The following is a 56,070-nucleotide window of genomic DNA, read 5'->3' as shown; positions in this document are numbered from 1 at the left end:
GCCCGTAGGGCGTGCCGTTGGCGAGTGCGACCGCCTCCTCGATGCTGTCGTAAGGCTGGACGGTCAGGACGGGGCCGAACACCTCCTCCTGGACGATCTCCGCGTCGGGCGCGACGTCGGTGACGATGGTCGGCCGCACGTAGTGGCCACGGGCCAGGCCTGCGGGACGCTCCGTCCCCCCGGTGACGATCCGCGCGCCGTCGGCCACGGCTCGTTCGATGAAGCCCGTGACGGTGTGCCGTTGGGCCGGCGAAGCGACCGGCCCGAGGTCCGTCTCAGGCCGGGTCGGGTCGCCCACGACGAGCGTGTCGGCACGCGCTGCAGCAAGCCGCAGTGCCGTTTCGAGGTCTGCGCGCGGCACCAGGAGCCGGGTCCATGCCGTGCAGGTCTGGCCGGAGTTGAGCATGGCCGCCTCGACGGATGCGCGTACGGCCGGTTCGAGATCGGCTCCGGGGAGGATCACGCTCGCGGACTTGCCGCCCAGTTCGAGGCTGACGCGCTTGATGCTCGCCGCGGCAAGGGCCGCGACGCGGGCGCCGACCCGGGTGGAGCCGGTGAAGGAGACCGCGTCGACGGCCGGATGGCCGGCGAGTGCCTCTCCGACGACCCGTCCCGGACCGGGGATGAGGTTGAACACCCCTGCGGGGATGCCCGCTTCGTCGATCGTGTCGGTGAGCAGGTATGCGGACAGCGGCGTCAACTCGGCCGGTTTGAGCACGACGGTGGCGCCGGCGACGAGGGCGCCGCCGATCTTGGCGAGGACTTGGTAGAAGGGGTAGTTCCACGGGGTGATGCAGGCGGCGACGCCGATGCCCTCGCGCAGGACGAGGGAGTTCCCGACGCGCTCCTGCCATGCCAGCTCCTCGGCGGCGTCGAGGTAGGCACGCAGGACGGCCATACCTGTGTCGACGTGTGCCTCTCGGGCCACGCGGAGGGGTGCGCCGATCTCGGCGATGGTCGTCTCCACGAGCAGGTCCCGTCGGCGCTCAAGGCCGGTGTAGACCCGTTCGAGCACGGCCAGCCGTTCGGGCGGCGGCAGGGCCGACCAGGAGGGGAAGGCCGCCGCCGCCGCGGACACCGCTGCCTCGGTGTCCGCGACGCCGGCGTCCGCGGCGGTCCCGATCACTGCTTCGGTTGCCGGGTTCTCGACCTCCACGGTCCGGCCGGCCGCCGTCTCACGCCACCCGCCGTCGACATACACCGCCGATCGGGCCCATTCGGGGCGGCGGTTACCGTCGATCACCCGGGCGTCCTGCTGCCGGGTGCTCATGCCCGCGCCGAGGAGCGCGCCGAGGAGTCGGAGTAGATGACCTTGCCGAGCCACTGGCCGCCGTCGACCGAGAGCACGTCGCCGGTGATGTAGGCGGCACGCCGAGGGTCGAGCAGGAACGCCGCCGACTCGGCCACCTCTTCCGGGGTGGTGAACCGGTTCGCAGGGACGCTGCCGAGCACCCGGCGCCGGTCCTCCTCGGTCGGCCACAGTGCGGCACCGGCCCCCTCCGTCTCCGTGGGGCCCGGGGAGATGCAGTTGACCCGGACCCCGCGGCCGCCCCATTCGGAGGCGAGCGTGCGCGTCATGGCGAGGACGCCGCCCTTCGCCGCGGCGCTGTGGACGGTTCCGGGGTGCCCATGCCAGGCGTAGCTGGCGATGACGTTGAGGATCGCGCCGCGGCCGGCTTCGAGCATGTGGCGGCCCGCGGCGCGGGTGCCGTAGAAGGTGCCGTTAAGCACAATGTCGACCACGGCGCGCCAGCCGCCGGGCGAGAGGTTCTCGGCCGGGCACACGAAGTTGCCGGCCGCGTTGTTCACCATCGCGTCGATGCGTCCGTGCTCGGCCACGACGCCGTCGATCGCTGCCGTGAGCGCATCGGCGTCGCGCACGTCGCAGGTGACGGCGGCGGCCCCGACACCGAAGCCCTCGACCATGCGGGCGGTCTCCTCCAGGGGTTCCGGCCGGCGGCCGATGACGACGACGTTCCCTCCCCCGGCGGCGTAGCGCACGGCGATGGCACGGCCGATGCCCGAACCGCCCCCCGTGACAACGGCGACCTGGTCGGTGAACTCGGCGAGCGGAGACTTCTCGATCATGGGATGACATCCCTCACTGGGTCGGTGGGCTGGGGCGGGGTCGGCGTGGCGGCCAGGACGAGGGCATCGACGGCGATCGCACCCTCGGGGCCGACGCGGAGTGGATTGACCTCGCACTCGACGACGCCGGCGTCTTCTGCGATGAGACGGGACACGGCCGCGACGCTCTCGGCGACCGCATCGAGGTCGACGGCCGGCCGTCCGCGGAATCCCGTGAGCAGGGGCAGGCCGGCGAGGGACTCCACGAGGCGGCGGGCCTCGCCCACGCTGACGGGCGCGAGCGCGAGCGCGACGTCCCGGTAGAGCTCGGCCAGCACGCCGCCGATCCCGACGAGGACGACAGGTCCGAAGGCGCTGTCCCGTCGGGCGCCGACGATGATCTCGACAGCGTCCGTTCGGGTGTCCATCTCCTCCAGGACGTAGTCGCCCTCCCCCAGCCGAGCGACCATGTCGGCGAGAGCGGCGCCGACGGCTTCCGGGCTGGCCAGGCCGACCGCCACGCCGCCGACTTCCGTCTTGTGCTCCAGCCAGCCGGCCTTGAGGACGAAGGGACCTGACATGTCTCGCGCCGCGGCGTCGGCATCCTCGGGGGTCCGGACTGAGACGGCGCGAGGGTAGTTGAGGCCCGCGCCGGCAAGGAGGTCGCGACCCGCGAGGTAGGGGAGTGCCTCACCGGCCTCGCTGAGCGGTGCGGCGGGGATGGCGGGCCCTGAGGTGTTCGGCGGTTCGGAGCGTACGAGATCGACGGCAAGCCCGAGGGAGCGTGCCACCGCGTCGATGGTGAAGAGCGTGGGGACGGCGCGGGTGCGAAGCTCTCGCACCACTTCGGAGTCGTGGCTCATGCTGTGGACGATCACGGGACGCCCGTGCTCGGCGACAGACAGGGCGAGGGCTGCGGCCACCTCGAGTTCCCGCTCCACGAGCGTCGGGGCGTCCGCGCCGTAGCAACCGAAGTAGCCCGACAGCACGACCGCGTCGACCTCGCCGCTGCGCATGAGCACGTCGACGATTCGTGCGTACGTGTCGAGGTCCTGCTCCCCCGCTCCGGCCAGGTCGATGGGGTTGGCGGCCCCGGCGCCTTCGGGCAGCAGGGCGGAGACGGCGGCGCGGGTCCGGTCCGAGAACCGGGGCACGGTGAGCCGGTGGCGGGCCATCGCGTCCGCGGCGATGGCGCCCTGACCGCCGCTGTCGCTGACGATCGCGACGCGACCGCCGGCCGGGAGCGGGCTGCCGACCAGCAGGTGCGCGAGGTCGATCGCCTGGGCGGGGGTCTCGACGAGAACCGCACCGGCGGCTCGGCAGGCCGCCGCGACGACATCGGTCGGCGCCGTGAGCGCCCCGGTGTGCGACCGGGCCGCGGCCCGGCTCGCGTCGCTGGCGCCCACCGTGAGAACGATGACGTGCTTGCCCGCAACGCGGAGACGGGTCATGACGTCCACGAGTTCGCGGCCCGCGCCGAAGCTCTCCAGGTAGAGGACGACCGTCCGGGTCGCGTCGTGTGAGAGGAGGTCGGCGAGCAGGTCGGCCGCGGTGACGTCGACCTGGTTGCCGATCGAGACGAACCGGGAGACGCCGAGCCCCGCATGGGCCGCGAGCCCGGCGAGTTCGAGACCGAGCTGGCCGGACTGCGACACGATCGCGATGCCGCCCGGGACGAAGGAGCCCCAGGCGAGTTCGAGCTCGGTCTCCGCGTCGTACAGGCCGAGGCAGTTCGGCCCGACGATCCGGGCGCCGGCCTGGCGGATCCGGTCGGCGAGCCGCCGTTCCAGGCCGGGCTCGTCGTTGGCGAGATCGATGTGGGCGGTGATCCCGAGGAAGCCTTTGACGCCCAGGGCGAGCGCCTCGTCGATGACGGCGGGGATCGTTCTCGCCGGAGCGGTCAGGACGACGAGCTCGGGCACGGACGGCAGGTCGGCGAGCGAGCGCGCCGACTGGACGCCGTCGATGACGGCGCCCTTGGCGTTGACGAGGTGCACGTCCCGGCGGTGGGCGCCGCGGAGGGCCCCACGGGCGACCCAGTAGCCCCACTTGGCGGGATCGGCCGAGGCGCCGATGACGGCGACGGACTTCGGGTCGGAGAAGACCGACAGGGAGTCGCTCATTTCGCGGCCACTGCCCGCGAAATGATGAGGCGCTGGATGTCGGAGGTGCCCTCCTCGATCTCCTCAAGCTTGGCGTCCCGCAGCCACTTCTCGACGAGGAACTCTCGCGAGTAGCCCCAGCCGCCGTGCGTCATCAGTCCGGCGTTGGCCACCCACGTGGTGTTCTCCGAGGCCGTCAGCTTCGCGATCGCCGAGGCGGCGGTGGCCGGCTTGCCGGCGTCGTACAGCCGGGCGGCCCGCATGGTGACGAGGTGGGAGATGTCGGTCTTGGCGGCCATGTCGGCGAGCCGGAAGGCGACGGCCTGGTGCTCGATGATCGGCTTGCCGAACTGGGTGCGCTCCTGCGCGTACTGCACCGCGTCCTCGAGGATCGCCCGGGACAGGCCCGTTGCGGCCGCGCCGATGAGGATCCGCGACGCGTCGAAGGTGTGCATGAGCCCGTAGAAGCCCTTGCCCTCCTCACCGAGCCGGTTCTCGACCGGGACACGGACGTCTTCGAGGAAGACCTCTGCGTTGAGGGTGCCCCGTTGGCCGTACTTCTTCATGGGGGCGCCGACCGTGACGCCCTCGCGGTCGCGCTCGACGAGAAACGCGGTCACCCCGCGGGAGCGCAGGCTGGGGTCGACGGTGGCGAACACGACGAAGTACTGCGACAGGGGGGCGTTCGAGATCCACGTCTTCGTCCCGTTGAGGACGTAGTGGTCGCCCTCGCGGACTGCGCGCGTCTGCAGGCCGGCCGCGTCCGACCCCACGCCGGGCTCCGTGACGGCGACGCTGGTCACCGGTGGCCTGGACCCCGTGAGGGGGGTGATCCACTTCTTCTTCTGCTCCTCGGTACCCAGGGCCAGGATCGGGTCGGCGAAGAACGCGCTGGACGTGAGGAAGTTGGCGATGCCGATGTCACCGTGGCACAGCTCCTCCTGGACGAGGCACTGGGTCACGAGGTCGGTCACGCCGCCGCCCCCGTACTCGGCGGGCAGCATGTAGGCCGCGAGCCCGATCTCGGCGGCCTTGGCCCACAGGTCCATGGGCGCCTCGGTGTCCGCCTCGTCGATGGCGCGCGAGCGCGGACGGATCTCGTTTCGGGCGAAGTCGCGGGCGAGGGCGACGAACTCGCGCTGTTCGTCGCTCAGCTCGATCCCGTCGGTGAGGTCGTAGAACATGAGGGGCTCCCGATCCGAATACTTGACTGACCCGTCAGTTATGTTTTGGCGATCGTGGGACAGCGCTCAGCACGCTGTCAAGAGGATTTCGCGACCGGTTTGCGCGACCGCCCCGGTCGTCAGGTGTGCTCAGCCGATGGCGGCTTGGACCGGCTCGGCGGACATCGTCTCCAGCAGGTGGTCACAGACGCTCCGCATACGGCCGATCGTCATGTGCTTCGAGCCGACGAGGGCTTGGATCGCGAGGCCGTCGATCATGCTGACCAGGACGTTGGCGAGCAGCACCGGGTCCCCCGGGGTGATCAGTCCTTCGGCTTGGCCGAGGCGGATGATCTCGGCGATGATGCCGCGCCACTCACCGTAGATCCGCTCGTTGAGCTTGCGAAGATCGGGGTCGTGCAGGGCCTCGACCCAGGTTTCGGCCCAGACGCGCCAGGCGGCCGCGGTCTCGTCGTCGCGAGGAAGGTAGGAGTCGACGAAGGCGTGCAGCCGGTCCCGGGCGTTGGGATGTCGATCCAGGATCGACTTACGTCTTTCCAGCGATCGGGAGAAGTTCCATTCGAACGCGGCGTGCACCAGATCACGCTTCGTCTCGAAGTAGTAGTGGACCGAGCCGGTGCTGAGCTTGGCATGCCTGGCCACATCAGTCACACGCAGCGCCTTGTAGCCCTTCTCACTGATGACCTCGCAGGCCGCTCTCAGGATCTGTTCGCGGCGCTCGGCTTCGACGCTCGGGCGTGGCATCCGTTCTCACCTCGTGTGGCTGTATCGGTCAGGTTGTCAGACGGTCTTGGCTCGGTCCAGCGCCGGCTGCGGTCGCGAGTGTCGGCCCGGGACCGTCGGATGTCCCTCCAGGACGACGGAGATGGGTCGGCCTTGGACGCGCCACTCGGCGACGTTTCGGGCCTGTTCGAGAACGTAATCGAGGCTGCTGGCCGCCGACAGGTACGCGGCGTGCGGCGTGACGAGCACTCGGGGATGTTCAACGAGCGGATCGTTCGGCTCCGGGGGCTCCTGCGGCAGCACGTCGAGGGCCGCACCGGACACCCGACCCTCCTCCAGGCACTGCAGCAGCCCGCGGTGGTCGACGAGGCCGGCGCGTGACACGTTCACGATCGACGCGCCCTTGCGCATCAGGCCGAGTCGCCGCGAGTCCAGCAGTCCTCGGGTGGCGTCGGTGAGGGGCAAGTGCAGGCTGACGACGTCACTGCATGCCAGCAACTCATCGAGTTCGAGCGATTCGACGCCGTGCACGGTGGTGACGACGGGGTCATGACCGACAACGCGACCGACGAGCGGGCGAACGTAGTCCGCATAGCGTCGTCCGATCCGTCCGAGCCCGACGACGCCGACGGTCACCTCCGAGAGCCGCCGCAGCTCATGCCTGGTCCCGTCCCACACCCCGGCCCGGACGTCGCGATCCAGCTGAGGCAGTCCCCGAAGGAGAGCGAGCGTCATGGCGAGTGCGTGGGATGCGACCTCCTCGGTCGCGGCCCCCGGAACATTGGTGACCCAGATACCGCGTTCCCGGCAGGCGTCGAGATCCACCATGTCGTAACCCACCGACTGTGTGGCGACGATGCGCACCGCGGGGAGGGCGTCCAGGAGCGACCGATCGACCTTGGCGTAGCCGAGCAGGAGCGCGTCGGCGTCCTCGGCGGCGGTCACGATGTCCGCGGGCGCCGAAGTGCGCGCGAACCGGACCGTGAACCCGGCCTGCTCCAGCAGTTCCACACCGGGGCCCGGGTCCGTGTCCACCACGTCGGTGTAGACCGCGACAGGCTTTCTCATGTCATGCCCCTCGCGGCGCGGCTCTCCTCGCGGACGTGGATCAGCGTGGGCCGGTCCGCTTCCAAAGCGACCTTGATCTCGCCGGTCAGCTCAGCGGCTTCGTCGACCCGGACGCCGCGACAGCCCAGCGAGCGGGCGAGCGCGGGGAAGTCGGGCCGGCCGAGAGCCACCGCGTGGACCGGTTCGTTCCTGTCCGCCATCTCGTTGCGGATCTCGCCATAACCCCCGTTGTCGACGACGATGACGGGCAGCGCGATTCCGAGTTCGGCCGCCGAGGCCAGCTCGGCGACGGTGAACATGGTGCCTCCGTCGCCTTGGAGGACGATCACGGCGGTGTCCGGGTGTGCGATCTTGGCCCCGATGCCCGCCGGCAGGCCGAAGCCGAGCGTGCCGCCCCCGGTCGGGTAGAGAAAGGCGCCGGGTCGGTAGAGGGGCAGGTTCGACAGTGCGCCGTAGTAACACGCCATCGCACTGTCGGACGCCACGATCGCGTCGCGGGGCAGTGCCGCCGCGATCGCGGACACGATCTGCAGCCAGGGCGCGCCCTCGGCCCGGGCGGACGCCTGGTGCCGGTCCCGCCACTGCGCGGCCCGCTGCGCTCCGTCGGCCGGTGTCGAGAGGTCGAGCCGTGCCCGCAGGGCGCGGAGCGTGATGGCGGCATCTCCCACCAGGGACACCGCCGGGACCACGTTGGTGATGATCGCCGCCGGATCGACGTCCACGCGCAGCACCTTGCCGGAGAGGTCGGGCAGGCCGATCCACCAGTCGGAGGGGGCGAATTCGGTCCCCACCGCGATGACGAGGTCGCTGTCGGTCATGAGGTCCAGGACGCACTGGTGCTGGAGTCCCGCGCCCACGAAGAGCGGGTGGTCCTCGGGAATGATCCCTTTCCCGTTGGCGGTGGAGACGATCGGGGCGCCGACCGCCTCCGCCAGGGAGACCGCCTCGCCGCCGGCCCGCGCCGCTCCCCCGCCAACGATGAGCACCGGCCGTTGCGCGGCGGCACAGGCCGCCGCTCCGGCCGTGACCGACTCTGCCGCGGGTGTGCGGGTCGCGGCCGGAACGGGGTCGGCCATGGTCACCTCTGCCTGCTCTTCGAGCAGGTCGAGCGGGATCTCCAAATGGACCGGACGCGGTCGTCCGGACGTCAGGTCGGTCCATGCCTGGGCCACCGCGAGTGGGATCTCCCCGACGCTCGTCACCCGGTGGCTCTGGCCGAGGATGGCGGCCATGGCGCCGCTCTGGTCCTTGACCTCGTGGAGCAGGCCGTTGCCCCGGCCGGGGTGACGCAGCGGCATACCGGGTGACACGAAGAGGATCGGCACCGAGTCCGAGTACCCCTGTGCCGCGGCCGCGGCCGCGTTGAGGATCGCCGGGCCGGTCGTGGTCAGGCAGACACCCGGCCGTCCGGAAGAGCGAGCGTAGCCGTCCGCCGCGTAACCGGCGCCCTGTTCGTGCCGCGGCGAGACGTGCCGGATCCCGTGCCGTTCCATGACCGCGTAGACCGTGAGGTTGTGCGTGCCGGGGATCCCGAAGATCGTGTCCACGCCATGTGCGGCCAGGGCCGCGACAAGTGCCTCGCCGCCCGTCATCCTTGCCATGTTGCTCGGTCCTTTCGGGTCAGTCGAGGACACAGGCGTCGCGGACGTCCCAGTACGCATGCACTCGCGCTCCGGAAACGACCCCGTCCGGGGTGCGGGGGACGTTGGTGCGCGCGACCAGACGCTGGCCTGCATCGGTGCGCAGCTGTACGGTGCGGCTGCTGCCGAGGTAGATGCAGTCCTCCACGATCGCCTCGACCTGCTCCACAGTGTCAGGAACAGGGACGTCTGCGGGGGCGATGTTGAGGTGTTCCGGCCGGACCAGGAGCGACCTGCCGCTTTGGTCGGCGGCTTCCCCGAGCCGATAGCTCTGCCCGCTGACGTCGTCGATGAAGCTCCTTCCCTGGACCGTGCCGGTGAAGATGTTCGAGGCCCCGACGAACTCCGCGCTGTAGCGGCAGTTCGGCTCGGCGTAGAGCTGCTCGGGTGTGCCGAGCTGGACGATGCGCCCGTTGCGCAGCAGGGCGATGCGGTCGGACATCGTCAGCGCTTCGTCCTGGTCGTGCGTCACAAAGACGAAGGTGATGCCCATCTCCTGGTGGAGCCGCCGGATCTCCAGCTGGAGCTGCTCACGGAGCAGCTTGTCGAGGGCGCCGAGGGGCTCGTCCATGAGCAGGACGCGGGGACGGAAGACAATGGCCCGGGCGAGGGCCACACGCTGCTGCTGGCCGCCCGACAGCTCGGATGGACGTCGGCCGCCGAGGTGGCCGAGCTCGACCAGTTCGAGGGTCTCGGCGACCCGTTGCTGGATCTCGGCTTTGGCGACCTTCTGCCGTTTGAGGGGGAACGCGACGTTGTCGGCGACCGACATGTGTGGGAAGAGCGCGTAGTGCTGGAACACCATCCCGAAGCCGCGCTTGTGCGGCGGCAGCGAGGTGATGTCCCGGCCGTCCACCTTGACAGTGCCGGCAGTGGGTCGTGTGAAGCCGGCGATGATGTTCAGCAGGGTGGACTTGCCTGAGCCGGAGGCGCCGAGCAGAGTGAGGAACTCGCCCGCCCGGATGTCGAGGTCGACCGACTCAAGCACGGTGTTGTCGCCGTACTTCTTGCTCACTGCGTTGATGGAGATCGGGGCGCCGGTCGACGTCTGGGTGGACGTCGTCTCGAGGGCTGCGGTCATGTCATGCACCTGTGTTCGTTGCGGGACCTGTCACGCGGCGGCGGGCGAGTTGTCGGATCAGCCGGGTCAGGCCGAGGACGATGAATGAGCCGAAGATGACGAGCAGTACGAGCGTCGAGAGGGCCGCGACGGTGGGATCGATCTGGACCCTGATGCCGGACCACATCTGGACCGGGAGGGTCGTCAGGTCCGGGCCGGACAGGAAGATCGCGGTCACCACCTCGTCCCAGCTGATGAAGAAGGCGAACAGTCCGCCGGCGAGGACGCTCGGGAGGATGAGCGGGAGGGTCACCTTGAAGAAGGTCGTGACCGGTCCCGCGCCGAGACTCATCGCGGCCATTTCGAGCCGCCGGTCGACCGAGACCAGCCCCGCCACGACGTTGATGACGACGTAGGGGACGGCCAGGCACGTGTGGACCAGGACGAAGCCGAGTGTCGTCTGGGTGAGGCCGAGCTGGAGGAAGGCGATATAGGCCGCCAGGCCGATGATGACGTAGGGGACGATGAGCGGAGCCAGCAGGATCGCGGTGATCGTGTTGCGGAACGGGATGTGACCGCGCACCAGGGCGAGAGCGGCCAGGACGCCCAGGACGACCGCGCATATCGACGACGCGAGCGCCACCTTGAGGCTCGCCAGGGCCGAGTCGATCCAGATCGGATCGTCCAGGATGTTGTGGAACCACCGCAGCGACATCTGGCCGGGCGGGAAGGAGAGGAAGGAACTGTCCGAGAAGGACATCGGGACGACGATGAGGACCGGCAGGATGAGGTAGACGCCGATGAGGGCGGCGAGGATCGCGAGCCCGGCGCGGGTGAGGATCTTGGTCATGTCTGCCGCATCAAGTGTTTCTGGAGGTCCACGAACCTGCCTGCCACCACGAGCAGGAGGAAGGTGGTGAGGAGAAGCAGGGTCGCCAGGGCCGCGGCGAAGCCGAAGCGGAGCACGGTGCTGACCTGCTGTACGATCAGCTCGCCGATCATCGTGTTCTTCGGACCGCCGAGCAGTGCCGGAGTGATGTAGTACCCGAGCGCCTGGACGAACGTGAGCAGGACCGCTGCCGCGACCCCGGGAGCGCTGAGCGGGACGAAGATGCGCCAGAAGGCGCCGGCGGGACGCGCGCCGAGGGACTCGGCCGCCTGGAGCAGGCGACGGTCGATGCCCTGCATGGTCGCGAAGATGGGCAGGACCGCGAAGGGCAGCGCGACCTGGACCATGCCGAAGACGACACCGGTGAGCGTGCGGATCAGCGGGATCGGCTGGTCGATGACGTCGAGCGTCTGGAGTGTGGAGTTGAAGGCGCCGGTGTCCCGGAGGAAGAGGACGAGCGCGAAGCTGCGCACCAGGATGCTCGTCCAGAACGGGACGAGTACGAGCCCGAGCATGATCATTCGCCAGACGGGGCCGACGAGGGTCATGAGGTAGGCGTAGGGGTAGGCGAGCGCGAGGGTCACCACCGTGACGATCGCCGCGATGAGGAACGTGTTGCCGAGGACGCGCGGGTAGACGGCGTTCGCGAAGATGTCACGGTAGTTCTGCAGGCCGAAACTCGGGTCCGTCAGGCTGCGGGACAGCATGACGACGAGCGGCAGCCCGAAGACGAGGACGAGGAAGACCAGGAGCGGCAGGACCAGGGCGCCCCACCCGTCGAAGCGGAGCCAGCGGGACAGCCGCAACGGACGGGGCCGGCCCCGCAGTCTGCCCGTCGAGGAGTCTGTGGCCGCAGAGGTCATTGTGCGATCCACGCGTTAAGGCGCTCGGTGACGCTGTCGTAGTTCTCGGCCCAGTAGCCGTAGTCCACCAGGCCGGCGGACCGCTCCGCGTTGGCCGGGAAGCCGGGCAGCTCCTTGCGGACGTTCTCGGACACGAACTCGAGCGCCTTGTCACTGGCCGGGCCGTAGATCGAGGCATCGGCGTCCGCGGCCTGCGCCTTGGGGTTGTCGAGGAACCAGCGCATCCAGTCGAAGGCGAGGTCCTTGTTCGGGTAGCCCTTGGGCACCACGATCTGGTCGTACGACACGAGGTTGTCGTTCCACTCGTTGGCGACCTTCTCCCCCTCCTGCTGGGCTTGGAAGATCCGGCCGCTCCAGGCCTGGACGAGGGGGGCCTCGCCGCTGGCCAGCATCTGGGTCATCTGGTCGCCGGTGTCGAAGAAGACGATGTCGCTCTTGATCGAGTCGAGCTTCTTGAAGGCCCGGTCGATGTCGAGCGGGTAGAGCTGGTCCGGCGTGACGCCGTCGGCGAGGAGCGCGGCCTCGAACATGCCGCCGGTCGCGTACTTCCAGAACCCTCGCTTGCCGGGGAACCGCTTCGTGTCGAAGAACTCGGCCCACGTCGTCGGGTGCGCCCCGGAGAAGGTTTTGGAGTTGTAGGCGATCGTGAAGGAGTACTGCAGGATCGGGATGGCACAGGGGCCGATCTGGTCCTCGGCGACGCCTGTCGCCTTGGCCTTGTCGAGGATGTCCTGCGGAAGCTTCTCAAGCAGGCCCGCCTCGCAGGCCGTGTTCGCGAAGTTCGGCTCCACCTCGGTGGGTCCTGACGTGACCTTGCCGGCCTCCACCTGCGCCTTGATCTTGGCGTAGTCGGTCGGCGAGTCCTGCTTGATGGTGACGCCCTTGGTTTTGGCCCACGGGGTGAAGTAGGAGTCGACGTGCGCCTTCTGAGCGGCGCCGCCCCACATGGTGACTGTGAGCGACGACTCGGAGGCGCCCGAGCCGCTGCCGCCACAGGAGCTCAACGTGACGGCCAGGCCCGCCACCGAGGCGATGGCCAGCAACTTGGTGGTCTTCATCGGCTCTCCCGTTCGGTTCTTTGACTGATCCGTCAGTTAATGCCGTACACCGTGACGTGCGCCACGCTCGATGTCAAGAGGCTCCTCCGGAACTTCTCCTCCACCGGACGCGCCTCATCACGCCAGGCTCGTGGCGCCGACGAGGACGGCCGGGCAACGTGCATCGCGTCCGTGGCGGTCTGCACCGTCCCGAGCGCTATCACCACGGGCCGCGACAAGTGTTCTCCAGGGCCGCGCTGTCGCCCATCGAGGTCAAGACGGGCCGTTCCGGCGCTTCTGCCAGCGCGAACGAGACGAAGGCACGATCCACGCCCAAGCCCTCATCGCACTGGCCCGCCGCCTGTCGCCTGGCGCCTCGACGGCCACCGGCATCCCCGTACAGCGCGCGTTTCCGGCACTCCACCGGGGCAAGGGTCCAGGAGACCGGCACCGGCACGAGCGATACGCATCGTTGTGATCTCGACAGCGGGCAGGGGGCCGAGGTTGACCTCAACCATGCTTGAGGTCGCAGACTCGAAAGCGACCACGGCAACGGAGGTGATCAGCATGTCGGTGACGCTGGACCACATCATCATCCCCGCGCGGGACAAGAAGACCTCTGCGGAGTTCCTCGCCCGCCTGCTCGGCGTGGAGGTGGGCGCCCCGATGGGGCCGTTCGTACCGGTCACGACCGGCAACGGCGTCACGCTCGACTACATGGACTCCGAGGATTTCCGGTGGCACCACTGCGCGTTCCTGGTGTCGGAGGAGGAGTTCGACGCCATCTTCGCCCGGATCAAGGAGGCGGCGATCCCTTACCAGGCCAATCCCGACGGCAGTGGGGCCGGTGAGATCAACCGCCGCGACGGTGGCCGGGGCGTGTACTTCGACGACCCCAACGGCCACCGCATGGAAGTCCTTACCGTCCCCTATGGAGGATGGAAGCAGGCCAAGACCGAACGGGCATGATCGGTATGAGGGGCCTTCCAGCGCTCGACTCCTTCTCGCGGGCCTTGCGCCAGATGCCTGGCCCCCTCACCACCGGTGAGGCGAGGGGGCCAGGCATCGAACGGCCGTGAGCCATACGTCGAAGCCCCGGCTACGGCAGCGGCGGTGAGCATCTCCGCGAACACCGGCGGACCTGCCACCATACGGCTCTGACCAGGCACAACGTCGTCATGGCCGGCGGATGTGGTCGGCCAGCCCGCGCAGCGATTCAAGCGGCGACTCGGCCTCGGTCCAGGGTTTCGCAAGATCTGCGGTCGTGTAGCGCGGCACCACGTGAATGTGGAAGTGGAACACGCTCTGCCAGGCGGTCTCACCACTGGCATGCCAGAGGTTGATCCCCGGAGCCTGAAGCCTGCGCGTCAGTCGGTTGGACACCCAGACCACGGCGGACATGACCGCGGCCGCCTCATCCACTTCGATATCCGACAAGTCGCGTCGATGCGTCCTCGGCACCACCAAGGTGTGCCCCCTCGTGGCCTGAGCGATATCGAGAAAAGCAACCGAGCGATCACTCTCGTAAATTATCTCGGCGGCCTCACTTCCCTCGACTATTCTGCAGAAGACGCAAGAGCTTGAGGTGGCCACGTTCATTTCCCTCCTGGACGCGTCTCGGTCCGCGTTCATTCACCCACAGCCGCGACGCGGCATGTACGGGAGTTGCTCCTCAGCCCATCGTCCCCACCTGTGGATGAGGGCATTGGTATGCGAGCTTGCCGGCTCCATCGTCGCTGTTCCGCCTGGATGCTTCGGTGCTGGCGGGCGTTCCCGACAGCGCCCTTGTCCAGGCGGGCCGGGACGAGAAAATCGGTCTCGTCCCGGCCCTGGTGGGTCACGCCATGAGCGGGTGCCAGCCGTCGCGGTAGCGGACACCGCCACGTTGGAGCCGGACCTCCTCGTGCCAGGTCCCGGGGACTGGTTCTGTGTGGACCATTTCGGGTCGTTCCACCACGACGCACACGTCCTCACCGGGCCACCACCAGCCGCAGGAGCGTGCCAGTGCGGCCCAATGGCCGAGGTGGTCAAGCTCGTCCGGCCCGTAGTGGGCCAGCCCGAGCCGGTGCAGGGCGTCGTAGTAGGCGACCCACGCCGCGTCCTGCTGCCCGTACCAGCACGCCGGTACGGGCCCGCTGCCCGCCAGCGTGCTGCGAACGGGCACGCGGAATCCGTGGGCAAGGCTCCGGTGGAGTGCGGTGCGGATGCCTTGGTGCAGCACGACACCCACGGGAACGCCGGCCTCGAACGCCTTCAGCGGTGGCAGTTGGGGCCAGGACTCGTTGTGTTTGCCCTTCCGCGCCGGGGACAGCTCAGGGTCGAGGTGGGCGACACCGGCGCTGAGTGCACCGCGCAGTTGGGAGGAGACCATGGCCAGATCACTGGCCAGTGGCGGTGTCCCCCGCGGGCGGGGGTCCCGGGTCCACGCGTAGAGCTGGTCGAGGGTGGGCAGGCCACCGGCAAGCGAGATCGCCTGCTCTGGAGAGTCGACCCATGCGAACCGAGGCCGTGGGCGAGACATTCTCGCGTAGATGGCGGTCAGGCAGTGTTCGGTGGTCCGCCGGTCGGCCGGCTGTGTGGACAGGCCGTGCTCAAGCCACTCCTGCCGGATCTTGACTGCTTCCCGCCACAGCCCGTGAGGGCTCTTGCTGGGGAAGTCGACCACAGGTGCAGCGGCGTCATAGCGCCGCGCGGGCGCGATCAATGCGCCTGGGCGTCGCCGCCCTTTCGGTTGGAGATCATGCCCCGATGATGGCCTGCGCTCCGCGGTACGCGCAACCCCACCAACCCGGCCAACCCGGCCACTGACAACGGACGGGCCACCGGGTACGTCGCGGCGGATCACGGCATGGACGTACACGACCCCGCGTGGCCGGTATTCGGCGGCCTTGGCGAACGACACGGTGTGCCGCCGGACTCGTTCCCCGTAAGGGATCGGTAAGGGGCCGGACCGCCGGGCCGTCCTCTGGCGTAAGAAGAACTGAACCGCAGCGGGCGCGGGTGCTCGATCGTGACGCGGTGCTGCTCGGTCAGCCGCTGGGCGATCAACGAGCGGTGACAGGCCTCGGGAAGGGCTCGCCGTCGAAGCCATGGACGCCGATTGTCACCATTGTGAGCACCGGAAATCGCCCACCTGCCTGCCACTCGTGCCGCCTCCGGCAGCCCTGCCGGAGGCGGCGAGGTCGCATCACGCGACGGCGGTTCCTTCGAGCTCGACCATCAGGTCGGGGATCGCCAGCCGTGTCACCCCGAGCATCGTGGTGGACGGTGCCACCCCGGCGGCGCCCAACCGCGACGCCAGCACGCCGTAGTGCTCGAAGAGCCGATCGACGTCGGTGGTGTAGACGTTGAGCCGGACGAGGTTCGCCAGGGACATGCCGGCCTCGCCGAGCACGGCCTCCAGGTTGTCGAGGCTCAGCGCCAGCTGCGCCGCCATGTCACCGGCATGCTGGGGCTTGCCGTCGCCGCTCATCGCGGTCTGCCCGGCGCAGTACAGGGTCCGGATGTGCCCAGAGACGATCTCGCCCTGGTTGTACCCCAGCTCCACCGACCACGCCCACGGGTTGACCGCCGTTCGCTCCATTTCCACATCAGCTCCATTCGTTGACATCGCGTACGTCCGTCGGCCCGATAGCCGCCGTCTTTTCGGTCGCGCTGATAAGCCTCCCGACAAATCACGACATCCTGTGTCGTGTATTTCGGTAATGTTTTCGTATGCGTGCCGACCGGCTGGTCTCGCTGGTGCTGCTGCTGCGGCAGCACGGCCGGTTGTCCGCGACCGCGCTGGCCCGCGAGCTGGAGGTGTCCACCCGCACCGTGCTGCGCGACATCGAGGCGCTGTCGGCGGCCGGCGTCCCGGTCTACGCCGAACGCGGCCGGCACGGCGGTTTCGCGTTGCTGCCCGGTTTCCGGACCGAGCTCACCGGCCTGAACCACGATGAGGCCCTTGCCCTGCTGATCGCCGGATCGCGGCGTGGCGCGCAGGCGTTCGGCCTCGGCTCGGCGCTCGCTTCGGCGATGCTCAAGGTGGTCGACGCGCTGCCCGAAAGCCACCGGGACACCGCGGCCGGCGCGGCCCGGCGATTGCTCATCGACCCGGAGACCGACCTGCTCTCGCGCCGGCTGGTCGCTGAGGAGGTGCCCGACGCCATAGTGGCCGAGGTCCGGCGCGCGGTGCTCGCCGGGCACAGGCTGCGCATCCACTATGCGGCGGCGGGCCAGACCCCGAAGTGGCGCACGGTGGACCCGATCGGCCTGGTCACCGTACGCGGCCAGGGCTACTTGCTGGCCACGAGGTCTGGCGCGGACCGCACCTACCGGCTGTCCCGGATCTCGGCCGCCGAGGAACTCGCCGAACCCGCACAGCGACCGGACCGGGTCGATCTGGACCGGGCCTGGAAGGAACGCAGCACGCGGTTTCGGACCGGCGGCGACCAGGTCACCGTGCTGGTACGGGTGGACCCGGCGCGGCGGGAGGACCTGGTGGGCACCGCGCTGGCCGTCCGCGCCGAAGACACCGACGCGGACGGCCGGCTGCGGCTGGAGGTGACCTTCCAAGATCCGAGACACGCCGAATGGGCGCTGTGGCAGCTCGGCACGAACGCGGAGGCCCTGGCCCCGCAGTGGTTGCGCGACTCCCTGCGCGACCGCGCCGCCGCGATCGTCGCCTCCTACGAGTCTCAACCTGAGAGCTGATCGGCGATTGAGGCGAAACCGGCTGTCGTGGTCGGTTGAGCGCGCCCCGTCGTCGGCGGGCAACGCGGGGTGGACGGGGTCAGCCGGGCGGCTCAGTGGGGTCGGCGGGGGGTGGACGCGGGGGCGGGCCGTATCGGTTTGAGTTGCAGTGCCCGCCACCGGGACGGAAGGAGCGCATGGTGATCGTTCTCGGTTTCAACGGCTTCAGCAAAGGCGCCGGGCTCTTCGCGCGGTACTACCGGGCCACCGGGATCGACCGGCACATGCTCTTCGGGCACGACTCCGGGGCCTGCCTGGTGGTGGACGGCAGGCTCGTGGCCGCCGTGGAGGAGGAGCGCCTCAACCGGGAGAAGAAGACCTCCGCGTTCCCCCTCAACGCGATCCGCTGGGTGCTGGACGAGGCCGGGCTGTCGCTCGGCGACGTGGACGCGTTCGCGTTCTCCTGGCGGTTCTCCGACGAGGTGCTGAACGCGATGATCGCCGAGATCGCCGACGGGGAGGGCACCGCCGACCAGAAGTTCGGCCGGCTGAAGCGGCTCACCTCGATCTACGAGGGCATGTTCAGCCGGGCGGCCGTGCTCGGGGACTTCGAGGAGCACACCGGGTTCCGCATCGACGGGGACCGGCTGCACACCGTGCCCCACCACATCGCCCACCTGATGTGCGGGTACGGCGTCTCCGGCGGGGCTGACACGGCATTCCTGATCAGCGACGGGCGCGCCGAATGGCTGTCGGCGATCATGGGTGAGGTGCGTGGCGGTGAAGTGCGCGTCTTCGACGACGCGAGCATCGATTCGCGGCATTCACTGGCCATGCTCTTCGGAGTCATCACCCGCTACCTGGGATTCACGCCGAACAATGACGAGTACAAGGTCATGGGACTGGCGGGTTATGCCGAGCCCGAAGGGACGCCGCCCGGAAATCCCCTCCTGGAGCACGTGCTGACGCTGCGGCCGGGCGGGACGTACGAGATCCCCTACCACCCGCGGGCCGTCCGGGCCTACTACGCGCTGTTCGACCGGATCTTCGGGACTGGGCCGGACGGCCGCGAGGACTTCGGCTTCCGGGTGCGGGTGGCGCGGGCCGCGCAGGAGATGGTCGAGGTCGCCACCGCGCACCAGGTGGCCGCGCTGCGCGGGCGCAGCGACCTGCCCCGGCTCGTGTTCGAGGGCGGGCTGGCGCTGAACTGCGTGAACAACACCAAGCTGCTGGAGGAGTCGGGCTACGACGAGGTGGAGGTCAGCTACGGCGCGAGCGATCCCGGGGTGGCGATCGGGGCGGCCCTCCACGTCGCACACCAGGCGGGCGACGCGATCGTCCCGCCGGTCTCGCCCTACCTCGGCCCGCAGTTCGACGACGCGACGATCACCGCGGTCCTCGCCCGGTACGCCGGCCGCGTCCGCAGCCGGGAGTTGGACGACGTGGCCGCCGAGACGGCGGCGCTGCTCCAGGAGAAGGTCGTCGTCGGCTGGTTCCAGGGCCGTACCGAGTACGGGCCGCGCGCGCTCGGCAACCGCAGCATCCTCGCCAACCCGAGGTTCGACGACATCAAGGACATCATCAACACGCGGATCAAGCACCGTGAGCCGTTCCGGCCGTTCGCGCCCATCGTGCTGGAGGACGCCGCCCCCGACGTCTTCGTCATGGGCAAGAAGCGGACGTCGCCGTACATGACGTTCGTGTTCCCCGTGCAGCCCGCCCACGTGGACGCCATTCCCGGTGCCGCCCACGTCGACGGGACCTCGCGGATCCAGACGGTGACGCCGGAGGGGAACCCGCTGATGGCCGCGCTGCTCGCCGAGTTCACCGCGCTGACCGGCGTCCCGTGCCTGATCAACACCTCGTTCAACGTCGCCGGCGAGCCGATCGTGAACGCGCCCGAGGACGCCGTCGCGTGCTTCCTGAACACCGAGATGGACTACCTGGTGCTCGGCCGTCACCTCGTCACGAAGGTGTGACCTGCGGCAGGTACACCGGCCGCAGCGCGCCGCCCGTCCCGGCGGCGAGGGCGGCGAGGAGGTCCGTGCGATGCGGGGCCCGGCCGTCCAGAACCACGGCGGCCGGGCCCCGCGTGTCCAGGACGAGGCGCGCGCAGAAGCCCGCCACGTCCGGCCCGGACACCTCCCCGCCGACCAGCAGGAACCGTGTCGCGCCCTTGCCGGGCGCGGCACTCACCATGCCGAGCCGCACCCGCCCCGGCCCGTCCGGTGCGGGTTCCTCGGCGGCGTGCGCGAGGAAGTAGAGCGTTCCGCCCTCCGCACGGACGGACTCCCGCAATGAGGGCAGTTGCCGGGCCCGCCAGCGGGCGAGGGCGGGCGGCAGCCCGGCGGTGCCGAGCGGCCGGGCGGCGGTGAGGCCTGCCCGTTCCAGCATCCGGGTCAGCGTCACTGGGGCGATCTGGACGCCGAGGTCGCGCCGCAGCAGCGCGCACAGCACCGGCCGCGTCCACAGCTCGCCGTCCAGGCCCACCTCCCGCGGCCCCTGCCCGGCCAGCCGCACCAGCACCTCGCGGACCTGCTCCCAGGCCAGCTTCGGCGGCCGTCCCGGCACGGGACGCGCACGCAGCGCCTCCGCGCCGCCCTCCCGGTAGGCGGCCAGCCAGCCGTACACCGTGGAGCGCCGCAGTCCGAGCCGCTCCGCCACCTCGGGGGGCCGCACCCCCTCCTCCACCCAGCGCATCGCACGGAAGCGCAACTTCTCCAGGGTCCGGTGGTCCAGCCTGCGGCCGTCGTCCTCGCGCACGCGGACACGTGATCAAAGTCCAGTTACTTTTGAACGCGATAATGGGGCCTAAAAAGCATCCGAAAAGGGGGTGACGTCTACCGCCGGCCATGACACCATTTGACAAATAGGACTTTTCGCCGGTTGCGGAGGGGTGCTGAAGTGATCATCTGGAACCGGCGGGAATGGCGCCACTGAGGGTCCTGGTGTGCGACGCGCTCCCGCTCGTGCGGGACGGACTGCACACCATCCTGGACGCACAGCAGGACGTGGAGGTGGTGGACGCCACCGAGAGCGGCATCCACGCAATCATGCTCGCCCGCACCCGGCGGCCCGACGTCATCGTCACCGGCCTCCAGCTCGTCGGCGTGTCCGGCCTGGAGCTGATCCGGCGGCTGCGCGCGGAGGGCCTGGACCCCGAGCCGCGGGTGGTGGTGCTCGCCATGAGCCACAGCGACGAGACGGTGACCGAGGTGCTGCGCGCCGGCGCCAACGGCCTCCTCACCGAGGACGCCACCCGCGAGGAGGTGGTGGCGGCCATCCGGGCCGCGGCGCGGGGCCAGACGATGCTCTCCCCCACCGTCACCGAGCGGCTGGTCGACTGGTTCCGCCGGCGCGAGGTCTACCCGCACGAGCTGCTGCGCCCGGCCGTCGCCGCGCTGACCCCGCGGGAGCGCCAGGTGCTGCTGCTCGTCGCGCAGGGCCGTTCGACGGAGGAGGTGGCGGGCGAGCTGTACATCGGCGTCAGCACCGTCCGCACGCACCTGCACCGGCTGCGCGCCAAGCTCGACCTCAAGGACCGGGCCCAGCTCGTGTCGTTCGCCTACCGCTCCGGGCTCATGTCTCACTGAACCGCCGCACCGGCCGCCGGCCGAGGGCCCGCCGGGCGCGGGCGGCGACGGCCTCCGCGGTGATCCCGGCGCGGGCGACCAGGTGGGCCTGGTCGCCCGCGCCGGGAACGAAGGCGTCCGGCACCGCGACGCGGAGGACACGGGGGCCGCCAGGCAGCTCGGCCGCGGCCTCGGCGACGGCCGAGCCGAGGCCGCCGGAGGCCCAGTGCTCCTCGACGGTGACGACCGGGCCGGGGCCGGCGAGGACGACCCCGGCGTCCAGCGGCCGCACGGTGTGCACGTTGAACACCCGAGCCTGGACGCCGTCCGCCGCCAGCAGCGCGGCGGCGTCCAGCGCCGCGAGCACGGGATAGGGGCCGGTGGCGGCGATCGTGACGTCCGCGCCGTCCCGCAGGAGCTGAGCCCGGCCGAGCCGCGGCGGCTCCAGGCCGGGCGGCGGCTCGGGCGCGGCCTTGCGGCCGAGCCGCATGTAGACCGGTCCGGGCACGTCCGCGCACTGGCGGATCAGCTCCTCCGCGGCGTCCGCGGTGTGCGGGACGAGCACCGTCATGCCCGGCAGCAGCCGCATGACCGCGAGGTCCTCCAGACAGTGGTGGGTGGGGCCGAGGTGCCCGGCGGCAAGGCCGTCGTGCGTCGCCATGATCCGTACCGGCAGCCCGCACAGCGCGATGTCGATCTTGACGGCCTCCAGCGCCCGGGTCGCCGCGAACGCCGCCATCGTGTTGACGTAGGGAACGAACCCGGACTGGGCCAGCCCGGCGGCGACGCCCATGAGGTTCTGCTCGGCGATGCCGAGGTTGACATAACGGTCGGCCGCACCGCCGAAGTCGACGCCCGCGAACAGGCCGGTGTCGCTGTCCAGGCACACCACCCGCGGGTCGGCGGCCATCAGCTCCGGCACGAGGTCACGGTAAGCGTCCCGGCACGCCCGCGCGCTCACCGGCCCGTTCCCCCGTCCGCACGCCGCGCCGCCCGCAGGACAGCGTGGGCACGTCGCCGCTGCCGGTCGCCGAGGCGGGCGTAGTGGCTGCGCACCTGGCCCTCCACGAAGGGCAGGCCCCGCCCCTTGACCGTACGGGCGATGACCGCCACCGGGCGGTCCGGCGGCCCGGGCTTGCCGAGGACGTCCACCAGGGCGCCGAGGTCGTGGCCGTCGACCTCGACCACCGCCCAGCCGAACGCCCGCCACCGGTCCGCCAAGGGCTCCAGCCCGACGACGTCCTCGGTGCCTCCGGTGATCTGGAGGCCGTTGCGGTCGACCACGGCGGTGAGCCCGTCCAGCCGCAGGGACGCGGCGGCCATGGCGGCCTCCCACACCGAGCCCTCCTGGAGTTCGCCGTCACCGAGGACCACGAAGCAGCGGCGCGCCGATCCGGACAGCCGCGCGGCCAGCGCGAACCCGACGCCGAGCGGCAGGCCGTGCCCGAGCGACCCGGTCGGGACCTCGACGCCAGGGATGGCGGGGGTCGGGTGCGCGGAGAACCGGCCACCGGGCTCGGCGTACCCGGCGAGGTCCTCGGCGGGGAAGAACCCACGCTCGGCGAGCACCGCGTACAGGCCGATGCCCGCGTGCCCCTTGCTCAGCACGAGCCGGTCTCGGCCGGGCGCCTCCGGCTCGGCGGGATCGACGCGCAGCACCGCGAAGTACAGCGCCACGAGGATTTCCACCAGCGACATCGAGCCGCCCAGATGGCCGCCCTCGACGCTCGCGCACATCTCGACGATCCGCTCCCGGACGCGCGCGCAGTGCGCCTCCAGGTCCGCCGCCTCCACCGACTCGCTCATCCGGGGCCTCCTTCGTCCGCGGCCAGTTCGATGCGGGTCGCCGCACCCGCCAGGGCCCGGCTGAGCGGGCGGTCGCGGCGCCCGTCGGCGACCAGCACCTCGGGCACCCCGGCGGCGAGCGCCTCACGGGCGGCGACGAGCTTCAGGCCCATGCCGCCGCCCCGGTACGGGGGCGGTCCCGCCGCCGGGACCGCGCAGGCGGCGAGCACCGAGGCCTCGTCCGCCGGGTCGGCGAGGACGCCGGGCGCCCCGGTGAGCAGCACCAGCGTCCCGGCGCCCACCGCGCCCGCGACGGCGGCGGCGACACGGTCGGCGTCGGCGTTGACGGGGCGGCCGTCCTCGGCGAGGGCGGGCGGCCCCACAACCGGCAGCACGCCCGCGGCGAGCAGGGTGTGCAGCAGTCCGGCGTCGACGCCGGTGATCCGGCCGCTGTGCACGTCGCGGACGACGACGCGCCGCCCGTCCTCCCACGCCCGATGCGCGGCCTTGCGGCGCGCGCGCAGCAGCCCGCCGTCCACACCGCTCAGCCCGACCGCGCGGACACCGTGGGCGTGCAGACGGGCCACCAGGCGCGGCCGGACCAGCCCGCCGAGGGCGAGCTGGACCACCTCCAGCGTCGCCGCGTCGGTGTGCCGGGTGATGATGCCGTCGAGGGCGGTGAGCCGCCGGGCGGGCACCCCGAGTCGTGCGCCGAGCCGGTCGATGTCGGCGGAGCCGCCGTGCACGAGGACGGTGGGCCGCCCGGTGCGGGCGACCGCGGCCACGTCGGCGCACACGGCGTCCGGGTCGACCGCCGCGTGGCCGCCGGCCTTCACCACGAGAGGGCCCAGGGGGGAGCGCTGCGCGGGCATCAGACCGGGTGCAGGCCGGGGAAGGCCAGGCCGGTCCGCTCCGGCCAGCCCCGGCGGACGTTGAGGGACTGCACGGCGCCGCCCGCGCCGCCCTTGACGAGGTTGTCGAGCGCCGCGACGAGCGTGGCGCCGCCGCGGCCGTCCACCGCGAACCCGACGTCGCAGAAGTTGGCCCCGGCGAGGATCTTGGGGTCGGGCAGCCGGTGCGGGCCGCGGCGCCGGGCCACCAGCCGGACGAACGGCTCGTCCGCGTACCGTTCCCGGTAGGCGCGCCACAGGTCCCGTTCCCCGGCGCCGCCGGTCAGCCGGACGTGGCAGAGCACCTGCACGCCGCGGACGGCCTCGACACCGGTCGCGGTCATCCGCACCGCCAGCCCGGTGGCCTGGGCGATCTCCGCCTCGTGCCGGTGGCCCGCGGGCGCGAACACCCGCAGCGCGCCGCTCCGCTCGGCGTGCGTGTTGGCCGGGCCGGCGGTGGCGCCCGAGCCGCTGGAGCCGGTGCGGGCGTCCACCACGACGTCCGGCTCGATCAGCCCGGCCGCCGCGGCGGGCGCGAGGGCCAGGATCGCCGCGGTCGCCATGCAGCCGGGCACGCTGATCCGGTCGGCGTCCGTCAGCTCCTTGCGGTACAGCTCGGGCAGTCCGCAGGCGAAGCCGCCGAGCAGGTCGGGCGCGGTGTGCGGCGCGCCGTAGTAGCGGGCGAACACGGCCGGGTCGCGCAGCCGGAAGTCGGCCGACAGGTCCACGACCAGCCCGGCCAGGCCGAGGAACTCCGGCATCCGCGCCATCGTCTGCGTGTGCGGCGCGGCCGCGAACAGCACGTCCACCGGTTCCAGCGTTTCCGGGGAGACGAACGTCAGATCGGTGACGCCGCGCAGGTTGGGATGGGCCGTGTCCACGGAGCGTCCCGCCAGCCGTGCGGACGTCGCGGCGGCCACCTCGACGTGCGGATGCCCGAGCAGCAGCCGCAGCAGCTCGCCGCCGATGTAGCCGGAGGCTCCGACGATCCCGGCGCGCACGCGTTCAGGCATCGCCGCCCGCTTCCAGGCACGCCTTCCGCGTGACCAGGTGGTCGGCGATGTGGCCGGCGACGTCGATGCCGGTGGCGTCTTGGAAGCCGGTGAACTCCACGCCGTGGTTGACCTCCAGGACGCGGGGGCGGCCGTCGGCGTCCTCGATGAGGTCGACGCCGGCGATCTCGGCGCCGGTCGCGTCGGCCGCCCGTACCGCGAGCTTGGCCTGGTCGGGCCGGAGCGCGAGTGCCTGGGCGGAGGCGCCGCGCGCGACGTTGGCGCGCCACCCCTCCGTCCGGTGCCACGTCGCGCCGAGGGCCTCACCGCCGACCACCACGACGCGGATGCTGCGGCCGCCCGCGACGAGCTCCTGCGCGAGGACGATGTGCGCGCGGGGCGAGGGCAGCGCGGCGACGTGCTCCAGGACGGCAGCGGCCATGGCGCGGTCGGCGACCCGGGTGACCAGCCGTCCCCAGGAGCCGACCAGCGGCTTGACCACGGCGGGATAGCCGAGCTCGTCCAGCGCGGTGAGCGCCGCCTCCGGGGTCAGTGCGAGGTGGGTGCGCGGGGTGGGCAGGCCCGCCTGCCCGAGGGCGAGCGCCGTGCGCCACTTGTCGCCGCACACCTCGGTGGCGGCGGCCGAGTTCACGACGACGGCGCCCCCGGCCTCCAGCAGGGTGCCCGCGTAGACGGCCCGCGCGTGCCCGATCTCCCGGTTGAGCACGAGGGGGCGGTCCGCCGCGGACCCGGTCGGCGCGCCCGCCAGCGTACGGGTGTCCGCGTGCGCGCAGTCCACGCCGCGGCGGCGCAGCGCCGCAAGGATGCGCTTCTCCTCGGCCCGCACCCGGGAGGCGAGCACGACGACTGGGCCGTCCGTCAGGGGACCGCTCACTCTCCCCAGTCCTCCTCGACCTCCGGCGCGGGGGCGAGCGCGACCGGGTCCACGCCGACGACCTCCAGCTCGCCGGCGCACTCGGGGCACGCGACGATCTCGTTGAGGTGGGGCGGCTCGGCGAGGACCACCGCGCCCTCGCACTCCGGGCATCTGATCATGGGCATCCCTTCGAGCCTTCGAGGCGGGGCGTCCGGGCAGGACGCGCTGCGATCGTAGGGAGGGCGGTGCCGCCCCGGCCGTCGTCCAGGTGTCGAATCGAGGTGGACGCGGGGGGCCGGCGGGGTGGACGGCCCCGGGCCGCCGGTGTCAACGCGCGGCTGACGGAACCCGGCGGGGTGGGTGTGAGCATGACCCGAGCGATGGACCGCACGAAGAGCAGGGGGTTCCATGCCCGCGCCCGCCTACCGCCCGTTGACCGTGGTGCAGCTGCCGCCTGCGCCGTCCCCCGGCCTGCTGGACGACCTCGCCGAGCTCGCCGGGCGCGGCCGGGTGCTGGCCGCCGGCCCCCCGAACGCGGTGGACGCGCTGCGCGGCCGCGGCCTGGAGGTGCTGGCCGGGCAGGACGCCCGCGCCCTGGGTGTCCTGCTGGACCACGCCGACGCCGTCACGGTGGAGGCGGCGAGCGCGGCGGACGTGCTGGCCCTCGCCCGCGACCTCGACGCCGACCACGTACGGCTCGCACCCGGCGCGGACGGCCTCGACCTCGACGGCCTCGCCGCCGACGTCGTCGTGTGCGCCGAGGGCACGCTGTCGCCGTCGGCCGGGACACGGCTGTGGCGGACCGCGGCGCCCGCCGCCGACCTCGAACTGCTCTCGCGGGCCGTGCAGATCTCCTCGGTGTCCGGCGACGAACGGGACCTGGCCGAGTTCCTCGCCGCCTGGTGCGCCCGGCAGGGCATCGACGCGGAGGTGGACGCGGCGGGCAACCTGGTGGCGACGCGCGGGACGGGCCCGCGGCGGCTGCTGCTGCTCGGGCACCTCGACACCGTCCCGCACCGCTGGCCCGCCCGCTGGCACGGCGACGTCCTGACCGGGCGCGGCAGCGTGGACGCCAAGGCCAGCCTGGTCGCCTACCTCCAGACGCTCGCCGAGCTGGACGTCCCAGAGGGCGCGCAGGTCAGGGTCGTCGGGGCGGTGCAGGAGGAGGTCACCTCCAGCGGCGCCTTCCACGTCCGCGACCACTACCCCGCCGACGCGGTCGTGGTCGGCGAGCCGAGCGGGGCGCACGCGCTGACCGTCGGCTACCACGGCCTGTGCAAGATTCTCCTGGCGGTCCGCGAGCCCACCGCGCACACCGCCGGGCGTGGCGTCCGCACCGCCGCCGACCGCCTGGTGGACGCGGCGGCCGCGGTCCGCTCCGCGGTGGCCGCGCTCAGCCCGGACGCGCTCGTGGCAGTGCTCGGCGTGGACGCCCGCAACCACGGCGACGTGCAGGCCGGGGACGCGGTGATCGACGTGCGGGTGCCGCCGGGCGTCGCCACCGCCGACCTGCGCGCCGCCGTCCGCGCGGCCGTGCCGGCCCCGGTGACCGTCGGGTTCCAGCGCTGCACGCCGGGCGTGGCGACGCCGCGTTCGTCCGGCCTGGTACGCGCGTTCACCCGGGCGCTGCGGGCCGCCGGGAGCACGCCCCGGCACCTGGCGAAGAAGGGCAGCAGCGACATGAACACCCTCGCCACGACGTGGGAGGGCGTCCCGATGGTCGCCTACGGGCCCGGCGACGCCCGCCTCGACCACACCCCGCACGAGCGGCTCGACGCCACCGAGTACCGGCACGCCCGGACGGTGCTGGCGGCGGCCGTCCGGGACTGGCTCAGCTCCCCTTCCTAGCGCCGCGGGCGGCCAGCGGCGCGAGCGGCAGCGAACCCAGCACCAGCACGGCGGCCAGCGCGAACGTCGCAGGGTAGCTCAGCTCGGCGACGGCGCCGCCGACAAGGCCCGCGATGCCGACGGACAGGTCCAGGAAGGAGCTGACGGCGCCGAGCGCGGCGCCCCGCTCCGATTCGGGGGCGCGGTCGATCGTGATGAGCGCCAGCGACGGGTAGAGCAGGGTGAACCCGCCGCCCGCGACGAGCGCGCCGAGCGCGGTGATCCACCATGACGGCCCGAAGCCGATGAGCAGCAACCCCACCGCCTCGCACACGCTGGACACCGTGATCACCGCGACCGGGCCGACCCGGTCGGGCAGCCGTCCGGCCAGCAGCCGCACGCCCACGTACGCGGCGCTGAAGACGCTGAGCAGCACCGGCCCGTTCGGGATGCCGCGGTCGGCCAGTGCCAGGGCGCCGAAGCCGACGAGCACGGCGTACCCGAACGCGCCCGCGCCGAGCGACAGGCCGGGCAGGATCGCGGCGGGCGGCAGCAGGCGGCGGGACACGGCCGCGCCGGTGTCGGGATCACCCGGCAGCCGGGACAGCACCAGCAGCGCCACGACCGGCAGGGCCACCGTGGCGACCCACACGGCGGTGTAGGAGCCGGTCCGGTAGAGCAGCTCGCCGAGGGCGGGACCGGCCGACAGGCCGCTCCACATCGCCAGGCCGTACCAGCCGACGACCTGGCCGCGGCGGTGCTCGGGCGCGAGGTGCACCGTCCACACCGAGCCGGCGGTGAACAGCAGCGCCTCCCCGACCCCCATCACCAGGCGCGCGGCGAACAGGCCGGACAGGCCGAGAGGCAGCGTGTAGAGGACGCCGACCACCACGGCGATGCCCGCGCCCGCCGCCATCACCCGGCGGCAGCCGAACCGCTGCGCGACCTGCCCGCCGTAGGGGCGGCCGAGCAGCGCGACCACGGCGGTGCAGGTGAACAGGGCGCCGACGGCGAGCGGAGAACCGCCGTACTCGCCGACCACGAGCCGCGGCAGCACCGGCACCACGGCGCCGAAGGCGGTGAAGGTGGTGAACAGGGCGATGAGCAGCCCGGCGAACACCTTCCACCAGGCGACCTGCGGGGCGTCCTCCGCGACGGTGCGGGGCGGCGCGCCGGAGGGCGCGGTGGGAGGCGCGTCGCGGGACGGGTGCTCCATCAACCGAGCCCGCGGGTGTTGCCGCCGTCGACGAGCAGCACCGTCCCGGTGACGAAGGACGCCTGCTCGCTGGCGAGGAACGCCACGAGCGCGCCGAAGTCCTCGGCGCGCCCGACCCGGCCGAGCGGCAGCCCCTTGGCGACCTCCGCGACGGCCTGCTCGACGTCCTCACCGAACTGCTCGTCCAGGGCCTTGGTGCGGTGGAAGCCGGGCGCGAGCACGTTCACCGTGACGCCCCGCGCCCCGAGGGAGTCCACCAGCCCCTTGGCGAAGCCGAGCACGCCGAGCCGCGCCACCGCCGACAGGCCGGTGGCGCCGAGCGGCTGCCGCACCGCCTCCGAGGTGATCATCAGGATGCGGCCCCAGCCCGCCTCGGTGAGGAACGGCAGGGCCGCGAGCGCCACGGCGACGTGCGGGATGGTGTTGCCGGTGAGCGCCTCCCGGTAGACGGCGGTGTCGAAGGCGTCGACCGGGCCGTGCGGCACGCCGCCGGAGTTGGTCACCACGATGTGCAGCGCGCCCATCTCGGCGGCGGTGTCCCGCACCCAGGCGCCGGCCGCGTCGTCGTCGGTGAGGTCGACCGAGGTGCTGAGCACCCGGCCGGGGCCGCAGGCGTCGATCTCGGCGTGCGCGCGGGCGAGCCGCTCCGGGTCGCGGGCGCAGATCGCCACGTGCGCGCCCTCCGCGGCGAAGGTGCGGGCGACGGCGAGCCCGAGCCCGCTGCTCGCCGCCGCCACCAGGGCGACCCGCCCGGTGAGTCCGAGGTCCATCGCGTCTCCTCCCCGGCGCGCCGCGCGCCGTCGTCGGTGTGTCCGGCGGCCCGCCGTCAGGGCCGCAGCGGGTAGTGGTAGCGGTGCAGCAGCGGGGCCGCGAGGACGGTGGCGACCGCCGCGTCGGCCGGTGCCAGCCCCTCCCGCCAGGCGCCGTCCGGCCGGATCGCGACCGGGCCCCGCCGCAGCCGGTCGGGGTTGCCGGTGACGGTGTGGTTCGCGCCGAGGACGGCGGTCCCGTCGGCGGCCACGGGCGGGTCGCCCGGCAGCCCAGCGAACGCCATCACCCGGGCGATCGTCGCGGCCGGATCGGCGGCCAGGTCCTCGTGGCGGACGCGCAGGTAGCGGCCCGCGGCGGCGCGCCCCGCCAGCTCGGATGCGACGTTCGCGGCGACCCAGTGTCGGGTGCTGTCGACCGGTGTGCGCGGGTCGATGTAGTCCTTGCTCTTGCGGTAGGAGTACGCGATGGCCCGGGGGTCGCGGACGAGATGGACGATCCGCAGATCGAGGTCCGGGCGGCCCAGCAGCGCGGCGGGCTCGGCCGGGTACTTCGAGCCGTCCACGATGGTGCGGGCCCCGCTGTGCCGGGCGACGGTCGCGTAAAGGCCGGCCATCCGGTCGAGGGCTTCGCGCACGCCGGGGGCCGGGGCCCGGTCGCCTCGGGCCTCGGCCAGGCGGCGCCGGGTGTGGCGGGTGCGGAACAGGGCCTGCTGCCAGGACTCCATGCGCCGGGCCTCGCCGGGGTCCTGCTCGGCGAGGACGGCCGCCCAGAGGGGACAACCGTCCAGGTCCTCGCCACATCCGCACAGCGTGTTGGTGCCGGTCCGCAGGACGCCGTTGCGCCACAGGTAGTGCAGCTCGCCGGCGTGGAACACCCCGGGCAGTTCGTTGAGGACGTTGCCGAGCAGGGTGCTGCCCGTCCGCAGCCATCCCGTGATGTACAGGACGCGGACGGGCGCGTCAGTCATCGGACAGCAGGAGGAAGTGCTGGGGCAGGTGCAGGGCGAGGCCGCTGCGGGTGCGCGCCTCCACGGTGTCGGTGCCGTCCGGGCCGGCGCCCCGGTGCAGGACGAGCGACCCGACGCCCGGGTCGAGCAGGGTGACGGCGGCCTTGAAGTCGCCCAGCAGCACCTGGCCCTCGGCGATCATCCGCGTGCGGGACACCATGATCCCGGCCGCGTTGAGCAGGCCGAGCAGTCCCGCGCGGACGAGCCGCCAGTAGACGGCGGGGTGGACGACGATGCCGTCGCAGGAGCCGCCGGTGGTCTCCACCTCGGCGGCGGCCGCGGTCAGCACGTCGCCGAGGTCTCCGGCGAGCGGGCCCCGGCGCGCCTGCGGGAGCGTCAGCAGCCCCTCGATGACACCGTCCGGCGTCCCGTGCAGGAGCGCGTCGTTCTCCACCGCCGACAGGCGCACCAGCACCCGGTAGTCGATGAAGGCCGCCAGCAGGGACGGCTCGTCCACCAGGCCCTTGGGCAGCGGGACGGTGACGCTGAGGTCGGTCAGGCCGGCGGACCGGACGGAGGAGGTGAAGCCCGACTCCGGCACGGTCGCGTAGGTGGTGCCCGCGTGCGCGGGGCCGGCCTGCGGCGCCTCGTGAACGTAGGGGACGGCGCGGTCGGGCACCGTGGCCGTCTTCAGCAGGTGGCGCACCGCGTAGCGGGGGCGGGTGGCGAACAGCGGGAACGACTGGGGAAGCGCGACCCGGAACGGCACGACGACGTCGGTGCCCTGCGGGGCGCCCGCCACGGCCCAGGCGAACTCCTCGCCGGGGGTGCGGCGGCCGAGGGCGGGGTCCGCCAGCGCGACGCGCTGCGCTGCGTGGTCGATGGACATGCGTGTCCCTTCTGCCGGGTTCAGCTCAAGCCGATCTCAGCTAAGGACACCGTGGGCCTCCGCACATCCACACGGGGAGGACGAGCCTCGACGTGGCGTTGAGGCCCGCGTCCATGGTGGCACTACGCGGGCCCGCGCGGGTGTCCACATGTTGTCGACGCCGGGAGGTTTCCGCGCCGCCGGACCGCCTCGCAGGATGCGGGCATGCCGACCCTTCCGACAGCAGATGCCGACACCTGGCGCGCCTCCGGCTGGTGGCGCGACGACACCTTCCTGGACGACCTGCGCCGGGCGGCCGAGGCGACCCCCGACGGGACCGCGCTCGTCAGCCGGCGGGTGGACGGCGCCCCCCGCGAGACGCTGACGTGGGCCGAGTTGGCGGACACCGTCGAACGGCTCGCCGCCGGCCTCGCCGGGCTCGGGGTGCGCCGCGGCGACGTGGTCGCCGCCCAGCTCCCCAACGGCTGGCGGTTCGTCGCACTCGCCCTGGCGTGCGCGCGGATCGGCGCCGCGATCGGCCCGATCGTGCCGATCATGCGCCGCCGGGAGGTGGAGTTCGCGCTGCGGCTGACCGGCAGCCCCGTCTACGTCGCGGCGGCCGAGTGGCGCGGCTTCTCCTACGGGGACATGGTGGCCGAGATCGCCGCCGACCTGCCGGGGCTGCGGCACCGGGTGCTGCTCGACGCCCCCGCGGGCGGCGGGCCCGGCGTGCTGGACTTCGACCGCGACCTGCTCGGCGGGGACTGGGCGCCGGTGCCGGCGGACGCGGCGGCGGGACCGGACGACGCCTTCCAGGTGATCTTCACGTCGGGGACGACGGGTGAGCCGAAGGGGGTCGTGCACTCGCACAACACCCTGTACGCGATGAACCGGGCGCAGGCCGACGTCCTGCACCTCACCGGCGACGCGGTGACGGCGATGGGCTCGCCGACCACCCACCAGGCCGGCTTCACCTGGAACTTCCTCATGCCGCTGCTGCTCGGGGCGACGTCCGTGCAGGTCGACTCCTGGGACGCGGACGCGATGCTGCGGATCCTGGAGGAGGAGCGCGTCAGCTTCTTCATGGGCGCGCCGACGTTCCTCGCCGACCTCATCGAGGCGCAGCGCCGCGCGCCGCGCGACCTGTCCCGGCTCACCGTGTTCGCCACGGGCAGCGCGCCGATCCCGCCGGTGGTGGTCGAGCAGGCCGGGGACGTCCTCGGCTGCCGCCTGTACGCGCTGTGGGGCATGACGGAGAACGGCTGCGTGACGATCACCCGTCCGGAGGACCCGCCGATGCGGGCGGCCGAGAGCGACGGCACCCCCGTCCCGGGGATGGAGGTGCGCATCGTAGGAGACGGCGGGGGCGCTGTCGGGGCGCTCCAGGTCCGCGGGGCGAGCCAGTGCCTCGGCTACTTCCGCCGGCCCGAGGTGTACGCGGCGTCGCTGACGCCCGACGGGTGGTTCGACACCGGCGACCTCGCGCGCGGCGACGGGTACGGCGGCATCCGCATTGCCGGGCGGGTCAAGGACCTCATCTCCCGCGGCGCGGAGAAGATCCCGGTCGTGGAGGTGGAGGCGGCCCTGCTGCGCCACGCGGCCGTCCGGGACGTCGCGGTGGTCGGCTACCCCGACGAGCGGCTCGGCGAGCGGGCCTGTGCGGTGCTCGTCTGCCGGGGACCCCGGCCGAGCCTCGCCGACCTCCAGGCGCACCTGGCCGGGCTGGGGATGGCCAAGCAGTACTGGCCCGAGCGGCTGGAGTTCATCGACGCCCTGCCCAAGACCCCCTCCGGCAAGATCCAGAAATTCGTGCTCCGCGAGCGGCTGCGCGGCGAGGGCTGAGGAGGCCCCATGGACTTCGCGTTCTCCCCCGACCAGGAGGCCCTGGCCAAGCGGATCCGGGAGTTCACCGCCGAGCGGATGGCGCCGCTCGCCGCCGAGGCCGACCGGACGGGCCGGTTCCGCGACGGCCTGTTCGCCGAGCTGGCCGCCCAGGAGCTGTTCGCGCTCGGCGTTCCCGCCGCCTACGGCGGCCGCGGCGCGGACTCGGTGAGCCTCGGCATCGCCTTGGAGGAGCTGGCGGCGGGCGACCTGACCCCCTGCTACGCCGTGCTGAACGCGGCGCTGATCGGAGCGATCCTGGACGGCAACGCGACTCCCGAGCAGTGCCGGCGATGGCTGCCCGCCGTCGCCGCCGGGGAGTCCGTCCTCGCGCTCTGCCTGACCGAGCCCGGCCACGGGACGGACGCGGCGAGCGTGGAGATGCGGGCGGAGGAGTCGGGGTCCGGCTGGGTGCTGCACGGCGTGAAGACGTCCACCATGCTCGGCGCCTACGCGACCCACGGCGTGGTGTTCGCCCGCACAGGTGGTCCCGGCGCCCGCGGCGTCACCGCCTTCTTCACTCCTTTGGACGCGCCCGGCATCACCCGTACGCCCCTGCACGACCTCGGCAGCCGGGCCGGCGGCCGGTCCACCCTGGCGTTCGACGGGGTGGCGGTGGGGGCGGATGCCGTCATCGGCGGTCCGGGCCTTGGGTTCGTCCAGGTGATGCGGGGGTTCGACTACTCGCGGGCGCTGATCGCCCTGATGGCCGTGGGCGCCGCGTCGGCGTCCCTGCGCGAGGCCCTCGACCACGCCCGTGTCCGGGAGACCTTCGGCCGTCCCATCGGCACCTACCAGGGCGTCGCGTTCCCCCTGGTGGAGCACGCCACCGCCCTGCACATGGCCCGGCTGGTGGCGTACGAGGCGCTCTGGCGCAAGGACGCCGGCCTCGACCACCGCATGGAGGCCAACATGGCCAAGTGGTGGGCTCCCAAGGCCGCCGTGGACGCTGCCCACCAGGCCCTTCTCACCTTCGGGCACCAGGGCTGGTCCGAGGACCTCCCCATCGCCCGCCGTCTCCGCGACCTCATCGGCACCGAACTCGGCGACGGCACCGCCGGCGCCACCCGCCTCGTCCTGGCCCGCCGGCTCCTCGGCCGCGAGCACGCCCCCTGATCCGCGCCGCCGCAGGCCGGCAGCGCCGAAGCGGACCGCTTTCGGCCCTTCGCCGGCCGCTCCGCATCGGGTCGTAGGGCCGTTCGTAGGGGACCAACGTCCCTACAACCAGACCCGCCGCAGGTGGAGCCTTGAGGTGTCAGACACCGCAGCCTCCGGCAGGAGCCATCATGAGCAGACAGATCGTCCTGGGCACGGACATCCCCTCGGTAGCCGCTCTCGAACACCGGGTCCGCACCCTGGAGTCCACGGTGGCCGCCCTGTTGGAGAGCGTCGCCATCCTGTCCAGGACGATGGGCGAGCCGTCCACGGCCATTCCCCTAGACACGTCCATTCCTCTGGAGCAGGAGCCCGGCGACACCGTCCGCGTACACGGCTGACCTGAACTCCCCCCTTCGCGAAGGAGATGTCGTGTCTCATCAGCAAGCACCGCTCCCAGCCATCCGTGTCACCGTCTCCAAGCAGGTCGCGCCCGAGGACGTCGACCGGGCACGGGAAGTGATCATCCGGGTGCTCGCGCACGCCCCTGACCCGGTGCTGTCGGTGCATCTCACCCTCGGTGTGCTGGCCGACCCGGCGGTGCCGAATCCCGCGATGGTGTCGGTGCGGGTCGACCTGAACGGCAGGCCGGTGAACGCGCACGCCGCAGGTCCCGTCATGCCGCACGCCGTCGCCCTCACCGGTGAGCGGCTGCGGAACAGGCTGGAGCACATGTCCCGCGACCGGCGGGCCCGCCGCGGACACCACCACGCCACCGCGTTCGAGGAGGCGGACAGGTGATCCCTCCGGCGCCCCGCCCGCAGCCCGCCGTCGCGGGCGGGGCGGCCGGAGCTCCCGCCGGGCGGTGCTCGCGATGAACGGTCCTGAGAAGGCCAGGCGGCTCCCGCGCAGGCTCTACGCCGAAGAGCTTCTTCGGCTCCAGGCCGAACTGGTGAAACTGCAGGAATGGGTACGCGCCGAGGGCGCCCGCCTCGTCGTGGTGTTCGAAGGGCGCGACGCGGCCGGCAAGGGCGGCGCGATCAAACGGATCACCGAGTACCTCAATCCCCGTGTCACGCGGATCGCGGCGCTGCCCGTTCCCACCGAACGGCAGCGCACCCAGTGGTATTTGCAGCGGTACATCGAGCACCTGCCCGCCGCCGGCGAGATCGTGCTGTTCGACCGATCCTGGTACAACCGGGCCGGTGTCGAGCGCGTCATGGGCTTCTGCACCGAACAGGAGTACCGGCGTTTCTTCCACCAGTGCCCCATCTTCGAACGGCTGCTCGTCGAGGACGGGATCCTGCTGCGCAAGTACTGGTTCTCCGTCAGCGACGGCGAGCAGGAACGCCGCTTCCGTGCACGGCTCGACGATCCCCTGCGCTGCTGGAAGCTCTCCCCGATGGATCTGGAATCGATCAGCCGCTGGGAGGACTATTCCCTCGCCAAGGACGACATGTTCGTCCACACCGACATCCCCGAAGCCCCCTGGTACGTGGTGGAGGCCGACGACAAACGCCGCGCTCGGATCAACATGATCGCCCATCTGCTCTCCACCGTCCCCTACCAGGACGTGCGGCCACCCGAACTGGAGCTTCCCGCCCGTCCCCCGTCGAGGGGCTACCGCCGGCCGTCGCGCGACACCCAGACCTACGTTCCCGACCATGCCGCCACCCTCATTTCCGGTGACCCCTCGTGACCCTGGCCCGGCCTTGGACGGCCGGGACGGAGTGGTCATCCCATCGGTGCCGGCGCCGTGCGTACGCGCCTGAGCCCACCGGCCGCACACTTCACGATACGTACGGACGTACATATCATAGGTACACTCGTACGCATGATGCCCGACTCGGATGGCCGCTCGATGCGGGAGCGGATGCTCGCCGGTGACCCGTACATCGCCGATGACCCGGAGCTGGCCGAGCACGGCCTGCGGGCCATGGACCTGATGGAGGCGTTCAACGCGACCCCGGCCCGTGATGCGTGGGAGCGGCACCGGCTGCTCACCGAGTTGCTCGGAGCGGTCGGTGAGAGCACGGAGATCCGCCCGCCGCTGCGGGTGGACTACGGCAGCCACATCCGCGTCGGCGCCCGGTCGTTCGCCAACTTCGGTCTCGTCGCCCTGGACGTCGCACCGATCACCATCGGCGACGACGTGCAGATCGGCCCGAACGTTCAGCTGCTCACCCCCACCCACCCGGTGGACCCGGAGCCCCGCCGGGCGAAGTGGGAGGCCGCCGCACCCATCACCATCGGCGACAACGTCTGGCTGGGCGGCGGGGCGATCGTCCTGGCCGGGGTCACGATCGGGGAGAACACCGTCGTCGGCGCCGGTGCGGTGGTCACCCGCGATCTGCCGGCGAACGTCGTCGCGGTGGGCAGTCCCGCCCGGGTGATCCGCACGATCGAGCCGGGCACGGCATGAGCGGCCCCGCTGCCTCACGGCCGCCCGCCGCGCGGCGGCCTCGCCGGCACGACCCCGGGCGGCGGGACCGGCTGATCGACGCCGCGCGCACCGTCATCGCCGAGCGCGGCGTGGCCGGGACGACGCACCGGGAGATCGCCCGCGTCGCGGACGTGCCGCTGGGCTCGATGACCTACCACTTCGCCTCCCTGGAGGAGGTCCTCATCGAGGCGTTCACCCGGCACGCCGACGCGGTGGCCGGTGTCTTCGATGAACGTCTGGAGGCCGCCTGGGACCGGGATGCGGCGATCGAGGCCGTCATCACGCTGGTGTCGGAGGACCTGCTCGGCTCGCAGCACGACCTCGTCCTGACCGTGGAGCTGTACGTGGCCGCGGCGCGCAACCCGGCCCTGCGGGCCGTCACACAGGCCTGGATGCAGCGCAGCCGCCAAGCATTGGAACGCCACTTCGACGCCACCACCGCCCGGGAACTCGACGCGCTCATCGAAGGACTCGTGCTGCACAGCGCCCTGTCAACCGACCCGATGACGCCCGAACAGATCCGCCACGCCATCCACCGACACCTGCGCTGACATCCCCTTGCCCGTCACCACTCGGCCGGAGTCGCCGATGTCCGCCGCCACCGTGCCCACCACCGATGAACCGCCCGGCTTCCCGACGGCACCGGCATCCCGCACCGATACACATCGAACTTCAGAACATGATCTGAGTATGCTGGTGGTATGAGCACCACCGCGGACGCAGTGACCTTCTCCGACCTGTCCCGCAATCCCAAGTCCGTGGCCGAGCGTGCCGCGCGCCTCGGCCGGCTGCGGGTGACCCATCGGGACGCCCCCGACTTCTACCTCACGGCCGCCGACCGCGAGGAACAGCGCGACGAGAGCCTGACGACCGCGTCACGGATCTTCCTGGCGCTCATGAAGCATGATCCCAGCGCTCGGGCCCTGCTGCTCGCCATGCCCGACGTGTTCCCCTGGGCACGCCACCTGAGCACCGAAGAGGTCCGCGCCTTCACCGTGGAACTGGTCAACGCCCTGTCCGACGCAGCCGAACTCGACCTCGACACCAACGCCCAAGAGGTCATCACGAACTGGCGCGCCACCGCACAGATCAAGGCAGACCACACCGAGTACAAGGAGGCGCTCCGGCCGACCTCTGGCAACTTCGATCCCGTCAAGGTCACCCCTTGAGCCCCAAACAAGGAGACAGGGTCACCGTCCCACCGCCAGACGACGACCGCACCGTGTGGATCATCTACGCGTCCCCTCGCCACCCCAAGGACACCGACCGCTGACGGGGCTGAGCTCAGGTTCTCGTGGATGGGTGCGGAACCGCGGGTTTCAGCGGACGTCGACCTGATCGATGGTGCTGAGGGTGGGCAGGTAGGCGGTGTTGCCGGTGTAGGAGACCCGCCAGCTTCCGCTCCTGGTGGCCTTGAACCGCTTGCTGAACCAGCCCTTCTTTCCGGTGGTGACCGTGCCCGCCTTCGTCCATTTGGTGGTGCCTGCGGCGCGGAAGTACACCGTCAGCGTCCGCTCACCGGCGATTGGCGCCCAGCTCGCGTCGTAGCGGTTCAGGCGTCCGCTCACCGTCAGCATCGCGCCCCTGCGGACGGGCTCCGGGGCGGCGTTGAACGAGGTGACGGAGGTCCGGAGGCGTACGTCCACATAGTCGGCGGGACTGTAGGCGGCACGGTGATCGGAGTCTGCGTTGTACACCATCCGCCACCGGCCGTCCTTCTTGGCGGTGGCCGACAGGGTCACCCAGCCGTCTCGCCCGGTGCGGCCTTTCCCCGCCCTGTACCACACATCACCGTCGGTGGAGAACAGCAGGCTCACGGGCGCGTTCGGCAGTGGCCGCTCACCGGTCGCACCGGATTCGAGCAGGCGGCCTTTGGCGGTCACGGTCGAGCCCTTGCCGACCGGTTCGGGGGCGGCGTTGAACACCGAGAAGCGGGTCGGCGTGTACACCTGTACGTACTGGGCCGGGCTCCGCGTTGGAAGCTCGGCGCCCCCGCCCACGTAGCGTGCTCGCCAGTACCCGTCGAACGGTGTCTGGGAAATGCCGACGAAGTGGCCGAAGTGGCCGGTCTGGGCGTCAAGCTCCTTGGACCACTTCTTGCCGTCGGTCGAGAATTCGATGCTCACCCGCCGGTCCCGCAGGGGTGCCAAGCCCGTGGTCTCCTGCCGGTGCAGGATTCCCTCCAGCCTCACCCGGCCGCCGCTCTCCTTGCGCGCGGAGAATTCGGTGATCTTCGTCGGATGGATCACGTCGATGTCACCGGCCGACGCCCGGCTCTCGGTGAGGAAGGGGGTCGGCAGGGCGCGCACCAACACCGACCCGGCCTGCGGTGCGGGCGCCTGAAGGCGGAACGTCCCGTCCGCGTTGGTGGCCGCCTCCGCCAGGTGGATGTAGTCGCTGCCACCAGGGCTGGTGCCGATCCCGGCCTGGACGGTGATGTCGGCGGGCGCCTTCCCGGAGGCCGCCTTGCGCAGCACCCTGCCCTCGATGACGACCGGGTCACCGACGTTGATCCGCCCGGTGGGCTCGACCAGCCGGGCGGAGATCTCGGTCTCCTGCGGAGTCGTCTTGAGGGTCGTCCCCACGGAGGCGGCGCACGACGGTGCATCAACGCCGGCTTCCACGTAGGGATGAACGGTGTTGTTCCAAGGGCTCACCGTGGCGCGGTACTGGAACCAGCCGTTCTCATCGGTGTGCACGGCACTGTCACGCAGCCCCTGCAGATAAGCCGGGGTATGCGCCACCGGCTCGGGGGCGTGGTCCCGTGACCGCTGGAACATGGCACGGCCCCGGACGCTGATGTCCCGGTCGTCGATGTCGATGACGTCCGGCTGCACCGACACATCCGTGAGTGTGGTGGCATAACAGGCGTTGAAGGAACTGAACCAGCCGTTCTTGACGGTGCCGTCGGCCACGTCGGCCTCGACCTCGACCAGGGTGAGACCCGGCCGGGCCTCGATGTCGGCCGGGTAGGTGGCCCGCCATTTGCCGTTCTTGTCGTCCCCCTCGTAGCGGGTGAAGTCCTCAACGACGGCGTACGGCTCGGCATCGCGCTTGAGGTGCCGGAGCTTCACCCTGACATCCGTGATGCCCTTCGGTGAACTCGCCCGCAGATCGAGCTTGACGGGATGTGCCGGATCCATGCGGTCGAGCGTCGCCTGGACGGCGATCCCGGTGTTGTCCGCCGCCGCGGGGGCAGTGGCCGGCCCGACGACGGCAGTGCCTGCCAGCAGAAGGACGAGCGCGCAAGAGCCGAACCGCCGCACGGTGTCTCCTCGGGGGATCAGAGGCCGGCACTGACGAAGCTCAGCCCTTTTCGATCTTGAGGTGACCCTATACATCAGGTCGAGGTCGTGCAGGCAAGATCATCGATCTGCGTCCGGCCCCAGCGCCGACGATGACGAATGGGCTCTCCGCGATGTGCAGTTCATGTTCCCAGCCGTCGCTGACGTCGTACTCGTACCGGATCCGGTCACCGTACCGGGCGATATCGTCCAGCCTGGTCTGTCGTTCGTCCCGGTCCACGAGCCCCAACCCCGGGTCGGGTCGGCCGTGTCGCCTTCGTGTGGTCACTGTGTGACGGCCAGGGTGAAGGAGCCTATGGCCAGCGCCAGGTAAGCGCCGGGGAAGGCGATGTTGTGGAAGACGCGGGCGCGGATGTGGGCGATGACCGCGCCGAGGAAGAACAGCACCAGTCCGGCGGCGGCGGCGATCCCGAGGGGCCGTAGGCCCAGCAGGCCCAGCGTCAGCCCGGCGGCTCCGGCGGCTTTCAGCCAGCCGAGCGGGGGTATCCAGGAGCGCGGCAGGCCCACTTCCGCCGAGTTGGCCAGGACGAACCTGGCTCCGGCCAGGTCCGCGACGGCGATTGCCGCATTGGCTGCGATCGTGGCGATCGTGACCACGACATAAGCGACGCACATTTCCGCCGTTCCCCGTTCAGCCCAGCATGCGGTAGTCGCCGATGACCTTGAACGGCTGAGGCGCCGGGGCCGGTCCCACCGCCCACTTGGCCACGGTCTCCTGTAGTCGGCGTGCCTCGGCGATGCCGGGCAGCGGGTTCTCGACACCCTCGGCGAGGTCCAGCAGGGCGACGAACTCGTTGCCTTCGGCCCGGCGGAGGTAGGCGTATCGGATGCCGTCCGGCCGCTGCGCCTCCACCGCGGCGAAGGCCTTCCCGATCGCCTCGGTGACCTCGGCGATCCCTTCGTCGGCCACCCGGTACGAAATCATGAAAACAGGCATGGCTTCTCCAGCGCGTCGTGTGAGGGAGTCGGCGAGCCCGCTGCCCGCCTCTGCCGACAAGGGTTCCCGGGGACCGAATCCGGCGTCCAATACCTGCATCCATAACTTGGCGGCATGGATGTCGACACCCGGTTGTTGCGGTACTTCGCGGTCGTGGCCGAGGAGGGAAACCTGACCCGCGCCGCGGAACGGCTCTTCATCTCACAGCCGGCGCTCACCAAACAGATCAAGCAGTTGGAGACCCTGCTGGACGTACGGTTGTTCACCCGCTCACGGGCCGGCATGACCCTCACCGAGCCGGGCCGGGTCCTCGCCGAGCGCGTACCCGGCCTGCTGGCCGACTGGGAACGGATCCTGCGGGAGACCAGGAACGCGGCCGAGCGCGTCCTGCGGATCGGCTACCTGGCCAGCGCCGCCAACGAGACCACCCAGCGGATCATCGCGGAGTTCACCCGCCGCCGACCGGACTGGCGGGCGCAGATGCGGCAGGCCACCTGGTCGGACCCCACCGCCGGGCTCGCCACGGCAGACGTCGACGTCGCCCTGCTCCGGCTCCCCTTCCCCGGGCAGGAAACCCTCAGGACACGAGCGCTGTTCACCGAGCCCCGCTGCGTCGCGCTCCCCACCGCGCACCCGCTCGCCGCGTGCGAGGTGATCCCCTTCTCCGACCTGTGGAACGAGCCGTTCGTCGCGGCCCCCGCCGAAACCGGACACTGGAGGGACTTCTGGCTCGCGGCCGACGAACGTGACGGCCAGCCCGTCCGTATCGGCGCCGTCGTCGACCAGCCCGACGACTGGCTGAGCGCGATAGCCAACGGCTACGGCATCGCCCTGGCCCCCGAATCCGCCGCTCGTTACTACGCCCGCCCGGGCATCACCTATCGGCCCGTCACCGGCATCAGCCCCAGCGAGGTCGGCGTGGCCTGGACACCGGCCGACGACACCGACCTCCTCGTCCAGGACTTCGTCCGCTGCTGCCTGGCCTGCCGACCGCCCCGGCACGACGAGAACGCCTCTCGCCCTGGCCAATGACGGGAGTGCCCGGAAAGCGGTGGACCTCGCGACGGCGTTCACGGCCGGGAGCATCGGGCTCGTGTCGGTGCCTCCGGCGTCCGCGGCGAGCATGCGCTGCACGCTGACGATCAATGACTGGTGGGAGGACGCCCGCTCTCAACTCCCAGCCGTACCCGACGAAGGTCGGCCACGCGATGGAGCGTGGCCGGCCACCGGTCGCCTTCACGGCATATGCCGGCATCCCGGCTTGGCGGGGGTTATTTGACGGGGGCCAGGCAGAGCACGTAGCCCTTGCCTCCGGACTCGCCCTTCCAGTAGGCGCTCTTGGCCGTCGGGAACGGGTTGCAGATGCGCTGCGAACTGATGTTGAACTGGACCTGGGTCTTGTCCGGAACCTTGCCGACGACCTTGTAGTCGCTGGCAGGGTCCGTGCACTCGACCACTCTGATGCTGGAGCCGCTCCCGCGGGCGACACAGTCGCCGATGGCGGCGGTGTCCGGGTCGCTCTTGCTGGACAGGTAGCCGGCGACGCCGATGAATCCGACGATGACGGCCAGCACGACGAGCCCGACCACCGTCCCGCGATTCTTCCCTCTGGGCGGCGGCTGCGGCGGAGTCCATGACTGCGGTGGACCACTGACGTACTGGGGTTGCTGCGGGCCCTGGCTGTAGGGATCGCTCACGGTTACTCCCGTTGGTTCTGGCGATGGACGAAACCGCTCCTTGGTACCGAGTCCCTGTTGCCGCGCGGTTGCCGCCCCGCTCACCGACTGGCACGTTCGCCGGTCGGCTCGCCCGACCTGGAGAAACCCGAGGCCGACGGGCATCACCACAAGAAGCCGCCCCTGTTTCAGAGGCGCTTCAGCGGGTTTTCAGCCGGTCTCGACATGCTGGGCGGGTGAAGTTCTCGCTGTTGCACCCGGTGGCGGTCGGCTCGGCGGATCGGCTCGGGACCGGGCTGCTCGGACTGGAGCCGCAGTTGTACGGTTCGGCGATCGCCGAACTGCGCGAGCAGGCGGTCGCCGCCGACCAGGCCGGCTGGACCTCGCTCATGCTGGCCGAGCAGCATTTCGAGGTCGAGGGCTACCAGGTGACGCCCAATCCCCTGCTGGTGAACGTCTACCTGGCCCAGCACACGTCGCGGCTGCGGCACGGGCAGTTGGGGCTGGCGGTGCCGTCCTGGAATCCGTTGCGGCTGGCCGAGGACATCGCGGTCGCCGACCACCTCACCGGGGGGCGGCTGGACGTGGGGCTGAGCTTCGCCCACCGGTCCCGTTCGGCCGGGGTGCTGGGGCAGCACTTCGGGGCACGCGCCGACAGCCGTGCGCTCTTCGAGGAGTGGTTCGAGGTGATGCGGCTGGCGTGGACGGAGGAGCTGTGGGCCTATGACGGCGCGTTCATCCAGGTCCCGCCGCCGGGTCTGGCCTGGCGTCACCCGGTTTCCCAACGGCTCGGCGCGAGCGTCGGGGACGATGCGCTCACCCGGATCGGGGCGGTGCCGAAGCCCTTGCAGTCCCCGCACCCGCCGCTCTACACGGTGCTGACCGGAGGACCGCGGACCGTCGAGTGGGCCGCCCGCGTGGGCAGCACCCTGGTGACGGCGGAAACCGAGCCGTGCCGGATCCGGGAGGTGACCGAGTCCTACACGCGAGCGGCCACCCGCCACGGCCGCAACATCTACCTGAACCGCTGGGAGCCGGGCGGCGGGATCGCGCTCTGCCGTTTCCTTGCCGTCGCCGCGACCCACGAGCAGGCGCTGCGCACGGGTGAGCAGGCCGTGCCCTACATCTGTGACTGGCTCGCCGAGTTCGGCTTCTTCGACGACCGGGCGGCCGCCGTTCCGCGTACCCTCGACGAGCTCGTCTCCACCGGCGCGATGCTGCTGGGGACTCCCGACGGCGTGGGCGAGCAGGTGGCGGGGCTGGCCGACGACTACGGCATCGACCACCTGGTCTTTATGACCTGCGCGGGCGCCGTTGACCACGCCCGCACGGTGGAGACGATCGCCCGGTTCGGGGACGGGGTCATCGGGCGGCTGAGCCGAGCCTGACCCGCTCGGCCAGGGCCGTCACGTCCTGCCACCGGCCCAGGGCGGATGCCCGCTCGACGGCCTCGGCGCCGATGCGGTCCACGATCCGCGCCCGGGTCGCCGCGAGCTCCGCGCGTTCGCAGGCCGGAACCAGCGCGCCCATCCCGTCCCGGAGCCATCCGGCCGTCCCGAGCAGTTCCGCCGCCAGCGGCGCGTCGTGCCCGGCGAGCGCGCCCGCGAGTGCGTCCAGCACGCTGGCCAGCCGCCACCGGTCGCCCAGTTCGTGATGCAGTTCCAGGCTGGTGACCAGCCGGCGCAGCGCCTGCCTTCGGCGGCCCTGGCGCAGGTCGATCAGGGCGAGCAGGTTCTCGGCCCAGGCGATGCCCTCCCGGAACCGGATCCCGAACGACATCAGCAGGGACCGGTGCAGGTGGCGGGCGGCGGTGTCGAGGTCGCCCGCGTAGTAGGCGGCCGCGCCGAGGTCGATCTGGCACCAGGCCAGCCGCTCATGGTCGCCGATGGGCCGGAAGCAGTGCATGGCCTGCTCGGAGTACCGGCCGGCGGAGTCCCAGTCGCCGGAGAGCCAGGACACGAACCCCAGCAGTTGCAGCGCGTGGCCCGTCGCCCACCGGTCGCCGCCGCGTTCGGCCGCGGCCAGCGACTGGTGGGCGTACTCCAGAGCCCGGTCGTAGTGCCCCAGCTCCCGGGCGATCGCGCCGAGCAGCGCCCGGGACCGCGCCACGCCGGTGACGTCGCCGTCCCGTGTGTACAGCTCCAGGGCGCGCCGGGCGTGCTCGTCGGCCTCCCGGTAGTCGCATTCCAGCGCGGCGAGTTTGGCCAGCGCCCACAACGCCTTGGCCTGGGTGCCGGACGGCACCTCGGGGGTGCGGGCCGCGAGCGCCGACGACAGCCAGGCCCGGCCTTCGGCGTAGCCGCCGCGCAGGTAGTGGTAGCGCCACAGCGAGGCGGCCAGCCGCAGCGCTCCCTCCGGGTCGTTCTCGGTCAGCCAGGTGAGCGCCGCTCGGACGTCCTCGTGGCGTTCGGCGATCTGTACCACCTGGGAGTCCAGTTGCGGGCCCTGCAACCGCCGTTCGATCTCCTCCGCCTGACGCCGGTGGTGCCGCGCATGGTCCTGCCGCGTCCGGGCGTGCTCGTCCGGGTGGGCCCGCGAACGGTCGAGCGCGAAGGCGCGGATGGTGGCGACGAGCTGGTAGCGGGTGCCCGCGGCCGTCCGCACCACCTTCACCAGCGACTTGTCCACCAGCCGGCCCAGCATCTCCAACGGCGCCGTCTCCGGGTGCACGGCTCCGGCCGCCTCCAGGGTGAACGCGCCGTTGAACACGCTGAACCGGCGCAGCGCCCGGCGTTCCTCGGCGGTGAGCAGCCGGTAGCTCCACTCGACCGTCGCCCGCAGCGCCCGATGCTGGGGCCGCGCTCCGCGGGGCCCCTCGGTCAGCACCGCGAACGGATCCTGGAGCCGGTGCGCCATCTCCGGCAGGGTGAACATCCGGGCTCGCGCGGCCGCCAGTTCGATGGCCAGCGGCAGCCCGTGGCAGCGGGCGCAGATGGTGGCGACGGCACGGGCGTCCCGTGTCGACAGCGTCTCCAGCTTCCCGATCCCGGCCCGGTCGGCGAACAGGACGGCCGCGTCGTGCCCGACCAGGTCCGTCCCCGACCGCACCAGGGCGGGCGGCGGGACGCGCAGCTCCGGCACCGGTTTGAGCGCCTCCCCCGGCACCCGGAGCGCCTGCTGGCTGGTGGCGAGGACACGCAGGTGCGGGCAGCGTCCGAGGAGCTCCCGGACGATCGGCGCGCAGGCTTCGACAAGGTGCTCGCAGTTGTCGACGACCAGGAGGACCCGGTCGCAGGAGATCCGCCGGGCGATCTCGTCGAGGAGCCGGCCGCCGCGGGGATGCACGCCCAGCGCCTCGGCGATCGCCGCCACGATGCTCGCCTCGTCGTCGGAGGGGGCGAGGTCGACGAACGCGATGTCCGCGAAGTCGTCGGCGGCGGCCCGCGACGCCGCGACCGCCAGGCTGGTCTTGCCGATGCCGCCGAGACCGGTGAGCGTGACCAGCCGGGCGGCGCGCAGCAGCTCCCGGATCCCGGTGATCTCGGCCTCCCGCCCGATGAGCGTGGTGACCTGCTGCGGAACGGTCAGCGGCCCGGTGCCGGCGGGGGTCCTGCCGGTCGGCAAACGCAGCAGCTCACGCGGGTCGGTCACGCCCCGCAGGACACCCGCCTCGACCTGGCGCAGCCCTTCTCCCGGGTCCAGGCCGAGCTCTTCGACCAGTCCGCGGCGCACCCGGTGATAGGCGTTCAGCGCGTCGCCCGTCCGGCCGCCGAGGTGCAGCGCGACGATCAGCAGCTCCCACAGGCGTTCCCGGAACGGGTGCTGCGCCACCAGACGCTCGATCTCCCCGGTGCCGGACTCCGGGAGGCCGCCCAGCACCAGCCTGGACGCCAGCAGCCCTTCGTGCGCCTGGAGCCGCATTTCGTGGAGGTGGTCCACCTCGGTGAGCGCCCATCCGTGCACCGGGCAGTCGGCGAGGGCCTCCCCCCGCCACAGCGCCAGCGCTCTCGACAGCATGCGGGCCGACTCGGCGAAACGGCCGTCGGCGACGTGCCGCAGTCCGCCGGTGATGAGCTCCTCGAACCGGACCCGGTCCACCCGGGCCGTTTCCGCGTCCAGCAGGTATCCCGGGTCCCTGCGCCGGATGAGCCGTTCGTCCCCGTTCCCCGGCAGCAGGGCGGCCAGCTTGGCGATGTGGGCGTGCAGGGTGCGGACCGCGGTGGGCGGGGGGTCCTCACCCCACAGGGCGTCCACCAGCCCGTCGACCGTGACCATCGTGCCCGCCCGCAGCGCGAGGACGGCGAGCAGGCTCCGGCGCCGCGGCGGCAACTCGACGACCTGCCCGGCCCGGCGTACCTCAAGCGGACCGAGCACATCGATGTGCCATCCGCCGAGCGGAATTCCAGCGCCCCCGTGAACGGCGGGCTGCACCATCGGCGACCCGTTCATGCCGTCATCGTAGGTCCGCCGTGACCTGCGTTTTCGGCCGATTCAGCACGGCTTCAGCACCACGTCAGCGGCTTTTCGGAGAATGCATGCTGGCACACTTTCGGCCTTTTCCCGCCACCGGGTTCCCTAATAGAACCACGGTGAATTGTCAATGACCGGTTTCGGTCACACCGGCCCCGCAGGTGACCGACGGGGTAGCCTCTCAGCATCCCTTGGGCGGCGGTTGGGGATGTGATGTCGGTCGTGGTGCGGCTGCTGGGGCCGGTGGACGTGACGGTGGCCGACGAGGTCCGGCCGGTGCCCGGACTGCGGCGCAAGGCGGTCCTGGCCCGGCTGGCGCTGCGTCCCGGGGACGTGGTGGGCGTCGACCAGCTCATCGACGCGGTGTGGGACGGGGAACCGCCCGCCACGGCGGTGAACTCGCTGCAGAGCCACGTCTCCTACCTGCGCCGCCTCCTCGGGACGGCGGAGGCCGTCATGGCCCGGCCCCCCGGCTATGTCCTGGGCGCGCTGACGACCGACCTCCGGCTGGCCGAGGAGCTGATCGAGCGGGGCCGGGGCCCGGGAGAGCCCGCCGAGCGCCTGGCGGCGCTGGAACAGGCGCTGGCGTTGTGGCGCGGGCGGTCCCTGGCGGACGTGGCGGGGTTGCCGTGGTTCGAGCAGGAGGCCGAACGGCTGGAGCGGATGCGCCGGGCCGCCGAGCATGCCGCTCTGGAGTGCCGGCTGGCGCTGGGGCGGCATGGGGAGCTGGTGCCGGAGCTGGAGGAGCTGGCGGGGCGGCATCCGTTCGACGAGGACCTGCACGGGCAGCTGATGATCGCGCTGTACCGGAGCGGCAGGCAGGCCGATGCGCTGGCAGTCTTTCGCGGGCTGCGGGCGCGGCTGCGGGAGGAGCTGGGCATCGACCCGAGCGGCCCGCTGCGGGATCTGCAGGCCGCGGTGCTGCGCCAGGACCCCGGACTGGATCCGGTGCCGGCGGCGCCGGCGTCCGGAGGCGGCGGCGCGGTCCTGGTGGAACGAGCCAAGGAGACGGGGCTGATCGAGCGGGCGCTCGATGAGGTCCTGCGCGACGGCGAGGGCCGGGTGCTGCTGTTCGAGGGTCCGGCGGGCATCGGAAAGACCAGCGTGCTCGACCATGCGCGCAAGCGGGCGGCGGCCATGGGGTTCACCGTGCTCACCGCCCGCAGCACCGACCTGGAGACCGACTACGCCTGGGGCTGCGCGCGGCTGCTGTTCCAGCGGCAGGCTCCGGCGGAGGAGATCGTCCCCGCCGGAGCGGGCGAGTACGCGATCATCAACGCGCTGTACCGGCTGACCGGCTCCCTGGCGTCCCGGCACCCGCTGCTGATCAGCATCGACGACCTGCACTGGACGGACGCGGCGACGGCCCAGTTCCTGGCCTATCTGGCCACCCGGCTCGACGGCCTGCGCGCCGTCCTGGTCATCGGGACGCGGCCGGGCCACGAGCGCCTCGGCCGCATCGTCTCGGTCATCGCCGGGCTGCCGCACACCGTCACCCGGACGCTCCAGCCGCTCACCCGGGCGGGCTGCGCACGGCTGCTGGCCCTCCTCACCGACACCGAACCGGACGCCGACCTGGTCGACCGGTGTCACGCCCTGACCCGCGGCAACCCGTTCCTGCTGCGCGAACTCGCCCAGACCGGCGGTGATCCCGCCCAGCCGGAGGGCTCCCCGAGCGTCGCCCGGTACGTCACCCGGCAACTGCGCTATCTACCCGCCGCGGCCGTCACCGCGGCGCGGGTCCTGGCCGTCCTCGGCGACGAGGTGGGCGGCGGCCTGGTCGCGCAGGTGGCCCGGACCTCGCCTCAGGAGGCGCTGGACGCGCTGGCCCCCCTGGTGTCCAGCCAGCTCGTGACGGCCGACGGAGTGCCCGTCCGGTTCTCCTTCGGCCATCCCCTGATCCGTACGGCCGTCTATGACGCGATCCCGGAGGCGGAGCGGACGGACCTGCATCTGCGGGCCGCCCAGGTGCACGCCCACGACCCGATCAAGGCGGCCACCCACCTGGTGCGGGTTCCGCCCGGTCTCGGCTCGCTGGACCCCGTACCGGTGCTGAGCGAAGCGGCCGACGCCAGCCTGGCGCGCGGCTCGGTCAACGGCGCGGTCGCCTTCCTGCGGCGGGCCCTGGAGGAGGACCTCGGCGACCGGAGGGCCGGCATGCTCACCCGGCTCGGGACCGTCGAGTCCCTCATCGACGCGCCCCGGGGCATCGAGCACCTGGCCGAGGCGCTGGCCTTGGAGCCCGACCCCGACAGGCGCGCGCAGGTCTCCTTCTCCCTCGCCACCGTCCTGTGGCTGACCTGCCGCCCCAGAGAGGCCGCCCGGGTGTGCCAGGCATCGCTCGAACGCGACCATGCGGCCTCGACCGGCACGCGGCTGGCGTTGCGGTCGTGCGTGGCGATGGTCGCCTACGGGGCGCGGAACGGATCCGACCTGGTCGCCCTGATCGACGACTACGCCGCCCGGCCGGTCGACACCTCCACCCTGGGCGGCCTCATGCTGGAGTCCGGCCTGGCGCTGCACGACATGTACCAGAACCGGCGCCGTTCGGCCGAACGGCGGGCGCTGAACGCGCTCGAAGGGGACCGGCTGATCGGGGATCCGGCCGGTGAGACGATGCTGACCTGCGCGTTCTACGCGCTGCGCGCCTGTGACACGCCTCGGCTGATGGCGTCGGTGGACACGCTGTTCGATCACAGCCGCCGGTCGGGGTCCCTGCGCGGGCTCTCACCGGCCCTCTACTTCCGGGCGGAGTACCTGTACATCCAGGGCCGGCTGGCCGAGTCGGTCGCCCACTCCCGCCAGGCGTGGGAGACCAGCGCCTACGCCACGATGGGCCTCGGGGAGATCTTCGTCGCGGACGTGCACATGAAGGCGCTGGTGGCGACCGGGCAGGTCCAGGAGGCGGCGGCCGTGCTGAGCCAGGTGGAGGCCGCGCAGGCGTCGGGCCTCACCCCGATCCTCTACTCGCAGGGTGAGATCGCCATCCATCTCGCCAGGGGCGACACCCAGCGCGCCTTCGAGGTCGCCCTGGCGGCCCGGGACGACTGCCGATCGCGGCCCCTGGTGAACCCGCTGGTCAGCGACTGGCGCGCGCCGCTCATCCGGTGCCTGGTCTCGCTCGGGCGGATGGAGGAGGCCCGCGACGTCGCCGCTGACCTGCTCGACGTCGCCACGGTCTGGGACACCCCGCGGGCGGTCGGCCGCGCACTCCGGTTCGCGGCCTCGGTCGAGTCCGGACCACGGCGGCTGGAGATGCTGGCCGAGTCCGTACGGCTGCTGGATCTCACCCAGGCCACCCTTGAACGCGCCAGGTCCCTGCACGCGTTCGGGGACGCGCTGCGGCGGGCGGGACGTCCGGAGGAGGCACGGGCCCGGCTGACGGCCGCGCTGGAGCTGGCGGCCTTCTGCGGCGCCGGGCCGCTCCAGACGAGCATCAGGGCGGCCCTTCGCGAAGCCGGCGGCCGTACGCCCGACTCCGCGGACACGACCACGCTCACCCCGTCGGATGGCCGCCCGGGATCGTGAAAACGGGACGCAGGCCCGGCGGCATGCCGGGCCTGCGTCCCCGTCAAAGGCCGCTGCGGGCGTACCCGGCGGATCGAAGAGCCGGCAGACTCATCGCCGGGTACGCGTGTGCGGCGCGCTCATCCTTCGGTCACCAGGGCGAGTCCCCGCCCGGAGACCCCCTGCGTCTTGGTGATGGTCAGGACGCGCTTGCGGGCGTCCTGACCCGGAGACCTCCCTGCGGGATCCCGGTGCCCCGGGCCACGGGACGTCCGCGCTCAGGGGCGGACCTCGTAGACGATGTTGAACGGGGTCTCGGCGACGCGCTGGAAGCGGGTGAAGCCGGCCTCGGCCGTCAGTTCCCGTATCGGCCGCTCGCCGGCCTGCGCGCCGAGCGAGTAGCCGCCGTCCTGGGAGAGCGCGTTGGGCACGCAGAGGAACGCGGAGAAGGAGTAGTAGACGCGGCCGACCGGGCCGAGGTTGTCGGCGACCGTGTCACCGGCGAACGGCTCGACGATCATCCAGGTGCCGTCCGGGGCCAGCGACCGGCGGACGTGCCGGGCCGCCGCGAGCGGGTCGCCCATGTCGTGCAGGCAGTCGAAGGTCGTGACCAGGTCGTAGGGACCGCCGTTGAAGGTCTGGGCGGAGGCCACCTGGAACGTCAGCCGGTCGTCGCAGCCGGCGTCGGCGGCCCGGGAGCGGGCCTTCGCGATCGAGCCCTCGTGGTAGTCGGAGCCGACGAACTCCGACCGCGGGAACGCCTGGGCCATCAGGATGGTCGACGCGCCGAGCCCGCATCCGACGTCGGCGACCCGGGCGCCGGAGTTCAGCTTGGCGCCGACGCCGTCGAGCGCCGGGAGCCAGTCGGTGAGCAGGTGGGCGGTGTAGCCGGGGCGGAAGAACCGCTCGCAGCCGATGAACACGTCCTCGTCGTGCTCGTGCCAGCCGACCCCTTCGCCGGTACGGAACGCGGCGGTGACCTGCGGCAGGGCACGCAACGCCCCCAGGGCGAGCTGGAAGGCGCCCGGTGCGTACAGGGGGCCGTCCGGGTCGGTCAGCGCGAACGCCTGCTCGGCGGTGAGGGAGTAGACGCCCGAGTTCTCGTCGTACTCGACGTAGCCGCCGGCGGCCTGGCCGCGCAGCCACTCCTCCACGTACCGCGGGGCGGTCCCGGTGCGCTCGGCGAGCTCGGCCGGCTGCTGCGGCTTGTCGGCGAGCGCCTGGTAGAGGCCGAGCCGTTCGCCGACCACGATGCCACCGGCCGCCATCACCGCACCGAGGTCCCCGACGAACCGGTGCAGGAAATCGTGCAGCTTGTCCTGGTCGATGTCCATGAGGTGTTCCCTTCTGGTGTGCTCGACCTCATGGATACGAGGCACCGGTTGCCGCGCGGTTGCCGCCGCGGCGCCGCCCGCGCCTGAGGGAGGCGATGTGCGCGTCCCGGGCGTTCCGGGTGGCGCGGTCAGCCGGCGGGAACGCGGGGACGCGGCACCGGCCGATGCCCTTTGGGGCGTCCTGATCAGGTGTAACGGTCTCCGGGCGAGGAATACAGGTCATCCACGCAATGGCCGCCCAGCCAGCAGACAGCACCCGGACAAGCCGCTGGGAGGACTCGCCTTGGTGACCTACGGATACCGCTGCGCCGGATGCGGCCCCTTCGACGTCGCGCTGCCCATGGGGCGGGCGGGCCCCGAACGGCGCTGCCCGCACTGCGGCGGCACCGCACGGCGGGTGTTCACCGCGCCGTCGCTCACCCGGCCCGGCCACCCGCTGAACCGGGCCCGGGACGCCCAGGAGGCCAGCGCGCACGAGCCCCGGGTCGTGACCCGGGTTCCCGAGGCCCCGCGCCGTCCCGCGCCGGCGGCCGATCCGCGTCACGCCCGGCTGCCCCGGCCCTGAGAGCGGAGTTCCGCGAACGCGCCGACGGCCATGCCGAACCGATCCAGGCCGGTCCAGGCCGATCCAGCTCACAGCCACGGAGGCACTCATGCCCGAAGTCCTGTTCAGCGTCGACCAGGCGCGGTCGATGCGCGACCAGTCCGTCCCGGGCCACAACCGGTGGCACCCCGACATCCCCCCGGCGGCGACCGTACGACCGGGAGCGGAGTTCCGCCTGGAGTGCCGGGACTGGACCGACAACCAGATCGGCAACAACGACTCCGCCAATGATGTGCGCGACGCCGACCTGACGGTCTGCCACATGCTGAGCGGCCCCATCGCCGTGGAGGGCGCCGAACCGGGGGACCTCTTAGTGGTCGACATCCTCGAACTCGGCCCCGTCCCGCAGGAGACCGGGCCGGTCTCCGGCCAGGGCTGGGGGTACACCGGGATCTTCGCCCGGCACAACGGCGGCGGCTTCCTCACCGACTACTATCCGGACGCCTACAAAGCCGTCTGGGACTTCCACGGCCAGGCCGCCACCTCCCGGCACCTGCCCGGGGTGCGCTTCACCGGCATCACCCATCCCGGGCTGGTCGGCACGGCACCGTCCCCGGAACTGCTGGCCCGGTGGAACGCCCGGGAACAGGCGCTCATCGACACCGACCCGGAGCGGGTACCGCCACTGGCGATGCCGCCGACGGCGGACACCGCGCTCGCCGGCACACTCACCGGGGAGGCGGCCGCCAGGGTCGGGCGCGAGGGCGCGCGCACCGTCCCGCCGCGTGAGAACGGCGGCAACCAGGACATCAAGAACTTCACCCGGGGCTCGCGCGTCTTCTTCCCGGTGTACGTGCCGGGGGCGCTGCTGTCGACCGGCGACCTGCACTTCAGCCAGGGGGACGGCGAGATCACCTTCTGCGGGGCCATCGAGATGGGCGGCTTCATCGACCTCCACGTCGACCTGATCAAGGACGGCATGGGCAAGTACGGCGTCACCGACAACCCGGTCTTCATGCCCGGCAACGTGGAGCCGCGCTATGCGGAGTTCCTGTCGTTCGTCGGGATCTCCGTGGACCGCCGGTCCGACACCAACCACTACCTCGACGCCACCGTGGCCTACCGCAACGCCTGCCTCAACGCCATCGAGTACCTCAAGACCTTCGGCTACAGCGGCGAGCAGGCCTACCTGCTGCTGGGCGGGGCGCCGATCGAGGGGCACCTCAGCGAGGTGGTGGACGTCCCCAACGCCTGCTGCTCGCTGTACCTGCCCACCGCCATCTTCGACTTCGACATCCGCCCGACCGCCGAGGGACCACGCCGGGCCGACCGGGGCCGGTGCGCGGTCTCGTCCTGACCCGCGCGGCCACCCCGCCAGGCGGTCCGGCAACGCCGCCAAAGTCCGGCCGGGCCGCCACCCCACCCGAAAGCGGCAGCCATTGCGCGGCTACGACACCTTCGACCTGGGCGACTTCATGCCGCGGAGATGTCCTCCCGGTTCTCGAACATCTGCATCCGGGTCACGGTGGCGTGGACGATGCGCCCGAGGGCGACCTGCGCCACCACCTCCGACACGGACGAGCATGGCCAGGCGCGCCGGATGGGACGACCCGATGAAGTCCGCGGCGGAACGAACCGGTCCCCAAAGCCCGACGGCAGGTGCGGCACCAGCTTCGGCAGTTCGTCGTCGGCGACATCCTCAAGGCAGACCGACGGCCTGCGCGGGCTCATGGTGCGCGTGTCTGCATCGGAGGGCTTCGGTGGCCGGGTGGCCTCCGCGTCCGTCCGGCTGTCGGCGCCGATACCGACGACCGGCGCCGACGCTGGACGGACGCTGGGATCACACTCCGATGGGGTGCCAGACGGTTTTGGTTTCTAGGAAGGCGGTCATCCGGGTGGTTGCGGGGTCGGTGGTCCACTCGTCGCCGGTGGGGGGCAGCACCCGTTTGAGGTTGCCGGCGGCGGCCTCTTGTAGGGGGCCGGCCTGGTCGGTGGGGGTGCCGGCCAGGTCGAGGGCGTTGACGTCCATGTGGCTGGCCAGGATGGGGGCCAACTCCTCGCGGTGGCCGGTGAGGATGTTGACCACCCCGCCCGGGAGGTCGGAGGTGGCCAGCACCTCGGCCAGGGTGATCGCCGGTAGCGGCGCCGGCTCGGAGGCGATGACCACACAGGTGTTACCGGTCACGATGACGGGGGCGAGGACCGAGACCAGGCCGAGCAGGGGGGAGTCGGGGGCGATGACGGCGACGACACCGGTGGGTTCGGGGGTGGAGACGTTGAAGAACGGCCCGGAGATCGGGTTGGCCGACCCGGCGACGGTGGTGAGTTTGTCGGCCCAGCCAGCGTACCACACCCACCGGTCGATGGCCGCCTCCACCTCACCGGCCGCGGCGGTCTTGGCCAATCCTGCGGCGCGGAGTTCGTCGATGAACTGGGCGCGGCGGCCCTCCAGCATCTCGGCGATGCGGTACAGGATCTGCCCCCGGTTGTAGGCGGCACGCCCCGCCCAGCCGGCGAACGCCTTACGCGCCGCCGTGACGGCGTCGCGGGCGTCTTTGCGGGAGGCGTGGGCGGCATAGGCCAGGAAGGCGCCCTTGGCGTCGTTGACCACGTACGACCTGCCGGACTCCGAGCGGGGGAAGGCCCCGGCGATGAACAACTTGTAGGTCTTACGCACGGCCAAGCGCGGCGCACCAGACCTGGGACCAGACCTCGGCGAAGCAGGCATCGGCGAACCGGACGGCGAATCGGGCACCGGCGTGTTGGGGGTTGGGTTAGACATTGAGGTAGGCCTCCAGTCCGTGGCGTCCGCCCTCGCGGCCGAAACCGGATTCCTTGTAGCCGCCGAACGGGGAGGCGGGGTCGAACTTGTTGAAGGTGTTGGCCCACACCACCCCGGCGCGCAGCCGCTGCGCCATCCACAACATCCGTGACCCCTTGTCGGTCCACACCCCCGCCGACAGCCCGTAGGGGGTGTTGTTGGCCTTCTCCACCGCCTCGGCCGGAGTGCGGAAGGTCAACACCGACAACACCGGCCCGAAGATCTCCTCCCGCGCGATCCGATGCGATTGCGCCACCCCGGTGAACACCGTCGGCGCAAACCAAAACCCCCGCTGCGGCAACACACACGCCGGCGACCAACGCGCCGCGCCCTCATCCTCACCGGCCTGCGCCAACTCCCGGATCTTGGCGAGTTGGGCGGCGGAGTTGATCGCCCCCACATCGGTGTTCTTATCCAACGGGTCCCCCACCCGCAGCGTCGCCATCCGCGCCTTGAGGCGCTCCAGCAACTCCTCGGCGATCGATTCCTGCACCAGCAGCCGCGAGCCGGCGCAGCACACCTGCCCCTGGTTGAAGAAGATCCCGTTGACCACCCCCTCCACCGCCTGATCCAACGGGGCATCCTCGAACACGATGTTGGCGGCCTTACCACCCAACTCCAGCGTCAGCCGCTTGCGGCTGCCGGCCACCGCGCGGGCGATCTGCTTACCCACCTCCGTCGAGCCGGTGAACGCCACCTTGTCCACCCCCGGGTGAGCGGCCAACACCCGGCCGGTCTCCCCCGCCCCGGTGACGATGTTGACCACCCCCGCCGGCAGGTCGGCCTGCCGACAGATGTCAGCGAACACCAACGCCGTCAACGGCGTCGTCTCGGCCGGCTTGAGCACCACGGTGTTCCCACACGCCAACGCGGGGGCGATCTTCCACGCCAGCATGAGCAGCGGGAAGTTCCACGGGATGATCTGCCCGGCCACCCCCACCGGCCCAGGATCGGCCCCGAACCCGGCATGCTCCAGCTTGTCCGCCCACCCCGCGTAGTAGAAGAAATACGCCGCCACCAACGGCACATCCACATCCCGCGACTCCCGGATCGGCTTACCGTTATC

At 71.8% G+C, this 56,070-nt stretch carries 53 protein-coding genes (1 of these 53 only partly in view); 18 read left to right on the top strand and 35 right to left on the bottom strand.

Features of this window, described 5'->3' with window-relative positions; all coding sequences use genetic code 11:
• The 11 genes from C4U03_RS34230 to C4U03_RS34180 all read right to left on the bottom strand — a co-directional run.
• Positions 1-1,270, bottom strand: the 5' portion of a protein-coding gene (locus C4U03_RS34230) for an aldehyde dehydrogenase family protein (protein WP_103943960.1). 200 nt of this gene lie to the left of the window's left edge; 1,270 of the gene's 1,470 nt are visible here — the first part of the coding sequence; it begins with the start codon at positions 1,268-1,270; the stop codon falls past the left edge of the window.
• On the bottom strand, positions 1,267-2,088 hold the full coding sequence (locus C4U03_RS34225; RefSeq protein ID WP_103943959.1) for an SDR family oxidoreductase: 822 nt from the start codon (positions 2,086-2,088) through the stop codon (positions 1,267-1,269). The genes C4U03_RS34230 and C4U03_RS34225 overlap by 4 nt, the downstream gene beginning before the upstream one ends.
• Positions 2,085-4,190: an acetate--CoA ligase family protein gene (locus C4U03_RS34220; protein WP_103943958.1), complete on the bottom strand. Its 2,106-nt coding sequence runs from the start codon at positions 4,188-4,190 to the stop codon at positions 2,085-2,087. The genes C4U03_RS34225 and C4U03_RS34220 overlap by 4 nt, the downstream gene beginning before the upstream one ends.
• Positions 4,187-5,353 carry an acyl-CoA dehydrogenase family protein gene (locus C4U03_RS34215; RefSeq protein ID WP_103943957.1) on the bottom strand — a complete coding sequence of 389 codons (1,167 nt, stop codon included), beginning with the start codon at positions 5,351-5,353 and terminating at the stop codon, positions 4,187-4,189. The genes C4U03_RS34220 and C4U03_RS34215 overlap by 4 nt, the downstream gene beginning before the upstream one ends.
• 129 nt (positions 5,354-5,482) lie before the next feature.
• A complete protein-coding gene (locus C4U03_RS34210; RefSeq protein WP_103943956.1) occupies positions 5,483-6,097 on the bottom strand; it encodes a TetR/AcrR family transcriptional regulator in 615 nt (204 codons plus the stop codon).
• Between the two features lie 36 nt (positions 6,098-6,133).
• Positions 6,134-7,087: a C-terminal binding protein gene (locus C4U03_RS34205; RefSeq protein ID WP_235018315.1), complete on the bottom strand. Its 954-nt coding sequence runs from the start codon at positions 7,085-7,087 to the stop codon at positions 6,134-6,136.
• Between the two features lie 53 nt (positions 7,088-7,140).
• Positions 7,141-8,745 (bottom strand): thiamine pyrophosphate-binding protein, encoded by a 1,605-nt coding sequence (locus C4U03_RS34200; protein ID WP_103943954.1) that lies wholly within the window; start codon positions 8,743-8,745, stop codon positions 7,141-7,143.
• A gap of 19 nt (positions 8,746-8,764) precedes the next feature.
• Positions 8,765-9,865: an ABC transporter ATP-binding protein gene (locus C4U03_RS34195; protein WP_103943953.1), complete on the bottom strand. Its 1,101-nt coding sequence runs from the start codon at positions 9,863-9,865 to the stop codon at positions 8,765-8,767.
• Between the two features lies 1 nt (position 9,866).
• Positions 9,867-10,694: an ABC transporter permease gene (locus tag C4U03_RS34190; protein WP_103943952.1), complete on the bottom strand. Its 828-nt coding sequence runs from the start codon at positions 10,692-10,694 to the stop codon at positions 9,867-9,869.
• On the bottom strand, positions 10,691-11,596 hold the full coding sequence (locus tag C4U03_RS34185) for an ABC transporter permease (RefSeq protein ID WP_103943951.1): 906 nt from the start codon (positions 11,594-11,596) through the stop codon (positions 10,691-10,693). Before C4U03_RS34185 ends, C4U03_RS34190 begins: the two co-directional genes overlap by 4 nt.
• The gene (locus C4U03_RS34180) at positions 11,593-12,654 is read right to left on the bottom strand and encodes an ABC transporter substrate-binding protein (RefSeq protein ID WP_103943950.1); all 1,062 of its coding nucleotides are present in this window, start codon (positions 12,652-12,654) and stop codon (positions 11,593-11,595) included. Before C4U03_RS34180 ends, C4U03_RS34185 begins: the two co-directional genes overlap by 4 nt.
• A gap of 546 nt (positions 12,655-13,200) precedes the next feature.
• Here C4U03_RS34180 and C4U03_RS34175 point away from each other — a divergent pair.
• Complete coding sequence (locus tag C4U03_RS34175; protein ID WP_103943949.1) at positions 13,201-13,602, top strand: VOC family protein; 402 nt, start codon at positions 13,201-13,203, stop codon at positions 13,600-13,602.
• A gap of 207 nt (positions 13,603-13,809) precedes the next feature.
• Here the strand turns inward: C4U03_RS34175 and C4U03_RS34170 are convergent, their stop codons facing one another.
• The 3 genes from C4U03_RS34170 to C4U03_RS34155 form a co-directional block, all read right to left on the bottom strand.
• A complete protein-coding gene (locus C4U03_RS34170; RefSeq protein WP_160147189.1) occupies positions 13,810-14,232 on the bottom strand; it encodes an HIT family protein in 423 nt (140 codons plus the stop codon).
• A 238-nt stretch (positions 14,233-14,470) separates the two neighbouring features.
• A complete protein-coding gene (locus C4U03_RS34165) occupies positions 14,471-15,298 on the bottom strand; it encodes a DUF6745 domain-containing protein (protein WP_103943947.1) in 828 nt (275 codons plus the stop codon).
• A 522-nt stretch (positions 15,299-15,820) separates the two neighbouring features.
• Positions 15,821-16,216, bottom strand: a complete 396-nt coding sequence (locus C4U03_RS34155) for a RidA family protein (protein WP_103943946.1) — start codon at positions 16,214-16,216, stop codon at positions 15,821-15,823.
• A 131-nt stretch (positions 16,217-16,347) separates the two neighbouring features.
• Here C4U03_RS34155 and C4U03_RS34150 point away from each other — a divergent pair, with 131 nt between their 5' ends.
• Both C4U03_RS34150 and C4U03_RS34145 read left to right on the top strand, forming a co-directional pair.
• A complete protein-coding gene (locus C4U03_RS34150; protein WP_103943945.1) occupies positions 16,348-17,328 on the top strand; it encodes a helix-turn-helix transcriptional regulator in 981 nt (326 codons plus the stop codon).
• 176 nt (positions 17,329-17,504) lie between these two features.
• Positions 17,505-19,286, top strand: a complete 1,782-nt coding sequence (locus C4U03_RS34145; protein ID WP_200827660.1) for a carbamoyltransferase family protein — start codon at positions 17,505-17,507, stop codon at positions 19,284-19,286.
• Here C4U03_RS34145 and C4U03_RS34140 read toward each other — a convergent pair.
• Positions 19,273-20,070, bottom strand: coding sequence for a helix-turn-helix domain-containing protein (locus C4U03_RS34140; protein ID WP_103943944.1), 798 nt, complete (start codon positions 20,068-20,070; stop codon positions 19,273-19,275). The genes C4U03_RS34145 and C4U03_RS34140 overlap by 14 nt on opposite strands.
• 164 nt (positions 20,071-20,234) lie before the next feature.
• On the opposite strand from C4U03_RS34140, the gene C4U03_RS34135 reads away from it, so the two are divergent.
• A complete protein-coding gene (locus C4U03_RS34135) occupies positions 20,235-20,900 on the top strand; it encodes a response regulator (RefSeq protein ID WP_103943943.1) in 666 nt (221 codons plus the stop codon).
• On the opposite strand, the gene C4U03_RS34130 is transcribed toward C4U03_RS34135, so the two are convergent.
• Genes C4U03_RS34130 through lysW form a run of 6 tightly spaced genes read right to left on the bottom strand, consistent with a single transcriptional unit; the run spans position 20,887 to position 25,602 of the window.
• Positions 20,887-21,840, bottom strand: coding sequence for a transketolase family protein (locus C4U03_RS34130; RefSeq protein ID WP_268817569.1), 954 nt, complete (start codon positions 21,838-21,840; stop codon positions 20,887-20,889). The two genes, C4U03_RS34135 and C4U03_RS34130, sit on opposite strands and share 14 nt — an antisense overlap.
• Positions 21,837-22,685 (bottom strand): transketolase, encoded by an 849-nt coding sequence (locus tag C4U03_RS34125; protein ID WP_103943942.1) that lies wholly within the window; start codon positions 22,683-22,685, stop codon positions 21,837-21,839. The genes C4U03_RS34130 and C4U03_RS34125 overlap by 4 nt, the downstream gene beginning before the upstream one ends.
• Positions 22,682-23,536: a [LysW]-aminoadipate kinase gene (locus tag C4U03_RS34120; protein ID WP_103943941.1), complete on the bottom strand. Its 855-nt coding sequence runs from the start codon at positions 23,534-23,536 to the stop codon at positions 22,682-22,684. The genes C4U03_RS34125 and C4U03_RS34120 overlap by 4 nt, the downstream gene beginning before the upstream one ends.
• Complete coding sequence (gene argC / locus C4U03_RS34115; protein WP_103943940.1) at positions 23,536-24,567, bottom strand: N-acetyl-gamma-glutamyl-phosphate reductase; 1,032 nt, start codon at positions 24,565-24,567, stop codon at positions 23,536-23,538. Before argC ends, C4U03_RS34120 begins: the two co-directional genes overlap by 1 nt.
• Entirely contained in the window at positions 24,560-25,441 is an 882-nt protein-coding gene (locus tag C4U03_RS34110) for a RimK family alpha-L-glutamate ligase (RefSeq protein WP_103943939.1), read from the bottom strand. The genes argC and C4U03_RS34110 overlap by 8 nt, the downstream gene beginning before the upstream one ends.
• The gene (gene lysW, locus C4U03_RS34105; protein WP_103943938.1) at positions 25,438-25,602 is read right to left on the bottom strand and encodes a lysine biosynthesis protein LysW; all 165 of its coding nucleotides are present in this window, start codon (positions 25,600-25,602) and stop codon (positions 25,438-25,440) included. Before lysW ends, C4U03_RS34110 begins: the two co-directional genes overlap by 4 nt.
• A 229-nt stretch (positions 25,603-25,831) precedes the next feature.
• On the opposite strand from lysW, the gene C4U03_RS34100 reads away from it, so the two are divergent.
• On the top strand, positions 25,832-27,271 hold the full coding sequence (locus tag C4U03_RS34100; RefSeq protein WP_103943937.1) for a M20/M25/M40 family metallo-hydrolase: 1,440 nt from the start codon (positions 25,832-25,834) through the stop codon (positions 27,269-27,271).
• Here the strand turns inward: C4U03_RS34100 and C4U03_RS34095 are convergent.
• From C4U03_RS34095 to C4U03_RS34080, 4 genes are read right to left on the bottom strand one after another with little or no spacing between them, the layout of a single operon-like run.
• Positions 27,255-28,466, bottom strand: a complete 1,212-nt coding sequence (locus tag C4U03_RS34095; RefSeq protein ID WP_103943936.1) for an MFS transporter — start codon at positions 28,464-28,466, stop codon at positions 27,255-27,257. The two genes, C4U03_RS34100 and C4U03_RS34095, sit on opposite strands and share 17 nt — an antisense overlap.
• Entirely contained in the window at positions 28,466-29,236 is a 771-nt protein-coding gene (locus C4U03_RS34090; RefSeq protein WP_103943935.1) for an SDR family NAD(P)-dependent oxidoreductase, read from the bottom strand. The genes C4U03_RS34095 and C4U03_RS34090 overlap by 1 nt, the downstream gene beginning before the upstream one ends.
• Before the next feature lie 56 nt (positions 29,237-29,292).
• Positions 29,293-30,204: a sulfotransferase gene (locus C4U03_RS34085; protein WP_103943934.1), complete on the bottom strand. Its 912-nt coding sequence runs from the start codon at positions 30,202-30,204 to the stop codon at positions 29,293-29,295.
• Positions 30,197-31,072: a family 3 encapsulin nanocompartment shell protein gene (locus C4U03_RS34080; RefSeq protein ID WP_200827658.1), complete on the bottom strand. Its 876-nt coding sequence runs from the start codon at positions 31,070-31,072 to the stop codon at positions 30,197-30,199. Before C4U03_RS34080 ends, C4U03_RS34085 begins: the two co-directional genes overlap by 8 nt.
• A 204-nt stretch (positions 31,073-31,276) precedes the next feature.
• Here C4U03_RS34080 and C4U03_RS34075 point away from each other — a divergent pair, with 204 nt between their 5' ends.
• The 8 genes from C4U03_RS34075 (at position 31,277) to C4U03_RS34040 (ending at position 37,639) form a co-directional block, all read left to right on the top strand.
• Positions 31,277-32,893, top strand: coding sequence for an AMP-binding protein (locus C4U03_RS34075; RefSeq protein ID WP_103943933.1), 1,617 nt, complete (start codon positions 31,277-31,279; stop codon positions 32,891-32,893).
• A 9-nt stretch (positions 32,894-32,902) separates the two neighbouring features.
• Positions 32,903-34,048: an acyl-CoA dehydrogenase family protein gene (locus C4U03_RS34070; protein WP_103943932.1), complete on the top strand. Its 1,146-nt coding sequence runs from the start codon at positions 32,903-32,905 to the stop codon at positions 34,046-34,048.
• A 170-nt stretch (positions 34,049-34,218) separates the two neighbouring features.
• Positions 34,219-34,428, top strand: coding sequence for a hypothetical protein (locus tag C4U03_RS34065; RefSeq protein WP_103943931.1), 210 nt, complete (start codon positions 34,219-34,221; stop codon positions 34,426-34,428).
• A 31-nt stretch (positions 34,429-34,459) separates the two neighbouring features.
• Positions 34,460-34,828 carry a hypothetical protein gene (locus tag C4U03_RS34060; protein WP_103943930.1) on the top strand — a complete coding sequence of 123 codons (369 nt, stop codon included), beginning with the start codon at positions 34,460-34,462 and terminating at the stop codon, positions 34,826-34,828.
• A gap of 73 nt (positions 34,829-34,901) precedes the next feature.
• Positions 34,902-35,726 (top strand): polyphosphate kinase 2, encoded by an 825-nt coding sequence (ppk2, locus tag C4U03_RS34055; RefSeq protein ID WP_103943929.1) that lies wholly within the window; start codon positions 34,902-34,904, stop codon positions 35,724-35,726.
• A gap of 138 nt (positions 35,727-35,864) precedes the next feature.
• Positions 35,865-36,449, top strand: coding sequence for a sugar O-acetyltransferase (locus C4U03_RS34050; RefSeq protein ID WP_103943983.1), 585 nt, complete (start codon positions 35,865-35,867; stop codon positions 36,447-36,449).
• Positions 36,446-37,021 (top strand): TetR/AcrR family transcriptional regulator, encoded by a 576-nt coding sequence (locus C4U03_RS34045; protein WP_103943928.1) that lies wholly within the window; start codon positions 36,446-36,448, stop codon positions 37,019-37,021. The genes C4U03_RS34050 and C4U03_RS34045 overlap by 4 nt, the downstream gene beginning before the upstream one ends.
• A gap of 150 nt (positions 37,022-37,171) precedes the next feature.
• Positions 37,172-37,639: a hypothetical protein gene (locus C4U03_RS34040; protein WP_103943927.1), complete on the top strand. Its 468-nt coding sequence runs from the start codon at positions 37,172-37,174 to the stop codon at positions 37,637-37,639.
• A 150-nt stretch (positions 37,640-37,789) separates the two neighbouring features.
• Here C4U03_RS34040 and C4U03_RS34035 read toward each other — a convergent pair whose 3' ends face one another.
• From C4U03_RS34035 to C4U03_RS34025, 4 genes are all read right to left on the bottom strand, one after another.
• On the bottom strand, positions 37,790-39,736 hold the full coding sequence (locus C4U03_RS34035; RefSeq protein ID WP_103943926.1) for a hypothetical protein: 1,947 nt from the start codon (positions 39,734-39,736) through the stop codon (positions 37,790-37,792).
• A 67-nt stretch (positions 39,737-39,803) separates the two neighbouring features.
• A complete protein-coding gene (locus C4U03_RS43080; protein WP_146087620.1) occupies positions 39,804-40,043 on the bottom strand; it encodes an IS1096 element passenger TnpR family protein in 240 nt (79 codons plus the stop codon).
• On the bottom strand, positions 40,040-40,390 hold the full coding sequence (locus C4U03_RS34030; protein ID WP_103943925.1) for a DoxX family protein: 351 nt from the start codon (positions 40,388-40,390) through the stop codon (positions 40,040-40,042). The genes C4U03_RS43080 and C4U03_RS34030 overlap by 4 nt, the downstream gene beginning before the upstream one ends.
• 16 nt (positions 40,391-40,406) lie before the next feature.
• Complete coding sequence (locus tag C4U03_RS34025; protein WP_146087619.1) at positions 40,407-40,712, bottom strand: hypothetical protein; 306 nt, start codon at positions 40,710-40,712, stop codon at positions 40,407-40,409.
• Between the two features lie 114 nt (positions 40,713-40,826).
• Between C4U03_RS34025 and C4U03_RS34020 the strand changes: the two genes are divergently transcribed.
• Positions 40,827-41,744: a LysR family transcriptional regulator gene (locus C4U03_RS34020; protein ID WP_103943923.1), complete on the top strand. Its 918-nt coding sequence runs from the start codon at positions 40,827-40,829 to the stop codon at positions 41,742-41,744.
• Between the two features lie 239 nt (positions 41,745-41,983).
• Here C4U03_RS34020 and C4U03_RS34015 read toward each other — a convergent pair whose 3' ends face one another.
• On the bottom strand, positions 41,984-42,409 hold the full coding sequence (locus tag C4U03_RS34015) for an LppU/SCO3897 family protein (RefSeq protein ID WP_146087618.1): 426 nt from the start codon (positions 42,407-42,409) through the stop codon (positions 41,984-41,986).
• Between the two features lie 215 nt (positions 42,410-42,624).
• Here C4U03_RS34015 and C4U03_RS34010 point away from each other — a divergent pair, with 215 nt between their 5' ends.
• Positions 42,625-43,776 carry an LLM class flavin-dependent oxidoreductase gene (locus tag C4U03_RS34010; RefSeq protein ID WP_160147186.1) on the top strand — a complete coding sequence of 384 codons (1,152 nt, stop codon included), beginning with the start codon at positions 42,625-42,627 and terminating at the stop codon, positions 43,774-43,776.
• Here the strand turns inward: C4U03_RS34010 and C4U03_RS34005 are convergent.
• Complete coding sequence (locus C4U03_RS34005; protein WP_103943920.1) at positions 43,751-46,777, bottom strand: BTAD domain-containing putative transcriptional regulator; 3,027 nt, start codon at positions 46,775-46,777, stop codon at positions 43,751-43,753. The genes C4U03_RS34010 and C4U03_RS34005 overlap by 26 nt on opposite strands.
• Before the next feature lie 234 nt (positions 46,778-47,011).
• On the opposite strand from C4U03_RS34005, the gene C4U03_RS34000 reads away from it, so the two are divergent.
• Positions 47,012-50,326 (top strand): AfsR/SARP family transcriptional regulator, encoded by a 3,315-nt coding sequence (locus C4U03_RS34000; RefSeq protein ID WP_103943919.1) that lies wholly within the window; start codon positions 47,012-47,014, stop codon positions 50,324-50,326.
• Between the two features lie 257 nt (positions 50,327-50,583).
• Here the strand turns inward: C4U03_RS34000 and C4U03_RS33995 are convergent, their stop codons facing one another.
• Positions 50,584-51,639 carry a methyltransferase gene (locus C4U03_RS33995; RefSeq protein WP_235018314.1) on the bottom strand — a complete coding sequence of 352 codons (1,056 nt, stop codon included), beginning with the start codon at positions 51,637-51,639 and terminating at the stop codon, positions 50,584-50,586.
• Positions 51,640-51,925: 286 nt separating this feature from the next.
• On the opposite strand from C4U03_RS33995, the gene C4U03_RS33990 reads away from it, so the two are divergent.
• Together C4U03_RS33990 and fmdA are read left to right on the top strand one after the other, a co-directional pair.
• Positions 51,926-52,204, top strand: a complete 279-nt coding sequence (locus C4U03_RS33990) for an FmdB family zinc ribbon protein (RefSeq protein WP_235018316.1) — start codon at positions 51,926-51,928, stop codon at positions 52,202-52,204.
• Positions 52,205-52,292: 88 nt separating this feature from the next.
• Positions 52,293-53,540, top strand: coding sequence for a formamidase (fmdA, locus tag C4U03_RS33985; RefSeq protein ID WP_103943917.1), 1,248 nt, complete (start codon positions 52,293-52,295; stop codon positions 53,538-53,540).
• A gap of 116 nt (positions 53,541-53,656) precedes the next feature.
• Here fmdA and C4U03_RS33980 read toward each other — a convergent pair whose 3' ends face one another.
• The 3 genes from C4U03_RS33980 to C4U03_RS33970 all read right to left on the bottom strand — a co-directional run.
• Complete coding sequence (locus C4U03_RS33980) at positions 53,657-53,914, bottom strand: hypothetical protein (protein ID WP_103943916.1); 258 nt, start codon at positions 53,912-53,914, stop codon at positions 53,657-53,659.
• Between the two features lie 109 nt (positions 53,915-54,023).
• Complete coding sequence (locus tag C4U03_RS33975; protein ID WP_103943915.1) at positions 54,024-54,911, bottom strand: aldehyde dehydrogenase family protein; 888 nt, start codon at positions 54,909-54,911, stop codon at positions 54,024-54,026.
• A 46-nt stretch (positions 54,912-54,957) separates the two neighbouring features.
• Positions 54,958-56,070: aldehyde dehydrogenase family protein (locus tag C4U03_RS33970; protein ID WP_103943981.1), on the bottom strand; the 1,113-nt coding region annotated here is incomplete at its 5' end.

Source organism: Thermomonospora echinospora (assembly GCF_900108175.1).
Lineage (GTDB): Bacteria > Actinomycetota > Actinomycetes > Streptosporangiales > Streptosporangiaceae > Thermomonospora > Thermomonospora echinospora.
This window is presented reverse-complemented; position numbering and strand designations above follow the sequence as displayed.

What these genes read in the sequence shown, in the direction of transcription:
- C4U03_RS34095 (WP_103943936.1), bottom strand. Translation starts at nt 28,466, where the DNA reads ATGGAGCACCCGTCCCGCGACGCGCCTCCCACCGCGCCCTCCGGCGCG.
- C4U03_RS34220 (WP_103943958.1), bottom strand. Translation starts at nt 4,190, where the DNA reads ATGAGCGACTCCCTGTCGGTCTTCTCCGACCCGAAGTCCGTCGCCGTC.
- C4U03_RS34030 (WP_103943925.1), bottom strand. Translation starts at nt 40,390, where the DNA reads ATGTGCGTCGCTTATGTCGTGGTCACGATCGCCACGATCGCAGCCAAT.
- C4U03_RS34145 (WP_200827660.1), top strand. Translation starts at nt 17,505, where the DNA reads ATGGTGATCGTTCTCGGTTTCAACGGCTTCAGCAAAGGCGCCGGGCTC.
- C4U03_RS33975 (WP_103943915.1), bottom strand. Translation starts at nt 54,911, where the DNA reads ATGCCTGCTTCGCCGAGGTCTGGTCCCAGGTCTGGTGCGCCGCGCTTG.
- C4U03_RS34190 (WP_103943952.1), bottom strand. Translation starts at nt 10,694, where the DNA reads ATGACCAAGATCCTCACCCGCGCCGGGCTCGCGATCCTCGCCGCCCTC.
- C4U03_RS34085 (WP_103943934.1), bottom strand. Translation starts at nt 30,204, where the DNA reads ATGACTGACGCGCCCGTCCGCGTCCTGTACATCACGGGATGGCTGCGG.
- C4U03_RS34025 (WP_146087619.1), bottom strand. Translation starts at nt 40,712, where the DNA reads ATGCCTGTTTTCATGATTTCGTACCGGGTGGCCGACGAAGGGATCGCC.
- C4U03_RS34100 (WP_103943937.1), top strand. Translation starts at nt 25,832, where the DNA reads ATGCCCGCGCCCGCCTACCGCCCGTTGACCGTGGTGCAGCTGCCGCCT.
- C4U03_RS34125 (WP_103943942.1), bottom strand. Translation starts at nt 22,685, where the DNA reads ATGAGCGAGTCGGTGGAGGCGGCGGACCTGGAGGCGCACTGCGCGCGC.
- C4U03_RS34090 (WP_103943935.1), bottom strand. Translation starts at nt 29,236, where the DNA reads ATGGACCTCGGACTCACCGGGCGGGTCGCCCTGGTGGCGGCGGCGAGC.
- C4U03_RS34065 (WP_103943931.1), top strand. Translation starts at nt 34,219, where the DNA reads ATGAGCAGACAGATCGTCCTGGGCACGGACATCCCCTCGGTAGCCGCT.
- C4U03_RS34020 (WP_103943923.1), top strand. Translation starts at nt 40,827, where the DNA reads ATGGATGTCGACACCCGGTTGTTGCGGTACTTCGCGGTCGTGGCCGAG.
- C4U03_RS34215 (WP_103943957.1), bottom strand. Translation starts at nt 5,353, where the DNA reads ATGTTCTACGACCTCACCGACGGGATCGAGCTGAGCGACGAACAGCGC.
- C4U03_RS34075 (WP_103943933.1), top strand. Translation starts at nt 31,277, where the DNA reads ATGCCGACCCTTCCGACAGCAGATGCCGACACCTGGCGCGCCTCCGGC.
- C4U03_RS34045 (WP_103943928.1), top strand. Translation starts at nt 36,446, where the DNA reads ATGAGCGGCCCCGCTGCCTCACGGCCGCCCGCCGCGCGGCGGCCTCGC.
- C4U03_RS34185 (WP_103943951.1), bottom strand. Translation starts at nt 11,596, where the DNA reads ATGACCTCTGCGGCCACAGACTCCTCGACGGGCAGACTGCGGGGCCGG.
- C4U03_RS34000 (WP_103943919.1), top strand. Translation starts at nt 47,012, where the DNA reads ATGTCGGTCGTGGTGCGGCTGCTGGGGCCGGTGGACGTGACGGTGGCC.
- C4U03_RS34200 (WP_103943954.1), bottom strand. Translation starts at nt 8,745, where the DNA reads ATGGCAAGGATGACGGGCGGCGAGGCACTTGTCGCGGCCCTGGCCGCA.
- argC (WP_103943940.1), bottom strand. Translation starts at nt 24,567, where the DNA reads ATGCCTGAACGCGTGCGCGCCGGGATCGTCGGAGCCTCCGGCTACATC.
- C4U03_RS34050 (WP_103943983.1), top strand. Translation starts at nt 35,865, where the DNA reads ATGCCCGACTCGGATGGCCGCTCGATGCGGGAGCGGATGCTCGCCGGT.
- C4U03_RS34120 (WP_103943941.1), bottom strand. Translation starts at nt 23,536, where the DNA reads ATGCCCGCGCAGCGCTCCCCCCTGGGCCCTCTCGTGGTGAAGGCCGGC.
- C4U03_RS34155 (WP_103943946.1), bottom strand. Translation starts at nt 16,216, where the DNA reads ATGGAGCGAACGGCGGTCAACCCGTGGGCGTGGTCGGTGGAGCTGGGG.
- C4U03_RS34150 (WP_103943945.1), top strand. Translation starts at nt 16,348, where the DNA reads ATGCGTGCCGACCGGCTGGTCTCGCTGGTGCTGCTGCTGCGGCAGCAC.
- C4U03_RS34005 (WP_103943920.1), bottom strand. Translation starts at nt 46,777, where the DNA reads ATGAACGGGTCGCCGATGGTGCAGCCCGCCGTTCACGGGGGCGCTGGA.
- C4U03_RS34180 (WP_103943950.1), bottom strand. Translation starts at nt 12,654, where the DNA reads ATGAAGACCACCAAGTTGCTGGCCATCGCCTCGGTGGCGGGCCTGGCC.
- lysW (WP_103943938.1), bottom strand. Translation starts at nt 25,602, where the DNA reads ATGATCAGATGCCCGGAGTGCGAGGGCGCGGTGGTCCTCGCCGAGCCG.
- C4U03_RS34195 (WP_103943953.1), bottom strand. Translation starts at nt 9,865, where the DNA reads ATGACCGCAGCCCTCGAGACGACGTCCACCCAGACGTCGACCGGCGCC.
- C4U03_RS34070 (WP_103943932.1), top strand. Translation starts at nt 32,903, where the DNA reads ATGGACTTCGCGTTCTCCCCCGACCAGGAGGCCCTGGCCAAGCGGATC.
- C4U03_RS34175 (WP_103943949.1), top strand. Translation starts at nt 13,201, where the DNA reads ATGTCGGTGACGCTGGACCACATCATCATCCCCGCGCGGGACAAGAAG.
- C4U03_RS34225 (WP_103943959.1), bottom strand. Translation starts at nt 2,088, where the DNA reads ATGATCGAGAAGTCTCCGCTCGCCGAGTTCACCGACCAGGTCGCCGTT.
- C4U03_RS34210 (WP_103943956.1), bottom strand. Translation starts at nt 6,097, where the DNA reads ATGCCACGCCCGAGCGTCGAAGCCGAGCGCCGCGAACAGATCCTGAGA.
- C4U03_RS33995 (WP_235018314.1), bottom strand. Translation starts at nt 51,639, where the DNA reads ATGGACATCGACCAGGACAAGCTGCACGATTTCCTGCACCGGTTCGTC.
- C4U03_RS34135 (WP_103943943.1), top strand. Translation starts at nt 20,235, where the DNA reads ATGGCGCCACTGAGGGTCCTGGTGTGCGACGCGCTCCCGCTCGTGCGG.
- ppk2 (WP_103943929.1), top strand. Translation starts at nt 34,902, where the DNA reads ATGAACGGTCCTGAGAAGGCCAGGCGGCTCCCGCGCAGGCTCTACGCC.
- C4U03_RS34170 (WP_160147189.1), bottom strand. Translation starts at nt 14,232, where the DNA reads ATGAACGTGGCCACCTCAAGCTCTTGCGTCTTCTGCAGAATAGTCGAG.
- C4U03_RS34080 (WP_200827658.1), bottom strand. Translation starts at nt 31,072, where the DNA reads ATGTCCATCGACCACGCAGCGCAGCGCGTCGCGCTGGCGGACCCCGCC.
- C4U03_RS34040 (WP_103943927.1), top strand. Translation starts at nt 37,172, where the DNA reads ATGAGCACCACCGCGGACGCAGTGACCTTCTCCGACCTGTCCCGCAAT.
- fmdA (WP_103943917.1), top strand. Translation starts at nt 52,293, where the DNA reads ATGCCCGAAGTCCTGTTCAGCGTCGACCAGGCGCGGTCGATGCGCGAC.
- C4U03_RS33980 (WP_103943916.1), bottom strand. Translation starts at nt 53,914, where the DNA reads ATGAGCCCGCGCAGGCCGTCGGTCTGCCTTGAGGATGTCGCCGACGAC.